At 60.1% G+C, this 55,225-nt stretch carries 58 protein-coding genes, 2 tRNA genes and 1 pseudogene (1 of these 61 cut by a window edge); 34 read left to right on the top strand and 27 right to left on the bottom strand.

From position 1 onward, the window contains the following. Positions 1–698: 698 nt before the first annotated feature. Positions 699–1,136, top strand: a complete 438-nt coding sequence (locus IB274_RS29955; RefSeq protein WP_192432135.1) for a hypothetical protein — start codon at positions 699–701, stop codon at positions 1,134–1,136. A gap of 23 nt (positions 1,137–1,159) precedes the next feature. Then, positions 1,160–1,459 (top strand): hypothetical protein, encoded by a 300-nt coding sequence (locus tag IB274_RS29950; protein WP_192432134.1) that lies wholly within the window; start codon positions 1,160–1,162, stop codon positions 1,457–1,459. A 313-nt stretch (positions 1,460–1,772) separates the two neighbouring features. On the opposite strand, the gene IB274_RS11945 is transcribed toward IB274_RS29950, so the two are convergent. Both IB274_RS11945 and IB274_RS11940 read right to left on the bottom strand, forming a co-directional pair. Continuing rightward, on the bottom strand, positions 1,773–2,609 hold the full coding sequence (locus IB274_RS11945; RefSeq protein WP_225614813.1) for an HNH endonuclease: 837 nt from the start codon (positions 2,607–2,609) through the stop codon (positions 1,773–1,775). Continuing rightward, the gene (locus IB274_RS11940) at positions 2,602–2,988 is read right to left on the bottom strand and encodes a (deoxy)nucleoside triphosphate pyrophosphohydrolase (protein ID WP_192432132.1); all 387 of its coding nucleotides are present in this window, start codon (positions 2,986–2,988) and stop codon (positions 2,602–2,604) included. The genes IB274_RS11945 and IB274_RS11940 overlap by 8 nt, the downstream gene beginning before the upstream one ends. Positions 2,989–3,433: 445 nt before the next feature. Between IB274_RS11940 and IB274_RS11935 the strand changes: the two genes are divergently transcribed. Both IB274_RS11935 and IB274_RS11930 read left to right on the top strand, forming a co-directional pair. Then, positions 3,434–4,357 carry a DUF1837 domain-containing protein gene (locus tag IB274_RS11935; protein ID WP_192432131.1) on the top strand — a complete coding sequence of 308 codons (924 nt, stop codon included), beginning with the start codon at positions 3,434–3,436 and terminating at the stop codon, positions 4,355–4,357. Continuing rightward, a complete protein-coding gene (locus IB274_RS11930) occupies positions 4,357–6,873 on the top strand; it encodes a DEAD/DEAH box helicase (protein WP_192432129.1) in 2,517 nt (838 codons plus the stop codon). The genes IB274_RS11935 and IB274_RS11930 overlap by 1 nt, the downstream gene beginning before the upstream one ends. Positions 6,874–7,115: 242 nt before the next feature. On the opposite strand, the gene IB274_RS11925 is transcribed toward IB274_RS11930, so the two are convergent. Continuing rightward, a complete protein-coding gene (locus IB274_RS11925; protein WP_192432127.1) occupies positions 7,116–7,946 on the bottom strand; it encodes a PIN-like domain-containing protein in 831 nt (276 codons plus the stop codon). Continuing rightward, complete coding sequence (locus IB274_RS11920) at positions 7,933–9,555, bottom strand: DUF262 domain-containing protein (protein WP_192432125.1); 1,623 nt, start codon at positions 9,553–9,555, stop codon at positions 7,933–7,935. Before IB274_RS11920 ends, IB274_RS11925 begins: the two co-directional genes overlap by 14 nt. Before the next feature lie 445 nt (positions 9,556–10,000). Between IB274_RS11920 and IB274_RS11915 the strand changes: the two genes are divergently transcribed. The 14 genes and pseudogenes from IB274_RS11915 (at position 10,001) to IB274_RS11850 (ending at position 18,510) form a co-directional block, all read left to right on the top strand. Further along, on the top strand, positions 10,001–10,273 hold the full coding sequence (locus IB274_RS11915; protein WP_192432123.1) for a DNA-binding protein: 273 nt from the start codon (positions 10,001–10,003) through the stop codon (positions 10,271–10,273). Next, positions 10,266–10,397 (top strand): annotated as a pseudogene (locus IB274_RS11910) (Arc family DNA-binding protein); the annotation flags it as partial. The gene IB274_RS11915 and the pseudogene IB274_RS11910, both read left to right, overlap by 8 nt. A 22-nt stretch (positions 10,398–10,419) precedes the next feature. Further along, positions 10,420–10,764, top strand: coding sequence for a lysogeny maintenance protein PflM (gene pflM / locus IB274_RS11905; RefSeq protein WP_192432121.1), 345 nt, complete (start codon positions 10,420–10,422; stop codon positions 10,762–10,764). A gap of 434 nt (positions 10,765–11,198) precedes the next feature. Continuing rightward, positions 11,199–11,633 (top strand): DNA-binding protein, encoded by a 435-nt coding sequence (locus tag IB274_RS11900; RefSeq protein ID WP_192432119.1) that lies wholly within the window; start codon positions 11,199–11,201, stop codon positions 11,631–11,633. A 16-nt stretch (positions 11,634–11,649) separates the two neighbouring features. Beyond that, entirely contained in the window at positions 11,650–11,871 is a 222-nt protein-coding gene (locus tag IB274_RS11895) for a hypothetical protein (protein ID WP_192432117.1), read from the top strand. Position 11,872: 1 nt separating this feature from the next. Further along, the gene (locus IB274_RS11890) at positions 11,873–12,124 is read left to right on the top strand and encodes a hypothetical protein (protein ID WP_192432115.1); all 252 of its coding nucleotides are present in this window, start codon (positions 11,873–11,875) and stop codon (positions 12,122–12,124) included. A 12-nt stretch (positions 12,125–12,136) separates the two neighbouring features. Next, on the top strand, positions 12,137–12,388 hold the full coding sequence (locus tag IB274_RS11885; protein ID WP_192432114.1) for a major capsid protein: 252 nt from the start codon (positions 12,137–12,139) through the stop codon (positions 12,386–12,388). Positions 12,389–12,526: 138 nt separating this feature from the next. Further along, positions 12,527–13,738, top strand: a complete 1,212-nt coding sequence (locus IB274_RS11880) for a hypothetical protein (protein ID WP_192432112.1) — start codon at positions 12,527–12,529, stop codon at positions 13,736–13,738. 4 nt (positions 13,739–13,742) lie between these two features. After that, complete coding sequence (locus IB274_RS11875) at positions 13,743–14,099, top strand: DUF2523 family protein (RefSeq protein ID WP_192223849.1); 357 nt, start codon at positions 13,743–13,745, stop codon at positions 14,097–14,099. A 3-nt stretch (positions 14,100–14,102) separates the two neighbouring features. Next, positions 14,103–15,392: a zonular occludens toxin domain-containing protein gene (locus IB274_RS11870; RefSeq protein WP_192432110.1), complete on the top strand. Its 1,290-nt coding sequence runs from the start codon at positions 14,103–14,105 to the stop codon at positions 15,390–15,392. A gap of 239 nt (positions 15,393–15,631) precedes the next feature. After that, on the top strand, positions 15,632–16,924 hold the full coding sequence (locus IB274_RS11865; protein WP_192432108.1) for a hypothetical protein: 1,293 nt from the start codon (positions 15,632–15,634) through the stop codon (positions 16,922–16,924). Beyond that, complete coding sequence (locus tag IB274_RS11860; RefSeq protein WP_412548420.1) at positions 16,890–17,186, top strand: AlpA family transcriptional regulator; 297 nt, start codon at positions 16,890–16,892, stop codon at positions 17,184–17,186. Before IB274_RS11865 ends, IB274_RS11860 begins: the two co-directional genes overlap by 35 nt. Further along, a complete protein-coding gene (locus IB274_RS11855) occupies positions 17,183–17,395 on the top strand; it encodes a hypothetical protein (RefSeq protein ID WP_088418198.1) in 213 nt (70 codons plus the stop codon). Before IB274_RS11860 ends, IB274_RS11855 begins: the two co-directional genes overlap by 4 nt. Then, complete coding sequence (locus IB274_RS11850) at positions 17,395–18,510, top strand: tyrosine-type recombinase/integrase (protein ID WP_192432105.1); 1,116 nt, start codon at positions 17,395–17,397, stop codon at positions 18,508–18,510. Before IB274_RS11855 ends, IB274_RS11850 begins: the two co-directional genes overlap by 1 nt. Here IB274_RS11850 and IB274_RS11845 read toward each other — a convergent pair. The 11 genes from IB274_RS11845 to IB274_RS11795 form a co-directional block, all read right to left on the bottom strand. Beyond that, complete coding sequence (locus tag IB274_RS11845; protein ID WP_192432103.1) at positions 18,507–18,740, bottom strand: hypothetical protein; 234 nt, start codon at positions 18,738–18,740, stop codon at positions 18,507–18,509. The genes IB274_RS11850 and IB274_RS11845 overlap by 4 nt on opposite strands. Positions 18,741–18,882: 142 nt before the next feature. Then, positions 18,883–18,959: transfer RNA gene (locus tag IB274_RS11840), tRNA-Pro, on the bottom strand. An 85-nt stretch (positions 18,960–19,044) separates the two neighbouring features. Then, positions 19,045–19,401, bottom strand: a complete 357-nt coding sequence (locus IB274_RS11835) for a MerR family transcriptional regulator (RefSeq protein ID WP_045217778.1) — start codon at positions 19,399–19,401, stop codon at positions 19,045–19,047. Beyond that, the gene (gene ihfA / locus IB274_RS11830) at positions 19,382–19,684 is read right to left on the bottom strand and encodes an integration host factor subunit alpha (protein ID WP_003090661.1); all 303 of its coding nucleotides are present in this window, start codon (positions 19,682–19,684) and stop codon (positions 19,382–19,384) included. The genes IB274_RS11835 and ihfA overlap by 20 nt, the downstream gene beginning before the upstream one ends. Before the next feature lie 3 nt (positions 19,685–19,687). Continuing rightward, positions 19,688–22,066 carry a phenylalanine--tRNA ligase subunit beta gene (gene pheT, locus IB274_RS11825; RefSeq protein WP_192432102.1) on the bottom strand — a complete coding sequence of 793 codons (2,379 nt, stop codon included), beginning with the start codon at positions 22,064–22,066 and terminating at the stop codon, positions 19,688–19,690. Between the two features lie 34 nt (positions 22,067–22,100). Further along, positions 22,101–23,117: a phenylalanine--tRNA ligase subunit alpha gene (pheS, locus tag IB274_RS11820; RefSeq protein WP_192432100.1), complete on the bottom strand. Its 1,017-nt coding sequence runs from the start codon at positions 23,115–23,117 to the stop codon at positions 22,101–22,103. A 97-nt stretch (positions 23,118–23,214) separates the two neighbouring features. Beyond that, on the bottom strand, positions 23,215–23,571 hold the full coding sequence (gene rplT, locus IB274_RS11815) for a 50S ribosomal protein L20 (RefSeq protein WP_045217787.1): 357 nt from the start codon (positions 23,569–23,571) through the stop codon (positions 23,215–23,217). 21 nt (positions 23,572–23,592) lie between these two features. Next, the gene (rpmI, locus tag IB274_RS11810; protein ID WP_017516491.1) at positions 23,593–23,787 is read right to left on the bottom strand and encodes a 50S ribosomal protein L35; all 195 of its coding nucleotides are present in this window, start codon (positions 23,785–23,787) and stop codon (positions 23,593–23,595) included. A gap of 60 nt (positions 23,788–23,847) precedes the next feature. Continuing rightward, on the bottom strand, positions 23,848–24,399 hold the full coding sequence (gene infC / locus IB274_RS11805) for a translation initiation factor IF-3 (protein WP_174824622.1): 552 nt from the start codon (positions 24,397–24,399) through the stop codon (positions 23,848–23,850). Continuing rightward, positions 24,399–26,321: a threonine--tRNA ligase gene (thrS, locus tag IB274_RS11800; protein WP_151186450.1), complete on the bottom strand. Its 1,923-nt coding sequence runs from the start codon at positions 26,319–26,321 to the stop codon at positions 24,399–24,401. The genes infC and thrS overlap by 1 nt, the downstream gene beginning before the upstream one ends. A 241-nt stretch (positions 26,322–26,562) precedes the next feature. Continuing rightward, a complete protein-coding gene (locus tag IB274_RS11795) occupies positions 26,563–27,396 on the bottom strand; it encodes an alpha/beta fold hydrolase (RefSeq protein WP_192432099.1) in 834 nt (277 codons plus the stop codon). 254 nt (positions 27,397–27,650) lie between these two features. Here IB274_RS11795 and IB274_RS11790 point away from each other — a divergent pair, with 254 nt between their 5' ends. Both IB274_RS11790 and IB274_RS11785 read left to right on the top strand, forming a co-directional pair. Beyond that, positions 27,651–28,004, top strand: a complete 354-nt coding sequence (locus IB274_RS11790) for a histone-like nucleoid-structuring protein, MvaT/MvaU family (RefSeq protein ID WP_081518110.1) — start codon at positions 27,651–27,653, stop codon at positions 28,002–28,004. A gap of 443 nt (positions 28,005–28,447) precedes the next feature. Then, positions 28,448–28,672, top strand: a complete 225-nt coding sequence (locus IB274_RS11785; RefSeq protein WP_138212887.1) for a hypothetical protein — start codon at positions 28,448–28,450, stop codon at positions 28,670–28,672. A gap of 68 nt (positions 28,673–28,740) precedes the next feature. Here the strand turns inward: IB274_RS11785 and IB274_RS11780 are convergent, their stop codons facing one another. Then, complete coding sequence (locus IB274_RS11780) at positions 28,741–29,196, bottom strand: DUF4946 domain-containing protein (RefSeq protein WP_263866335.1); 456 nt, start codon at positions 29,194–29,196, stop codon at positions 28,741–28,743. A gap of 520 nt (positions 29,197–29,716) precedes the next feature. Here IB274_RS11780 and IB274_RS11775 point away from each other — a divergent pair. Continuing rightward, positions 29,717–30,031, top strand: coding sequence for a hypothetical protein (locus IB274_RS11775; RefSeq protein ID WP_192432096.1), 315 nt, complete (start codon positions 29,717–29,719; stop codon positions 30,029–30,031). Positions 30,032–30,271: 240 nt separating this feature from the next. Here IB274_RS11775 and IB274_RS11770 read toward each other — a convergent pair. Continuing rightward, positions 30,272–30,348: transfer RNA gene (locus IB274_RS11770), tRNA-Val, on the bottom strand. A gap of 185 nt (positions 30,349–30,533) precedes the next feature. On the opposite strand from IB274_RS11770, the gene IB274_RS11765 reads away from it, so the two are divergent. Beyond that, complete coding sequence (locus IB274_RS11765) at positions 30,534–31,817, top strand: NAD(P)/FAD-dependent oxidoreductase (protein WP_192432094.1); 1,284 nt, start codon at positions 30,534–30,536, stop codon at positions 31,815–31,817. A gap of 33 nt (positions 31,818–31,850) precedes the next feature. Here IB274_RS11765 and IB274_RS11760 read toward each other — a convergent pair whose 3' ends face one another. From IB274_RS11760 to moaA, 7 genes are all read right to left on the bottom strand, one after another. Then, a complete protein-coding gene (locus tag IB274_RS11760; protein WP_192432093.1) occupies positions 31,851–32,813 on the bottom strand; it encodes a formate/nitrite transporter family protein in 963 nt (320 codons plus the stop codon). Between the two features lie 73 nt (positions 32,814–32,886). Then, entirely contained in the window at positions 32,887–33,831 is a 945-nt protein-coding gene (locus IB274_RS11755) for a PA2778 family cysteine peptidase (RefSeq protein ID WP_192432091.1), read from the bottom strand. An 11-nt stretch (positions 33,832–33,842) separates the two neighbouring features. Beyond that, positions 33,843–34,238, bottom strand: coding sequence for a PA2779 family protein (locus IB274_RS11750; protein WP_192432090.1), 396 nt, complete (start codon positions 34,236–34,238; stop codon positions 33,843–33,845). Between the two features lie 132 nt (positions 34,239–34,370). Next, on the bottom strand, positions 34,371–34,856 hold the full coding sequence (locus IB274_RS11745) for a hypothetical protein (protein ID WP_192432088.1): 486 nt from the start codon (positions 34,854–34,856) through the stop codon (positions 34,371–34,373). Beyond that, positions 34,853–35,188 (bottom strand): low molecular weight protein tyrosine phosphatase family protein, encoded by a 336-nt coding sequence (locus IB274_RS11740; RefSeq protein WP_192432086.1) that lies wholly within the window; start codon positions 35,186–35,188, stop codon positions 34,853–34,855. The genes IB274_RS11745 and IB274_RS11740 overlap by 4 nt, the downstream gene beginning before the upstream one ends. A 59-nt stretch (positions 35,189–35,247) precedes the next feature. Beyond that, on the bottom strand, positions 35,248–36,078 hold the full coding sequence (locus IB274_RS11735) for a substrate-binding periplasmic protein (protein WP_192432084.1): 831 nt from the start codon (positions 36,076–36,078) through the stop codon (positions 35,248–35,250). Positions 36,079–36,143: 65 nt separating this feature from the next. Continuing rightward, positions 36,144–37,139, bottom strand: coding sequence for a GTP 3',8-cyclase MoaA (moaA, locus tag IB274_RS11730; RefSeq protein ID WP_192432083.1), 996 nt, complete (start codon positions 37,137–37,139; stop codon positions 36,144–36,146). Positions 37,140–37,350: 211 nt separating this feature from the next. On the opposite strand from moaA, the gene IB274_RS11725 reads away from it, so the two are divergent. Beyond that, positions 37,351–38,004, top strand: a complete 654-nt coding sequence (locus tag IB274_RS11725; protein WP_192432081.1) for a TetR/AcrR family transcriptional regulator — start codon at positions 37,351–37,353, stop codon at positions 38,002–38,004. A gap of 233 nt (positions 38,005–38,237) precedes the next feature. Here the strand turns inward: IB274_RS11725 and IB274_RS11720 are convergent, their stop codons facing one another. After that, positions 38,238–38,669 carry a GlcG/HbpS family heme-binding protein gene (locus IB274_RS11720; RefSeq protein WP_024763153.1) on the bottom strand — a complete coding sequence of 144 codons (432 nt, stop codon included), beginning with the start codon at positions 38,667–38,669 and terminating at the stop codon, positions 38,238–38,240. 355 nt (positions 38,670–39,024) lie between these two features. Here IB274_RS11720 and gcl point away from each other — a divergent pair, with 355 nt between their 5' ends. From gcl to IB274_RS11670, 10 genes are all read left to right on the top strand, one after another. Then, positions 39,025–40,800 carry a glyoxylate carboligase gene (gene gcl / locus IB274_RS11715; protein ID WP_192432079.1) on the top strand — a complete coding sequence of 592 codons (1,776 nt, stop codon included), beginning with the start codon at positions 39,025–39,027 and terminating at the stop codon, positions 40,798–40,800. Between the two features lie 132 nt (positions 40,801–40,932). Continuing rightward, on the top strand, positions 40,933–41,715 hold the full coding sequence (gene hyi, locus IB274_RS11710; protein ID WP_192432078.1) for a hydroxypyruvate isomerase: 783 nt from the start codon (positions 40,933–40,935) through the stop codon (positions 41,713–41,715). A 69-nt stretch (positions 41,716–41,784) separates the two neighbouring features. Further along, positions 41,785–42,675, top strand: a complete 891-nt coding sequence (locus tag IB274_RS11705) for a 2-hydroxy-3-oxopropionate reductase (RefSeq protein WP_192432076.1) — start codon at positions 41,785–41,787, stop codon at positions 42,673–42,675. 268 nt (positions 42,676–42,943) lie between these two features. Next, on the top strand, positions 42,944–44,215 hold the full coding sequence (locus tag IB274_RS11700; protein ID WP_192432074.1) for a glycerate kinase: 1,272 nt from the start codon (positions 42,944–42,946) through the stop codon (positions 44,213–44,215). Then, positions 44,212–45,642 carry a pyruvate kinase gene (pyk, locus tag IB274_RS11695; protein ID WP_138212869.1) on the top strand — a complete coding sequence of 477 codons (1,431 nt, stop codon included), beginning with the start codon at positions 44,212–44,214 and terminating at the stop codon, positions 45,640–45,642. Before IB274_RS11700 ends, pyk begins: the two co-directional genes overlap by 4 nt. A gap of 559 nt (positions 45,643–46,201) precedes the next feature. Beyond that, entirely contained in the window at positions 46,202–47,104 is a 903-nt protein-coding gene (locus IB274_RS11690; RefSeq protein WP_192432072.1) for an urea transporter, read from the top strand. Positions 47,105–47,137: 33 nt separating this feature from the next. Beyond that, on the top strand, positions 47,138–47,974 hold the full coding sequence (dapF, locus tag IB274_RS11685; protein ID WP_192432070.1) for a diaminopimelate epimerase: 837 nt from the start codon (positions 47,138–47,140) through the stop codon (positions 47,972–47,974). 205 nt (positions 47,975–48,179) lie between these two features. Continuing rightward, positions 48,180–49,424 carry a serine/threonine transporter SstT gene (sstT, locus tag IB274_RS11680; protein ID WP_192432068.1) on the top strand — a complete coding sequence of 415 codons (1,245 nt, stop codon included), beginning with the start codon at positions 48,180–48,182 and terminating at the stop codon, positions 49,422–49,424. A gap of 183 nt (positions 49,425–49,607) precedes the next feature. Next, complete coding sequence (locus IB274_RS11675; protein WP_225614811.1) at positions 49,608–51,263, top strand: mucoidy inhibitor MuiA family protein; 1,656 nt, start codon at positions 49,608–49,610, stop codon at positions 51,261–51,263. 187 nt (positions 51,264–51,450) lie between these two features. Then, on the top strand, positions 51,451–52,449 hold the full coding sequence (locus IB274_RS11670; protein WP_192432067.1) for a sulfate ABC transporter substrate-binding protein: 999 nt from the start codon (positions 51,451–51,453) through the stop codon (positions 52,447–52,449). 70 nt (positions 52,450–52,519) lie between these two features. On the opposite strand, the gene IB274_RS11665 is transcribed toward IB274_RS11670, so the two are convergent. Both IB274_RS11665 and IB274_RS11660 read right to left on the bottom strand, forming a co-directional pair. Continuing rightward, a complete protein-coding gene (locus IB274_RS11665; protein ID WP_192432066.1) occupies positions 52,520–53,617 on the bottom strand; it encodes a P1 family peptidase in 1,098 nt (365 codons plus the stop codon). Positions 53,618–53,632: 15 nt separating this feature from the next. Next, a complete protein-coding gene (locus tag IB274_RS11660) occupies positions 53,633–54,997 on the bottom strand; it encodes an APC family permease (RefSeq protein ID WP_192432064.1) in 1,365 nt (454 codons plus the stop codon). Positions 54,998–55,204: 207 nt separating this feature from the next. On the opposite strand from IB274_RS11660, the gene IB274_RS11655 reads away from it, so the two are divergent. Next, positions 55,205–55,225, top strand: partial view of a helix-turn-helix transcriptional regulator gene (locus IB274_RS11655; RefSeq protein ID WP_192432062.1) — the beginning only. The gene runs 783 nt beyond the window's last position; 21 of the gene's 804 nt are visible here — the first part of the coding sequence; the start codon lies at positions 55,205–55,207; its stop codon lies off the right edge, out of view.

Below are 55,225 nucleotides of genomic sequence, written 5' to 3'. Positions count from 1 at the left end.
TAAAACTCTCGAATTCACGAGTGTTACTTGCGCTGCTGATAATCAGTCGATCATCAGTCTTACATCACAAGCACCCACACGAATTGCTTGATTCAACTTGTTAAAGAGCGTTTGGCTGAGGCTTTCGTCTCAACCGAGGCGCGCATTCTACGCTAACCTCTCTTTCCGTCAAGCTTTATTTTTCGAAAATTTCTTTTCTACTCAATCGCTTGTGCCTCAGCGAAGGAAACCTTCTCATCAGCGGGAGGCGCATTCTACAGCGATCAAACTCGCTGTCAACCACCTCGGCGATCTTCTTTTCAGCCCGCTACCGAAGCAGCGAATGAAGAGCGGCAAGTGAATCACCCGCCTGACCACCACTCCCACCTCAGAACACCTGTAAGCACTTGATTTTCAAGTTCTTTCAGCGCTTCGTCGCTGGGAGTGGTGCGCATTATAGGGAGTTTAAATCGGCCGTCAATGTATTTCTGCAGAAAGATGACAAAGGGCTCTCTACACCCTCAACGCGACACCAGGCGCATCGGCGGCCGGCACAAAACTGCATCTAGCCACCTTTATAAAGAAGGCGCCGCCGAACCGCGACATCAAGGAACTTTTCGCAGATTCCTACGCGCTTTGCAGGCAGCCCTCAGCCCCCGCTAGAATTCTACACGTGCGATTCAGGCAATTTTGAACCACCTGACCGTCACACGCGGTAGATGAAATCACTCTTCGAATGCGCAGGGTTGCTAGACGATCCGACGCCGAGAGCGTCCAACCAAGCCCGGGCGCTTCTTCTCAATATCTTCTTCAACCATGGTGAGGCAAAGAGCCTGCGCCTGGACAAGGCAGCAGCCGGGACTATTCCTAGGATCGAAAAGAAGCAGCTCAAGCGCCACTCAGAGAAAAGAATCAAAGCGATCAGAGAACAATCTCCGACCTGGCGGAAGAATGGGATTGATCTTGCACTGATCACTGGCCAGAGGCGATCAGACATCTTGTCGATGAAGCTCGACGATATCCGCGACGGGTTTCTGTATGCCATCCAGCAGAAAACAGTGAAAGTATCGGATGGCGCCTGGATCCGCTTCCGTCCCCCTCCCCCGAGCTGCAGGATGTATGAGATCGCTGCAACGATGGTGCTCCCCACTTCCTGATTCATCGGCGTCGGGACCGGAAGGTGGGCCTTGCTGACCGAAAGGAGCACTGGACGAAGATCGATGAGCGTTATCTGTCCAGGGCATTCAAGGAAGCACGAGACGCTGCAGACTGCTATTCAGGATGGAAAGATGAAGAGATGCCGGGCCTCCATGAGATCAGGGCCCTGTCGCTGCATTTGTATAAGAAAGCCGGGAAAGACGGCCAGAAGATCGCTGGGCATGCCAGCGCGGGAATGACGAAGAACTATCAGCGGGACCATGCCGAAGTGGTCTGGTCAGATGCGATTCCGGATCTCGATATCAGCGCATTTGCCCGCTAGTTTTGCGTGCATTTTGCGGGAGTTTTGCGAGTGGCCAAAAACGAAAACGGCCCAAGCACTGTAAGTACTTGAGCCGCTTAAGAAAATTTGGTCTGGACGGAGTGATTCGAACACTCTACCCCTTGCACCCCATGCATCGTGCGAAATCACATCAACCACATGATCTATAAGGAGAAAAAACCATATCTACGAGCACAAAAGCCACCAATATGAGTGCTTATGCAAACGCAGCCATGCGGGCTGCAGGGCGAGTTTTGCGCAACCGATATGCCCTTGAGATATCTGCAGCAGAACGTCCGCGCCCTTTCTGCAGCTAGGTTTCCGAGCGCTGGACAAGCAATCGTCTTTGGAGCTTTTTCACATCTGCCTCCGCGTTCAAGACATGCATACGTCGGTGGCAATTCGGACAGAGCGCCACTGTGTTATCTACGGTGTCCTCACCATCACGAGCGAGCCAGACAATGTGATGCGTCTCCAAGTAGGCAGTCCCATCTTTCCGCGTAAACGGAGCAGGCCCTTCACAAAGCTCGCACTGCCCTTTTGCACGCCGCTTCGCATGCTCCGCTACCCAAGGAGACCGCTGGTACTGGGTCGTACGAACGCTACGCTGACCCACCTCCTTTCGGCTAGTCCGGCGTGCCTGGTCAGCTACCTGCTCGTCACTCAGCCGTCGAATCTGCTTGTCTTTGAGCTTCTTCAACTCATCGAGAGCTGCCTCGGGTATCTCCGGGACCGTTCCCATCTTCAGCCGCACAGGGAAGATCCACACCAAACGAGAGTTACCTCGAGCGTCAAGCTGGTTCTCAGAGTAGGCGCGGCCAGCCAGCTTGACCTCACCTATGTAGGTGTACAGTTTCGGTGTGAAGACCTCGAATAGGTGCACTGCCACACCGTTGGAGGCGGACTCATGGAGCGTCTTATTCTGAGCGAAGCTCAGCGATTGGTCTCCCTCCTGCCCCATGCCGGTGTAGTGCAAGACATCGCTACTCCAGCGATCGTCATAAACAGACTTCACGTGGTTGGAGACAATGACCAGCGTATTGGTCTCCTTTGAACGTCGCATACCACCTTGGGGGCTGCACCTGAACCAGTCAGTAAGCTGTTCGTTGTCAAGCGTGGCACCAGGCTCTGGGGGAACGAAGCTATCCATACTTCCGAATGATCTCCATAGCTATCGGAATGTCTGCAGGAGCCAGCTCGTAGCTCAGCAGCTCGCGAGGCAGACACCACTCAACGCGGTCATGCACTTGCAGAACGAAATTTGTTGAATTCAGGGTGAGCTCCACAGCGATTAACTGGATTGTGCCGCCGGGATACGTAAACACTGATTCAGTGAGCGTATCTCCAGCAATGGATCCAACTCCTAGCTCTTCGTGGATCTCGCGAACAATGCAGCGTTGCGGTGTTTCATCGGCCTCAAGCTTGCCGCCCGGGAATTCCCACATCCCAGCAAGCTTTTCACCTGGAGCGCGGCGAGCGACAAGCACCTTCCCATCCAGGTACACAACTGCAGCTGCAACGTTCTTCATTCCAGCCCCTCAACTCAGTAGGCCAGAAGCATACCAAAGCAGTAGGGCTGACGTACCAGCACCTGTTGCTTAGCCAGCGGGATGGTTCGAAGGTGTTATGCGCTCAATAACGCTATGCGTTTTTCCACCACCTCGAGCTCAGGTAAACGTCAACTGCTCCCTATTTTGCCTTACCAGACTTAACCTCAAATTCTGACAAGGCTGAAAAGCTCCCTTGAATGTAATTCCGTGAAAATGGCGCTAAATGCTCATGGCAAGCTGAATAGTCACAAGCGGTCAGCATGCGCCGAACTCATGAGCTGCCATAGCTTATGCGGCCACCTCCTGCTGAAGCGGCCACAGACCTATTTACGTATCGATGGTCTCGCGCTAGTGTCTGGGCTGGCGTTGTGCCATCGCCCGGAGCTCCTTCGGAGCCACGGCAGCTAAGGGATAGGAGTAATGTATGGACGCTGGGACAATCCACGGATTGATTTCCGTCAGCCCAAAAGATCTGGAAGCATGTCTTGATGTAGTCGAGCACCAGCAGAAAGTTGATGGCATCGTTGCAGAAATACGCATTCATCACTTGAAGTTTGATGGCAATGGCCGCCCCATGGTTAAAGCACTAGCTGAGTGCTTATATCAATATATCATTGACTACTGCATCTCATGCAAAAGCCGGCCGGCTGATCTAAATGCTCGACAGGCAACCAAGCTAACCAAAGAAGCCCGAGACCTTTTTCGGCACCCTGAGATTTCCGAGAAAAGTCCAGACGTGACCGGCGAGGCCGGAGAGGCCTTACTATTCTTCTTAAACGAAGCAATATTAAAAGCACCTCAACTTGTCGCAAAAATGGAACTCAAGACAAATCATAAGGATGAAGTTAAGGGTTCCGATGGTATCCATATGAGTTGGAACGAAACCGACCAAGTAGTTGAATTTTACTTTGGCGAATCAAAGATGTACAAAAGCGTTTCCAACGCTATTGGGTCGGCAATTGACAGTATTGATGAATTCCATGCTGTGGAAATGTATAAGCATGAGTTCAACATGGTCACGAAGCACTTCAAATATGCGGATGAAAATATCCGGGAGGCGGTCTCTGATCTCATTAGACTAGGTGAGCCCGGAGAGGGGGCCCGCCTTAACCATTCATGTCTTATTGGGTACGACTGGGATTTCTTCACATCAGATCCAGTCCAAGACTTGAAGAAACATGTCGAGGAATTCAGAAATCAGTTGACTATCGATAGTGAGAGGCTAGCGGGCCTCCTAAACAAGAGATTCTCGAGCTTCTCGAGAAAACACTTACGATTTGAAGTCTTCTTTATCCCATTCCCTTCTGTTCAAGATTTTCGGAATGCATTTAACGCGGCGCTAGACTAATGGATATCAATCAAAAGGAATTTTTCTTGCCCTTAGAGAAGCTGTACAGGGCAAGTATTCGTGGACTGATTTGCGGTGAGAGCGCAGGCGAAAGCGAGACGCTTAGCCGCATGGAAATTAGTCGCCTCATCGGTATCTCCTCAACTCTATCCCTATCGGGATCTGATGAAGATGTAAACCTCTCATACGAGATAATATCAAGGCTTTTAGAGCTCTATTCCTCTCAGTATCCACAAGTCGCTTCAGCTGCAGATGTTATATTTTCACGAATCGGTAATTTCCCAGGGCGAAATCTATTACGCACCCGCTACACAGGGGGTATTGATCCATCCGTATCCATGTCTTTGTCACTTGAGCGTTTAGCCAGAGAGGCAGAAAACTCGATTGACAATTCAACACTTTTAACAAACTTCCAGTATAGGCTTTACACCTCTTTGGAAGGAGAAAAATCCCTGAGCGTTTCAGCACCAACCTCTGCGGGAAAATCCTTCGTACTAAACATGGATTTAATGCGCAGGCTGAGCTCAAGGACTGACAAGTGCATTGTTTATGTTGTCCCTACTCGCGCACTTATAACTGAAGTTGCTGCTAGGATTCGATCGGCGATTCGAGAGCAGAACATTCCTGAAGCCATCGTTAGGACAGCGCCATTTCCCTTAGAATCCCGATACAGCAGCTATAGCATTGTTTATGTTCTTACTCAGGAGCGACTGCTTAGCTTATTAAAGCCAGAGAACAGCAAACAGCCAATAACCTCTATATTTGTTGATGAAGCACACGAGATATACAAAGGCAAACGTGGGGTAGTACTGCAGAACGCCATCGATCTAGTCTTACAAAAGTACCCTTCCGTCTCAATACTCTTTGCCAGCCCATTAATAAAAAACCCAGGCTATTTCCTAGGGCTTTTCAACAGACTAGAGAATGGATATTTCTTTACAGAGAAAGTATCACCTGTCTCACAAAATATAATTTTGGTTTCATCCGTTCATATGAAGCCAAAATCAGTCAACTTGAAGTTGCTGACAAACAATTTCGAGATCGATATTGGCGATTATGACTTGGGACTTAAGTTTCGCCCCCCTATTATGCGTAGGCGGGCTGCCTTCGCTCGTATTGTCACCAGGAGTGATGAGTCAACCATCATATTCGCGAATGGCCCGGGAGATGCGGAGGAGCTTGCCTCTGAGCTTAAGGATGCGATCTCTGACTTCACTCCTTCTGAAGACATTAAAGACTTTATTAGCTTCATAAAAACGGAAATCCATGAAGAGCATCCACTAATAGCTTGTTTGGAAAAAGGAGTCGCATTCCATTACGGCGACTTGCCCTCGATAGTCCGATCTGGAATTGAGAGCTTCTTCAAGGCTGGCGATGTAAGATATCTATGCAGCACAAGCACACTATTGCAAGGCGTAAACCTACCTGCAAAGCATATTATTATTGAAAACCCTAAAAGTGGGCTTGGCAACCCTATGCGCCGACCAGACTTTCTCAATCTGGCAGGCCGAGCAGGAAGACTCCTTAAAGAATTCCAGGGAAATGTATGGTGTTTGACACCCGATTTATGGGAGGAAAAGTCTTTCGAGGGAGAGCGACTGCAGGAGATCCAGTCATCCATGTCTAAAGTCATGGCAGATGGCGGAACCTTAATCCAGAAACTGATGGACTCATCGATAAGCTCTGAAAATGAAAAGGAACTAGCAGAAGCTGGATTAGGACGCCTTTATCATGAAAGTGTAGAGTTAGGCGTTGATGATCTTAGGAAAAAATACGAATCAGCGGGAAATGCTGATGAGCTAGCTGAGACGATTGATTTAGTTTCAGCACTAGTTATTACTTTACCAAGAGATCTTCTAGACACTCACAGAGCATTGCGGCCTGACCATTTACAGGCTCTTTATAATAAATTCATGTCTGCCAGCTCCGTAGAAAGCTTTAATCTCTTACTTCCTTTCGAGATAGGAGGTAAGGATCGTATGAAATTTGCCGTGAATACTATCTGTGAGGCCTTTGACTGGAGCCTGAGCGAACTTCAATTTCTTTGGTATTGTGGCGTGGCACACAAATGGGTTACAGGAGAGCCTGTTGGAAAAATAATCCGCGACCGTGTAAATAAACTGAGGGAGAGCGATCCTGGTGCGGCAGCACCGCCAATTATTCGAAGTATTCTTGGTGTCATAGAGAAAAAAATACGTTTCAGCCTAGTCAAGTACTTTAGTGCTTATGAGGATATTCTTCGACAGGCGATATTGGACAGAGAGCAAAGCTTGGGCTCAATCAAGATAGCGCCCTATCATACGTTCCTGGAGTTTGGATCCTGCAACAAAGTAGAGCTTAGCTTGATGGCTCTGGGGTTTTCACGTTTCACTGCTATTAGGTTGCGGGAGCGAATCAACTGGGCGGACGCTATCGAACCTGAAGACTATTTGAATATTCTATCCAAAAAAGAGATCTCCTCCCTGGGTCTTCCTAGGGCATGTCAATATGAGATAAAAGATGTGCTAGGCCTGTAAAATTATAGATCTACGGATCTTACTCATTAGCTTGACATCAGGCACGATTAGATAGGGCGCTTTGCAGTTAAGCTGCGCCGCCCCATCTTCTACATATCAAAATCGAACTCTTATCTAGCCAATAAGAAATACACTGCATATTCCAAAGCCCGGCAACCCACTAGCGGCGTGCAAGAGTGTTTTCACGGAAAGGATTTTCGCTGCCAGGTCTTTTTTTGTAGAAGAACCATGCTTTGAGGAGATCAGGAAGTAATCTTTTCGACAATAAGCTTCCCAAACTGATCAATCTTTACAACATCCAAAGTACAGTCAATTGCCGCCTCCATTTCCGCAGCTAAAATTGGGTGCGGCATACCGTTTCTACTCCAATCCAATTTAACGTCGTTAGTAACGAAAAGGACATGACTAAAACTAGCGCCTTCTTGCTTTGACTGCATAAGACCAAACAATAGGTCCAGCCAGATGTAGAAATCTCCATCACCGTCATCTTTGAACCCAGGCGGTGTTTTTGTGCGCTTTCTTGCAATTGCCATGTCATGGAATCGCTGCCTCGGCACGTAAGGCACCTTGGCTTTGGACTCTAGTGTTTTCAGGGCCTGTATGGTTATATGCCTAATTGACTCATCATATATATATCCATGATTCGATTCGAATTCAGCTATGAGCTCCTCCATTTTTGAGTGGAACTCCTCGAAGCTATTATCGATTTTTTGCGTTACTTGCTTTAGCTCTTCGTGTCTTTTCTTCAGCGTTGCTGCTTGCGTATCAACTGCATTTAATTGATTGTTCCAGAACTCCTGGATTACTTGCCCAGGCAATATGATTGGCGCTTCGTGCTGCGAAGCCAAGTAGTCTATTACATCAGCACTTTTGGGTATTCTACTAATCCGGAGAAAAGCACTTGAATCTATCGCAATCGCGGTACTTCTAAGATCTTGTGGATCTTTTTGCCTGGCCAGCACTGAAGTAGTTAAGGAGCCAAGAGAGTTTATAACCACCCCCCTATTCAATATTGACTCTAACCTATCTAATAAAGCAGCAGTCATACAGCCCTCCGAGTCAGTACCAGACATTTGCTGCCGCCTCAGAAAGTTCATTACCGACCGAAATAACAGCCTGAGCGTTCCATTCATCAAAACTCTCCAGCCGAGAAGTCCACTCTCCTTGAATTGCTGTGTGGAGGATATTCTCTTTGAACCCCTCCCAGGTGCTAGCTCCTTTAGGGCGCCTTTCAAGGGTGGACAGAATGGTATTTCCTATTGTATTACCCCAGAAGTTATCGTCTTCCTCACTAAACCCCTCCCAATCTTCGGCCTGTCTTGGCCGGATAAAGTGTAAAGTCCCTAAACTCTCTGGAGTTTCACTGCTTTCAATTATCGATCGACGAAGGAATGTCAGCACCGCTTTATTGAAGGAGCGCTTACGCAGCTGATCAGAAAATTCATCTTTAGTGGGGATTAAGTCAGCAAGATCCTCCTGAATCCCAGTCCAAACACCCTCGTCATGTACTTTTTTGGCTGCTTCGCCGAAACGACGTTCGACATTACCCGTACCTAAGTTACCGACAACTATTCGACGTACTACGAGTCTCAATATGTAGAGCATCCCCTCTAGAGATGAGGGTGTCGAGGCAATAGCTAGAAGAATTGGACGAACAGATATGACACCTAGACTATTAAGTGCTGCGAATATTTTTAAAGCATCCGGCTCCGCTGGCCCATCTAACGATGGATCTACCATTTGGAGATAGAGCGGTAGGTTTACGTCCAAAAGCTCCATAAGCTGATTTGGGTTGGGAGGCTGCTTATTTGAGAATGTTGTTCTTTGGGCGAGAAAATCAAATAAATCTTTAGGAAGAATGTGCCCACCCTGCACCGTAACTACGTGCCTAATGTACTGTACAAATGAATTTGAGCCCGAGCCATTGAACGGACTGGCAATCTCTTTCCAGTGTTGATATCTCTTTTCCCTTTGACCTTTCGGCGTTTGACTTAAAACATAATTCTTTAGAAGATCTGCGGTAGTTAGCTCCCTCCCTCGAGTATTAATCACCTCAAAAACTCGGTACGCGGATGCAGGGTCTGGGTGGACGAAAACCGCGAAATAAAGTCGATTTGTTATAAAGTCAGTCCATATTCCAAGACGCTTGAACGGATCATCTGATAAATCTGACTTTAAGCTTTCCCTTAAGAAGCTATATGCATCTAGCATACGCTGAGATAAGGAATCTTCTGCTATTTTGGATTTATTTTTTTTGCTGACGACTCCGCTTTCAAGTATTTCTTGCAGAGTCTCATTATCTGCTTCATCGGAGAGAGTCACTCTGGGGTTGGTATCGTCTGTCTCGTAATCTATCGAGCGCAAGAAGTCTGCCTGTACTCTCTCCGCAAGCGCATTTCGCCCTCTTTCTTTTGCCTCGTGATATAGAGCTGCCGCAAGCAACGTAAGAGTAAGAATTCGTTGCTGCCCGTCAACTACCTGTTTTATGCCTTGCTCATCTGTAAGTATGACCAATCCTAAAAAATAGGAGTCATCTCCCAATGCGTGACTCAGGTCTGTCCAGAACTCTACAACTTCGTCCTCAAGCCAGGAGTACTCTCGCTGATAAGGAGGGACCTCGAATGTTGAACTAGACAGTAGAGTTCCAGCGGTTGTTGCTGAAGCGTTTAACGGTGTATGCACTTTTTCACCTCTGCTCCTTGATGCCAAAATTTCGGGAGAACCAGCGCCTAGTTATTTCCTTAGTTATCGCTATCCCACGTCTTGATTTGGCAATTTTCGATTAGCTTCTTCATATGCTGGACTGGTTTGGCCGATCTCAGGGGCGACCTCCCCAGTGACAAGCCACAGAGCATATTGGGGGAAGATCGTTATAACAGCTTCAATTTCGGCATCCGTTATACGGGCTTTACCATTGCGCACATTTCCCCACCGGTAGCGATCAATGCCGGTCTCCTTCTCGAACCAGACGCTTGTTCGTTCCTTATTAAACAAGGTTATAAGCCGGTCTCTTATCATGCTCAAATATTCTACTTAGTAGATTGTACTTAGTAACAATCTGCATGTATGGTTGTGCTACTTAGTAAATTCTACTCAGTAGACGTGATTTTCATTATAGGGCAAAACCATGGAAGAGTCTGGAATAGTGGGGTTCACCGTCACGGGGGCGATGGAAAAGGTCACGGACTTCCGTACCGCTCCATTCTGCTCTCAGGCGGTATTCGCTCAGATGCTGGGATTGGAGGACATTACGGATGACGTGGTGCGTGGCTGGGTCGAAACCAAGACCGTGCCGACCGCGAAGATTGGCCGCCGTCGCGTCATCAACCTCCACAAAATCCGCCGCGACCTCGACCGGGGGAAGTCGATCTTCTGCCAAGGGGATTACGACGATGAATGACGCTCGGTCCTTCTCCCAGTTCAAGCTGCGCATGCCCCCTACTCTGCGCTCCCAGGTCGAGCAAGCCGCCGAAGCTTCCCTCCGCTCCCTGAACGCCGAACTGGTTTTCCGCCTTCAACAGAGCTTCGAAGGGGAGGTGCCCGCCGATGCTTCCGAGCAAGTACCTGCATCAACCTCATCCCGCGTTCTGTACCTGCTCTGTATGCGAAGCGGATCGCGTGCTTCGGGCTCAACCGGATCCGGAAGACTCCAGCCGATTCACTCGTTGCAGCCAGTGCCGCCCTACGCGGGTATTCACGGTCGTTGGAACCATGAATCTGGTATCCGGTGTCTGGAGGCTGGTCTCCAGTACCTATCGTGTGGAGCCGGGGTTTACCTGCGTGAGGCACCAACCCGCGCGCCGTCCCCCGAAGTACTGGCACGTTATCTACGACAGCGGCAGGCCGACCCCCTTCGTTCCCGTGCGCGAGCCGTTCGAGCTGGAGGGCTGAGCCATGGTCTCTAACCCGATCCCGCACCTGATCTTCTGGCTCGTCCTGCTGACGGTTAGCGCAGTGGTTGGCCGCTACCACGCTCGCCACACCATCCCCACCTGGGCCAATCAGGTCCAGGGCCGCCGCACCGGCTTGTCCGAACACGCTTTCTCGTTCGGACAAACGGAGCGCCGGGCGAAGCGCACCCTTGACCGTCCCCCTCCCTGAATAGCCTCCGCTCGGGAGTGAGGGGCAGCACCACCGCCCCGCGCTCCTGAGCCCTCGGCGGCGAGAGCGGGATGACAAGGGCAGAGCCCTTTGTGTTGACCCAACTCACCGCCTGCACCACCGCAAAACCCAGGCACCACCGCACCCGCTGAAAGACGGCCACCAACGCGCCCAATTTGCAGCAGCGGGCCAACTCATGCCCGAAAAAGGCAAAGGAGCTTCAGATGAACATGTTTGCAACCACTGGCGGCGTAGTCGAACTCTGGGTCACCAAGACCGATACCTACACCTCCACCAAGTCCGGCGAGATCTTCGCCAGCGTCCAGGCCATTTCCCCGATCCCGGAAACCGCTCGGGGCAACGCCAAGGGCTTCGAGATCAGCGAATACAACGTTGAGCCGACCCTGCTGGACTCCATCGTCTTCGAAGGCGCCCCGGTGCTCTGCAAGTTCGCCAGCGTCGTCCGCCCGACTCAGGACCGTTTCGGCCGCACCACCAATACCCAGGTGCTGACTGAGCTGCTGGCCGTGGGCAAAGAAGTTGCTACCCCGGCTCCCGCCCGCCAGCCGCAACCCCAGGCACAAGCCCAGCGCCCCACTCAGCAGCCGGCCAGCGACAAGCCCGCCGCTGATAAGCCTTCCGACAGCAGCAAGTCCTGACGGCGAGGGTAGGTAGATGAAAGCGCCGCTCCGTTTCGCCTTCGGCTGGGTTCTGTACGTGGCGATTCTCTGCGCCGTATCGCCTGCTGTGCGTGCGGTTCGCGAATTCCTCGAACCCTACCCGCTGGATTCCGTGATCGCTGTGGTCGCGGCTGCGTTCGCCTTCTTCGCCCTGTGGTGGTTCGTCCTGCGCTCGTTTTGGTGCTGGTGCGACCGCCCGCGCAAGGAGGCCCGCTGACATGTCAGGCGTGGTTGCCGTCCAGGTCTGCACCAGCTGGGCGTCCACGGCGGACGGCCTGATGCGCTGTCAGCAGATCGAGTGGCAACAGGCCTATCTGATTCCGCCCGAGGCCGCTGGAGCGATTGAAATCCTGGTCAACGGCGGGTTCTCCCTGGAGGCTTTCAGCATCGGTGCTGCGGGCGTTCTCGGAGCCTTCGTGACGGGGCTTTTAACTGGCTGGGTCGCGTCACTTCTTCGTAAAGCCAAGTAGAGAGGAAACACCATGAACGCCATGAAACAACAGATCGCCAAGTTCAACCCGATCCGCTCCTTCCGCAACGTCTGCATCGCCGGCACCGTCACTGCCGTGACTTCGGTCCCTGCCTTCGCCGCCAGCGTCATCGACACCAGCGCGGTCGAGCAGGCCATCACCGACGGCAAGGGCGACATGTCCAACATCGGCGGCTACATCGTCGGTGCCCTGGTCATCCTCGCGGTCGCTGGCCTGATCTACAGCATGTTGCGCAAGGCGTAAGTGCTCTGGTCGGTGTGGTTGGGGGCGTTCTTCGCCGGCGCCTTCATCACCGGGTACCGATGCGGCGAATTCTTCTGACTGCACTGATGTGCCGAACCTGGACCCCGCTTCGGCGGGGTTCTTTTTGGAAAGCCCGCCATGAATTTACGGCTGATCCTCTCCGCGCTGATGCTGCTCCTGGCTGGTCTTTCTCCCATGGCATTCGCGGCCACCTACCAATGGAAGATCACCAGCACTGGCAGCATCTACAACAGCCCCCTGGAAGCCTGTGATTCTCGCCTTGGAGTCATGCAGGCGATGGGCAACTACACCGGGGAACGCAGCGGCTTCGACCGACGATCACCCACGCAGTACTACTGCTCCTACTGGAACAGCAGCGCAAAGGTGAACGTCAGCTCCTGGCTGATTGATCGTATCGGGGACGGCTGCCCCACGGGCCAGGTCTACGACGACACCGAGGGCGTCGATAAATGTGTTGGCGAAAAGCCCACTGACGCCGAGTGCATAACTCGCGGTAACTACACCAAGACCATCCAGTTCTCATACAACGAGGGCGGCGCTGTTTTTGAGGTAGACCCCGAAATCAAAGACGGCTGCATCTACGAGCCGGGCATGCCCGATAGCTGCGATGAGAGCGCCTGCACGGTGGATATGATTCCGGTCGGCAACGACGACATGTCGGATAACCCGGACAACCCCGATCAGCAGCTGCAGGACTACCTCGACGAACTCGCCAAGAAGTTCGAGTGCAAGAAGACCGCAAACGGCACGGTCGGCTGCACGGGCGCGCAAACCACACCTCCCGATATCGACCCCGACGACAAATGCCCGGACGGCTTTTCTTGGTCCGGTAGTGCCTGCTTCCCCACCACGGGAGGCGGCAACGAAAACCCCGACAACCCTGGCGGCAATACCGGTGGCGGTAACTCCGGTGGCGGCGATGGCGGTACTAATCCCGGCACGGGCGGCGGGGATGGTGACGGCGATGGCAACAACTCCGGCGGTGGCGGCGGCAATGACGGCACCAGCGGCGGCAAGGGTCCGAAAGAGTCCCTGGAGCAACCCAAGCAAGGTAGCTGGGAAGAGTCTCTTACGACGTGGACCGCCAAGGTCGAGGAAGCGAAAAAGGAGTTCTCCGAAAAGATCAAAGAGAACGCCGACCAGCTCAAGGGCGTGTTCGACCTGAACCTCGGCGAGGGCGGCGGCAAGCTCCCCTGCGACACCTTCGTGGTCTGGAAAAAGACCGTCAGCCTCTGCTTCACCGAGTACGAAGAAAAACTCTCCTACCTGCGCTACGCGCTGATGTTCATGGCATCGGTGTTGGCCGCCTTCGTCATTCTGAAGGAGTGATCACATGGAATGGCTATCCAGCTTCTTTGACCAGATCGTCCTGTTCCTGCAATGGATCTGGAATTTCCTCACCCAGGGTATCTACGACTTCATCAAGGACGGCTTCGTGGTCGCCACCCAGTGGGCGATGTATAGCGCCCTCCAGTCGTTCCTGTTCCTGCTCGATGTCAGCTACACCGTCGCCCGCGAGCTGATCGACAGCCTCGGCGTGTCCAACATGGTCCGCTCCATGTACGCCACGCTCCCTGGACCGCTCGCGGCGGCGCTGCAATTTCTCGGAGTCCCGCAGGCACTCAACATCATGTTCTCCGCCCTGGCCACGCGCTTCTGTATGCGCTTCGTGCCGTTCATAGGGAGGTGAGTCATGTCCATCAAGATTCACCACGGCCCGAACGGCTCGTACAAAACAAGTGGAGCGATTCAAGACGATGCCGTGCCCGCCCTCAAGGATGGCCGCGTCATCATCACCAACGTCCGGGGCTTCACCCTGGAGCGGGCCTACACCGTGTTTCCTGATCTGCCCAACACGGCGCAGATCATCAACCTCGATCTCGAATCGCTCGCCGACCTCGAAAAGATGCGCACGTGGTTTCAGTGGGCACCGCGGGGCGCCTTCCTGATCGTCGATGAAACCCAGCTGCTGTTCCCCAAGTCGTGGCGCGAACGCGATCTGGAGAAGTTCGATTTCCCCGGCGGGCCCGAAGCGGCGCACGAGGCGGATAGGCCCATGGGCTGGCTGGATGCCTGGACCCGACACCGCCACTTCAACTGGGACATCGTCCTGACCACGCCGAACATCAGCTACATCCGCGACGACATCCGCATGACCTGCGAGATGGCCTACAAGCATTCCAACCTCGCGGTCATCGGCATCCCCGGCCGGTACAAGGAGGCCCAGCATGACGCCCAGCTCAACCGACCACCCGCTGACGGCACCATCGTCGAATACAAGCGAATCAAGAAGCAGACCTTCCGGCTCTACCAGTCCACCGCCACCGGCAAAACCCAGGACACCAAAGCCGGCAAGAGTCTCTTCCGGTCGCCTAAGTTGGTTCTTCTACTGGCACTGCTGGCCGGCACTATTGGCTTTGTCAGCTATATGGGACCTCTCAAGGTCGTCGGTGGCGGGGCTCAGCAAAAGCCTGATTCTGCCCATCCTGAGCAAAGCATTTCACCTCGTTCTCAAGGGAGTGCTGTACCTGCTCAAACGCCTGCTGCTGCGAATCGCGCTCTTCCTGCTGGTGCTGTTTTTGGCCAATCAGGTGTTCCGGCTCTTCCACTAGCCGAGCATCCCTTCGCGGGCCGGCAGATCGCCGTGGCGGCCCGCGTGAAAGGGCTGGTGAAGGGCATGCAGCGCGAGATGTACATGTTCGTCATCACCGATGCCGAAGGCCGTCGCCTCATGCTCAATTCGTGGCAGATGGGCGAGTCCGGCTACGGCGTAAAGGCCCGCTCCGAGTGTGTGGCCGAGCTGTTCTATGGCGAGTACCACGAAACTATCGTGTGCGCCGGGTCCTTCCCCAAGCCGGCGCAGATGCCCGCCGCACAACCAGCAATCGCCACGCCCCCAGCAGCGCCCACAGCGTCCGCTCAGACGACGCTCACCATCGTCCCCGACTCCGAATACCCCGCACGCCCCTGGAGAACCCAATGACCCTGCACGGCCTGATCAACGCCCTTGGGCTGCTTGCGCTCGCGTATGCGCTCGGTTTCCTCACCGCCCTGCAGGTGATGCAGCCGGTGGCGGCGTTTCCGTTTTGAGTCGGCGAGCCGCGCCGCCGGCCGGGAGCGCCAGGCACGAGCGGTAGGCCGAAGGCGCGGCCGACGACCCTGTAACACGTCGGATAGCTAACGAGTAAGCACCTCAATAAACCTCATTGAAGGTACGAAAGAATGAAAAAGGCAGTTCACCCCCTCCGCCTGATCCTCAAGGAGAACGGGGATTTTTATGAGTCGTCCGAAGGACGGATTTTCATGGACCCGAGCAACGGCAGATTCGCCGACCTGTCGGGTGTGCGCCTGCTGCGCTGTGGCGTCGATACCGTGCGGCAGCTGTACAACGGCATGATCCGCCCGGAAGTAATGGCGCTGTTCGATGAGCCGGAGGACATCGTGAACTTCGCCGGCTACAAGTGGGCCAAGGGCCGCATCGGTCGGGACTCGGGCTACCAGTACCGCCTACAGAACGCCGACATGGGCCTGATCCTGCTGATCAAGAACCACAACGTGAAGCTCGAAAACATCGGCCCGCACCTCAAGATTGAAGTGTCGCCACACGCCCTGGATGGCGCCGATCCGAAGATCCTGCAGGGCGTAATGGATGACCTGGCCGCAGGCGTGCTCTCCGCCTGCGAGGTGAACCAGTGCGCCGTCCACATCGCACTCGACGTGCAGGGTTGGACCCCGCCAGCAGACTTCGTGGACCGTATGCATTGCCGCTCCCGACGTGTCCGCCAGATCAGCGGCATCGACCGCATCGAATACGACGGCAACGCCTCGGTCTATGGGCGTGGTGAGACCTTCATGTTCGGCTCGGCTAACGGCCTGCAGATGTGCCTCTACAACAAGACGCTGCAGGCGAGAGCGACCGACAAACTCGACTATTGGGAATCGGTGTGGGCCTCCCTGAACGGCGATCCCTTCGGCGATGGTGAACCTGCCTTCAACCCGCTGGAAACCGTGTGGCGCATCGAGTTCCGCTATCACCACTCCATCATCCAGCAGTTCTCCGAAGGCTCCACGATGACCTCTGGCGAGGTGATCGGCTGCCGCACCTACGAGGGCCTTTGCCCGCACCTGCAAGGCCTCTGGCAGTACGCCTGCGACAACTACAAGCTCATTTCCCGGGAAGGGATCTTCGATGCTTTCTGGTCGCTGATCAGCCTCGACACCAAGGTCCAGGTGGAAGCCGATCCGCTCATCGAACGCACCGAGTACCGCCGCTACTACAAGACCGCTCAGGGCTTCTCCGGCAAGAACTGCGAGATGTTCCTGGGCCAGTTCGCCAGCCTGATCGCACGGGAGCGCATCCCGCCAAAAAAAGCGCTTGAGGTCGGGAGAACGCTCCCCTTCTGGCATGTGATCGAAGACCACTACACCGCCAAGGGCTACAGCACTCGCGACCTCGAAAAGCACGTCATTGGACTCATAAATGACCGTTACATCAGGCGCGGCTACGCCATTTGATGACACCAGCGGATCAAGTGGTAGCGATGGAGTAAGAAAAATGGAATCGAAGGCACGCACTCGCAGAATACTGCGCTTACCCGAGGTGATTCATCTTTGCGGAATCAAGCGCTCGACCATCTATCTCTGGATGAGCACGGGAGCGTTTCCCAAGACCAAACAGATCGGCCCATCGATAGTGGGGTGGGACTCCCTAGAAATCGATCAGTGGATCTCCGCTCGACTCAATGGAGAGGACTGGAAGCCTGAGGGGGAAGCATGAGCAGAGAACTGATCAAGATTGCCGAGTTCCAGCGTCGGTATTGGGGAGCAAATGGCACGCCGCTCTGCAGTCAGACAATACGTAACCAGATCCGGAATGGTGATATTCCGGGCGTCAGGATCGGCAAGCTTTGGTATGTGGATTGGCGAGCTTTCAATAAGGGGACAAGCAACGAACTGGTCGCCATGGTGCTCAAGGACCACTGCTGATGTCACCGCGTCCTCGCAATAAGGCAAATAGATCCCTTCCGCAGAATCTCTACCTCGATAGTCGGCGTGGGACTTTCAGGTACAGGCGCCCTACTGATGGCGTCTGGTTTCAATTCGGAAAGGATCGCCTCAAGGCAATTGATGCTGCCAAACAACTGAATCTCACCTTCATGGAAGGTGCCGACTTGGTTGCCAAGGTTAAAGGCCTGACTACAACCTTGTTTGTCGACTTTCTGGATTACTACCAACGCGAAGTACTGCCGCCGCGCGAGTTGGCGAAAGCCACCCTGGAACTCTACGCCGTGAGATTCAGGCAGTTCAGAACAGCCTGGCCGTCTCAGGCCGTGGATGAAATCACTCTTCGAATGGCCGCCGAACTATTCGATGGTTTGACCCCGCGAGCTGCCAACCAAGCCAGAGCCCTACTTATCGATATCTTCAACCATGCTGCCGCCAAAGGACTATCCCCGGATAATCCTGCAGCTGGGACTATCCCCAGGATCGAAAAGAAGCAGCGCAAGCGCCACACCGGGGAAGGACTCAAGGCGATCAGAGAGAAGTCCCCGAGCTGGCTGCAGAATGCGATTGATCTTGCGCTGATCACTGGCCAGAGGCGATCAGACATCTTGTCGATGAAATTCGACGATATCCGGGACGGGTTTCTCTACGTCATCCAGCAGAAGACAGCCAAAGTATCGGATGCAGCCTGGATCCGTTTCCAAGTTACCCCTGAGCTGCAGGATGTATTGGATCGGTGTAACGATGGCATCCCCTCCCCCTTCCTGATCCATCGGCGGCCGGACCGGAAGCTGGGGCTTGCTGACCGAAAGGAGCATTGGACGAAGATCGATGAGCGTTATCTGTCCAGGGCATTCAAGGAAGCGAGGGACGCTGCAGCCTGCTATTCAGGATGGAAAGACGAAGAGATGCCGGGCTTCCATGAGATCAGGGCCCTGTCGCTGCATTTGTATAAGAAGGCCGGGAAAGACGGCCAGAAGATCGCTGGGCATGCCAGCGCAGAGATGACGAAGAACTATCAGCGGGACCATGCCGAAGTGATTTGGTCGGATGCAATTCCGGACCTCGACTTAAGCCTTATTCTCCCTAGCTCTTAGTCCGGAAGAGTCAGAAAAAACGCTATACCGGCGGAGAAACCTACTACCGCCGCTCCCGCAGCTGCCCAAATATTGAACTGTAAGGACATTGCAGTTAGCTGAGAAATTGCATTGGCAACACGCTCTGTCTGCGCAGGATCAACACACAGTGGCCTGACGGTCAGGTTGTATGCTGTTTGTTGCTGTTCAGCCGACAGGTACCAGAACCAGCCGGACAGAATGCTCGCCATTGCCGCGACCAGATTGCAGCCCCAGCGAAGGGGTTTTATCAAGAATGCCAACATAGTTTTGCGCGCATTTTGCGCTAGTTTTGCGCAGTCCAGAAATGAAAACGGCCCAAGCACTGTAAGTACTTGAGCCGCTTATCAAATTTGGTCGGGACGGAGTGATTCGAACACTCGACCCCTTGCACCCCATGCAAGTGCGCTACCAGGCTGCGCTACGCCCCGACGTTGCTTCCAAGTTCCCCCAGAAGCGGATCGCACTATACCCCAAGCATTTGCTTTGGAGAAGCGCTTTTTTCATTTTTTTCAGTTACTTGCGCAGCACATGAAGTACGTCTTCCAATTCGGCAATCATCTGCCTAATCAGTTGCTTGTACTGAGTGGCATCGTCGCGTGCTTCGTCGCCGGTAAGGCGCTGACGGGCTCCGCCGATGGTGAAGCCCTGGTCGTAAAGCAGCGCACGGATCTGGCGAATCATGAGCACATCCTGGCGCTGATAGTAGCGCCGGTTGCCCCTTCGTTTGACCGGGTTGAGTTGCGGGAACTCCTGTTCCCAATACCGCAGCACGTGCGGCTTCACCGCGCAAAGGTCGCTCACTTCACCAATGGTGAAATAGCGCTTGCCCGGGATGGGGGGCAACTCGTCGTTATGACTTGGTTCCAGCATAAGCTTCAACCCTGGCCTTCAGTTTCTGCCCTGGACGAAAGGTGACGACGCGCCGGGCTGTAATCGGGATTTCCTCTCCCGTCTTCGGGTTGCGCCCGGGACGCTGGCGCTTGTCGCGCAGATCGAAGTTGCCGAAACCCGACAACTTCACCTGTTCGTTATGCTCCAGCGCCTGGCGAATCTCTTCGAAGAAGAGCTCCACCAGTTCCTTGGCTTCCCGCTTATTCAGGCCCAGCTCTTCGTACAGACGTTCAGCAATTTCAGCTTTCGTCAGAGCCCCCATACGTTACTTCCTTAACGTGGCGTTGAACCTTTGTTCCAGCGAGGCGACGATATTCTGCGTAGTCGCGTTCACCTCGTCATCATTAAGAGTGCGTGATGGATGCTGCCAGGTCAAGCCAACGGCCAAGCTTTTTCTATGCGGATCAATGCCTTTACCGTGGTAGACGTCAAAGAGCCTGAGGTCCGTCAGCCATTCGCCCGCCGTTTCACGGATATTTGCCAGGACGAATTCGGCCGGGGTATCCAGATCAACGATCAGCGCGAGGTCACGGCGAACTTCGGGGAAGCGCGACAGTTCGCTGAATTTCGGCAAGCGGCCCTTGGCGACTTCGGCCAAAACCAGCTCGAAGACGTATACCGGACGATCCAGGTCCAGCGCCTTGGCCAGCTCTGGGTGCAGGGCGCCCAGGTAGCCGACCAGCACGCCGTCGCGCTCGATCTTGGCTGTCTGGCCCGGATGCAGCGCCGGGTGCTCTGCCGGGGAAAAGGTGAAGGCTTCGATAGCGCCGGCGTTACCCAGCAGCGCTTCGACGTCGGCTTTCACATCGAAGAAGTCGACGTTCTCGCGGCCGTTGGCCCAGCCTTCCGGCTGGCGGGCGCCGCAGACGACGCCGGCAAGCATATTTTCCTGCACCAGCCCTTCCAGCTGACCGACGAAGCGCAGACCGCTTTCGAACAGGCGCACGCGGGTCTGCTGGCGGTTGAGATTGTGCAGCAGGGATTTCACCAGACCCGGCCAGAGCGAGGCGCGCATGGCGGCCATGTCGGCGGAGATCGGGTTGGCCAGCATCAGCGGCTCGACGCCAGGATGGAACAGCTGGAACAGCTTGGGATCGATGAAGCTGTAAGTAATGGCTTCCTGGTAGTCGCGCGCGACCAGCAGGCGGCGCAACGCCGGCAGTTCGGCCTGGGACTCGGACTTGGTGTTCGGCGCCAGGCGGGCCTGCGGATAACGAACCGGCAGACGGTTGTAGCCGTACAGGCGGCCCAACTCTTCGATCAGGTCGACTTCGATGGAAACGTCGAAGCGATGGCTCGGCACCCCCACGGTCCAAGCATCGGCACCGGCTTTCTGGATGTCGAATTCCAGAGCGCTGAGCAGACGCTCGATCTCGGCGTTTTCCAGGGTCATGCCCAGCATCTGGGCGATACGCTCAGCACGCAGGGTGACCGGCGCGACCTTCGGCAGATCGGCTTCGCTGGCTTGCTCGACGATAGGACCGGCTTCGCCGCCGACGATCTGCAGCAGCAGCTCGGTGGCGCGCTCCATGGCGCGACGGGCCAGCTGCGAGTCCACGCCGCGCTCGAAGCGGTGCGAGGCATCGGTGTGCAGACCATAGGAACGAGCCTTCCCGGCCACGGCGATGTTGTCGAAGAAGGCGCTTTCGAGGAACAGGTCGCGGGTCTTGGCGCTGACGCCGCTGTGCTCACCGCCCATCACGCCGGCAATGGCCAGGGCGCGTTCGTGGTCGGCGATGACCAGGGTGTCGGCACGCAGGGTGACTTCCTGGCCGTCGAGTAGGACGAGCTTCTCGCCCTCCTCCGCCATGCGCACGCGAATGCCACCCTTGATCTCGTCGAGGTCGAAGGCGTGCATCGGCTGGCCCAGCTCAATCATCACGTAGTTGGTGATGTCGACGGCGGCGTCGATGCTGCGGATATCGGAACGGCGCAAGCGCTCGACCATCCACAAGGGGGACGGCTTGCTCAGGTCGACGTTGCGAATCACGCGACCGAGGTAGCGCGGGCAAGCCTTGGGCGCCAGCAGCTCGATGCTGCGTACATCATCGATATGCGGAGCAACAGCGTTGACCACCACCGGCTTAACCTCGGCACTATACAGCGCGCCGACTTCACGGGCGAGGCCGGTCAGTGACAGGCAGTCGCCGCGGTTCGGGGTCAGGCCGATCTCGATGGAGGCGTCGTTCAGTTCGAGGTAGTCGCGGATGTTGGCGCCCACGGGCGCATCCGCGGCGAGCTCCATCAGGCCGGCGTTCTCTTCGCTGATTTCCAGCTCTTTGGCCGAGCAAAGCATGCCGTTGGATTCAACGCCGCGCAGCTTGGCCTTCTTGATCTTGAAGTCGCCCGGCAGCTCGGCGCCGATCATGGCGAAGGGGATCTTCAGGCCCGGGCGCACATTCGGCGCGCCGCAGACGACCTGGAAGGTCTCCGAACCGTTGCTGACCTGGCAGACGCGTAGTTTGTCGGCGTCCGGGTGCTGTTCGGTCGACAATACTTCACCCACGATCACGCCGCTAAACTGGCCGGCAACCGGGATCACGGCGTCGACCTCGAGGCCGGCCATGGACAGACGAGCCACCAGCTCGTCACGGGATACCTGCGGATTTACCCAGCTCCGCAGCCACTGTTCACTGAATTTCATCCTGCTCTCCTAAATGCGTTGACGGTCGTGCGGGCTAGCGGAACTGGCCGAGGAACCGCAGATCGTTGTCGAAGAACAGGCGCAAGTCGTTCACGCCATAGCGCAACATGGCCAGGCGCTCGATACCCATGCCGAACGCGAAGCCTTGGTATTTCTCGGGATCGATGCCGGACATGCGCAGCACGTCGGGGTGGACCATGCCGCAACCCATGACTTCCAGCCAGCCGGTCTGCTTGCAGACACGGCAACCCTTGCCGCTGCAAAGCACACACTGGATGTCGACTTCCGCCGAAGGCTCGGTGAAGGGGAAGAAGGACGGGCGGAAGCGGACGGAGAATTCCTTCTCGAAGAAGGCGCGGAGGAATTCCTCGATGGTGCCCTTGAGGTCGGCGAAGCTGACGTCTTCATCGACCAGCAGACCTTCGACCTGGTGGAACATGGGCGAGTGGGTCAGGTCGGAGTCGCAGCGGTAGACGCGGCCCGGGCAGACAATGCGAATCGGCGGCTTCTGGTTTTCCATGGTGCGGACCTGTACCGGCGAGGTATGGGTGCGCAGCAGCATGTTCGCATTGAAGTAGAAGGTGTCGTGCATGGCACGAGCCGGGTGGTGGCCCGGAATATTGAGTGCTTCGAAGTTGTGGTAGTCGTCTTCGACTTCCGGCCCCTCGGCCACTTCATAGCCGATGCGGGTGAAGCACTGCTCGATGCGTTCCTTGGTGCGGGTGACGGGATGCAGGCCGCCGGAGGACTGGCCACGGCCCGGCAGGGTCACATCGATGCGTTCAGCAGCCAGCCTGGCGGCGAGGGCGGCGCCCTCCAGCTCGGCCTTGCGGGCGTTCAGCACATCCTGAACCTTTTCCTTGGCGACGTTGATCAGCGCACCGACCTTGGGGCGCTCTTCGGCCGGCAGGTCGCCCAGGGTCTTCATGACCTGGGTCAGCTCGCCTTTCTTGCCGAGGTAGTGAACCCGGATCTGCTCCAGGGCGTTGACGTCTTCGGTGTTCCGCACGGCGTCCAGGGCCTGCGAGACCAGCGCGTCCAGGTTTTCCATGTACCAACTCCAGATACAAAATAGGGGAAGAGCGGTAAGGCTCTTCCCCTATCGGTGACGTTACGTCCGGACCAAGATCCGGTAACTGTCGCGGGGCTTAAGCCAGGCTGGCTTTCGCTTTCTCGACAATTGCGGTAAACGCCGCTTTTTCGTTCACAGCCAGATCGGCCAGGACCTTACGGTCGATCTCGATGGCCGCTTTTTTCAGGCCAGCGATCAGACGGCTGTAGGACAGACCGTTCAGACGAGCACCAGCGTTGATACGAGCGATCCACAGAGCGCGGAACTGACGCTTGCGCTGACGACGGTCACGGTAGGCGTATTGGCCTGCTTTGATTACCGCCTGCTTGGCAACACGGAACACGCGCGAACGCGCGCCATAGTAGCCTTTTGCGAGCTTCAGAATCTTTTTGTGACGACGACGGGCAATCACGCCACGCTTAACACGAGCCATTTATTTATCCTCTACCAGAAATCAACGCAGACGCAGGGAGCGCGCTACACGGCGAACGTCGGAAGCAGCGAGCATCGAAGTGCCGCGCAGCTGACGCTTACGCTTGGTGGTCATTTTGGTCAGGATGTGGCTCTTGAAAGCGTGCTTGTGCTTGATGCCACCAGCAGTCACTTTGAAGCGCTTTTTGGCGCCACTCTTGGTTTTCATCTTTGGCATGTTTGGTACTCCGCATTCGTTAACAACTGATAACCATCAGGCCTGCCAGTGCCCGGGAGGTTATTTACGCTTCTTGGGAGCGATGACCATCATCAGCTGGCGTCCTTCCAGCTTAGGATGCTGTTCCACGGTGCCGACTTCGGCGAGGTCGGTTTCGACTCGCTTCAGTAGCTCCATGCCCAGCTCCTGGTGGGCCATCTCACGACCACGGAATCGAAGCGATACCTTGGCCTTGTCCCCTTCATTAAGGAAACGTACCAGGTTGCGTAGTTTTACCTGGTAATCCCCTTCTTCCGTCCCTGGACGAAACTTGATTTCTTTGATCTGTTGCTGGTGCTGGTTCTTCTTCGCAGCAGCGGCTTGCTTCTTCTTCTCGAAGAGGTGCTTGCCGTAGTCCATGATGCGGCAGACAGGGGGCACCGCATCAGCAGAAATTTCCACCAGGTCCAGCTTGGCTTCGTCAGCCAGACGGAGAGCCTCATCGAGGGAGACCACACCAATCTGCTGACCGTCAGCACCAATCAGGCGAACCTCACGGGCGGTGATGTTCTCGTTGATCGGCGGTTTCGGGACAGCCCGCTTATCCTGTCTCATTTCACGCTTAATAATGATTACTCCGAGTCTTGGCGACCACGCCGGGAAACCGCCTGAGCGAGCAGCTCAGCGAACTGGGCGACCGGCATCGAGCCGAGGTCTGCCCCTTCGCGCGTACGTACGGCGACGGCCTGCGATTCAACTTCTCTATCGCCGATAACCAGCAGATAGGGAACCTTGAGCAAAGTATGCTCGCGGATTTTAAAGCCAATTTTCTCGTTTCTCAAGTCAGACTTGGCACGGAATCCGCTTTGCTCGAGCTGACGCACCACTTCTTCAGCCCATTCGCCCTGCTTGTCAGTGATATTCATCACCACTGCCTGGGTCGGTGCGAGCCACGCCGGGAACAGGCCGGCATAGTGCTCGATGAGCATGCCGATGAAGCGCTCGAAGGAGCCGAGGATCGCGCGGTGCAGCATGACCGGGCGGGTACGGCTGTTATCTTCGGCGATATAGCTGGCATCCAGACGCTCCGGCAGGTTCGGGTCGTACTGCAGGGTGCCGCACTGCCAGTTACGGCCGAGGCAGTCCTTCAGGGTGAACTCGATCTTCGGACCGTAGAAAGCCCCCTCCCCCGGCTGGTATTCCCACTCCAGGCCGGATTCGTTCAGAGCGTCGGCCAGCGCACTTTCGGCGCGATCCCACAACTCTTCGGAACCGACTCGCTTGGCCGGACGAGTGGACAACTTCATGGAAACATCGGTGAAGCCGAAGTCCGAGTAGACCTGCAGGGTCAGCTTGATGAAGTCAGCCGCTTCCTTCTTCACCTGTTCTTCGGTGCAGAAGATGTGGGCGTCGTCCTGGGTGAAGCCACGCACGCGCATGATGCCGTGCAGCGCGCCGGACGGCTCGTTGCGGTGGCAGGCACCGAACTCGGCAAGACGCAGCGGTAGGTCGCGGTAGGATTTCAGGCCCTGATTGAATATCTGCACGTGACATGGGCAGTTCATCGGCTTGACCGCGAAGTCACGGCTTTCCGACGAAGTGGTGAACATGTTCTCGGCGTAGTTGGTCCAGTGGCCGGAGCGCTCCCAGAGGATGCGGTCGACGACCTGCGGGGTGCGGACTTCCACGTAGCCGTGGTCGCGCTGCACCTTGCGCATGTACTGCTCGAGCACTTGGTAAACGGTCCAGCCGTTCGGGTGCCAGAAGACCATGCCAGGAGCTTCTTCCTGGAGGTGGAAGAGGTCGAGCTGCTTGCCGATGCGACGGTGATCGCGCTTCTCGGCTTCCTCGATGCGCTGGATGTAGGCAGCCAGTTGCTTCTTGTCCGCCCAGGCGGTGCCGTAGACGCGCTGCAGTTGCTCGTTCTTCGAGTCGCCACGCCAGTAGGCACCAGAAATCTTGGTCAGCTTGAAGGCCTTCAGGAATCGGGTGTTCGGCACGTGCGGGCCGCGGCACATGTCCACGTACTCCTCGTGGAAGTACAGGCCCATGGCCTTCTCGTCCGGCATGTCGTCGATGAGGCGCAGCTTGTATTCCTCACCACGAGCCTTGAAGGTCTCGATGACTTCGGCACGCGGCGTCATCTTCTTGATGACGTCGTAGTCCTTCTCGATCAGCTCGGCCATGCGCTTTTCGATCGCAGCCATGTCTTCCGGCGTGAAGGGGCGCTCGAAGGCGATGTCGTAATAGAAGCCTTCGTCGATCACCGGGCCGATAACCATCTTGGCGGTCGGGTACAGCTGCTTGACCGCATGGCCCACCAGGTGAGCGCAGGAGTGGCGGATGATTTCCAGCCCGTCCTCGTCCTTCGGGGTAATGATCTGCAGGGTCGCGTCGCTGTCGATGATGTCGCAGGCATCGACCAGTCGGCCGTTGACCTTGCCGGCCAGGGTGGCTTTCGCCAGTCCCGCGCCAATGGATTGCGCCACCTCGGTCACGCTGACCGGATGATCGAAGGAACGCTGACTACCGTCGGGAAGAGTAATGATGGGCATGGCGCCTCCTCTCCTAGTGGTGACCCCTACGAAAGGCCACATGGGTTGGGATGTGCCAGTAAGCGTCGCCCGCCGGGCAAGCCTGCCTCACAGTGGCAGGCGCCTTGTCGGCACCCTGCGCATTCGCGCGCGGACGTAGATCACTGGAAGAAATCGAAAACCTGCCCGCAAACGATAGCGGGCAAGGCGTGGGATGTTACTGCAAGTTAAGGAAGCTGACGAGCGGCAAGCCTGACTTCGCTCAGTACTGCTCGACAAATTCCAACACGCTGCGATTGAACGACGCAGGGCGGATCACATTCATGCCGTGGGACGCACCAGGAATCGTCACCGAGCGCGCATCCACCAGTGTCGATTGCAATGCCTGGATGATTCGCGGAAACGGCTCCGGACTTTTTGCCCCGCCGATCAGCAATACCGGCAACTGCAATTGCAGGATCTGCTCATGTTTTATAGGCACAGGATGATCGGCGACCTGCCCAACCAATGTCATCGCATTAGCTGTCGCCATTTCGCGGAATTGCCGGGAAGACCGCGACCAGACTCCCGCACCACTGACAGTATCGACGAAGAGTTGCAGCCCCTCTTCCACCGCCCCCGCTCGAATCATCTCCAGCGCCTGCTGACGAAACTGATTACGTTCCACGGGAGATACTGGCGCCTCGATATTTACCCCCGCAAAAACATCATCGGCAAAGTCCCCGCCGGGATCGGCGAGCGTCAACGAGAGCAATTTCTGCGGAGCCGCCAGCGCCACACGCAGACAGATATTACCGCCCCGCGAATGCCCCAGCAGGTGAACCGGACAGGGCAACTGATCGAGCAACGCCAACAGATCATCGACATGCTGCTGCGTGGTAAAACCCGACCCCGCGCCATCCCACTGCTCGGGAAAATAGTGGCGCAGGCTGGGCACCACCACACGATAACGGGCAGACAACGCCTGAACCTGCCCCTGCCAGTAGCGGTAGTCACAGAGTGACCCATGCACAAGCAGCAGCGGCACGCCCTGCCCGGCAACCTGGCACGTCAGTTCATAATCATTGACCCGGTATTGCACTATCTCGTTATTCATCCAGCACTCGCACGCAACGCACCACAATAAAGCACACAGATTTCACAGGGGTTATTGAGCGACGAAAAATACCGCCACACCCTTTAGCCTGGGCATTATCCCTCATTGATCAATTAATCGACCAACCCTTCATGCGCCCTTAACATTTAAAGCGTGCCTCCCAATCGCAACAATTCATATATTCAGTTGACGCGAACAATCACAAGAACACAGAATCGCGCCGTACTAATCACCCTGCATACGGGAGCACCCAGATGTCCAAACTTGCGGAATTCCGCGAAGCCGAGCGCAAACTCCAGGAACAACTCGCCCTGCTCGAGAAACTCAAGAGCGATGGCGGCCTGAAGAAAGAACTGGAGTTCAAGGATCAACTGCAAGCCTTGATGGACCAGTACGGCATGAACCTGCGCAACGTCATCAACATTCTCGACCCGCAGAACTCCACCGAGCCGGCTGCCGCACAACAGCCGCGCCGCACCCGCCAACTGAAGGTCTACAAGAACCCGCACAACGGCGAGACCATCGAGACCAAGGGCGGCAACCACAAGACCCTGAAAGCCTGGAAACAACAATACGGTGGCGACACCGTGGAATCCTGGCTGCAGTAATGCTGATCTTCCGCGGAGCGCTCCCGCTCCGCGGAATCTCTCCCTCGCTCGGCGATTTCTGACAGACGGCTGTATAAAAACTAGCCATCGTTAGAAGAAATCCTTATACTGGCCGACAGCGAGCACCAAACCCAAGGTCGCCCCTCCCAGCACTCCCTACCTGATCCAGGGCAGAAGCTGGGCTCTACAGGGCCACGGCCAGCGCATCCTCCGCATCGATTCCAGAGCACGCCAACCGCGCCAGGAACATTTGCCCGAGCGATCAGCGCCCCACGTCAGATCCTCTGCTTTCACCCAACATCGCAGCCTGACGCGAACAGACCCTCAAGTTTCCAATCGCTGCCATATTCCGGTCATACGTTTTCTGCATTCTCAGATCGCACCCGGAGCTTTTGACGATTTCGACGGTCATAGGACCGTTACCTATTTGGAAAGACAAGACAATGAAAACCTCCCTGCAAATCCAGGAGGCGATTCGCACCCTCTCGGCGGCTTTCGCCCCTCTGAACTGCGTTATCCAGGCCAAGCGCAAGCATGGCTTCAGCTTCACCCTGGTGAACGAGCATGGCATCGCCAAGCACACCGAACGCCTCTACCCTCAGCAATATCAGGGCGAGGTACCGCTGAGCGCGGTGATTCAGCGAGTGCAAGCCACCATCGCTGCCTGAGCCTGAAAACGAAAAAAGCCCCGCATGAGCGGGGCTTTTGCTGTTCGGCCACCTATAAAAGCGGCGCCTCAATTCAGACTGATGCCCGCCTTCACCGCTTCGATCTCCGCCATCAGCGCCGCATAGCGCCCCGATGGTGCCGCATAGGTCAGCGAGTAAGCCGCCCCATCACCCAACGCGACCTGCACGGTCTGCTTGAGCACCTCGGCGCCGTTCTGACTGATGCCGCAATGCACCTCCAGCCCGGCCAACCCACCCAGCTTTGCATCCATTGGCTTACTGCACGCTGCCTGGAACCCCTGGCGCATGAAGTCCTTCTGCAACGCCTTGCGCATCTCGACGATGACATTCTCGACACTGACCTTGGCGGCAGAGCCGAGCCGACTGCGTGTGACCTCCATGACCAGATCCTGGGATCCATCCTCCGCCAAGCGCACGCCACGCTGACGAACCACCGGCGCATCAGCAGTCGCTTCCGCTGGCGAGCGCGAAACCTCCCAACCCTGCGGCCAGATCACCTGCATTTCCGCTAAGGCCGGCAGCGGAACCAGCAACGCACCGGTGAGTAAGCAAGATCGCAGAGCCCTCATCATCACCTCCAAGCACAGACAACGACCAACATAGCAGGCGCGCTTAGATCACCCCACGGAATCGACAAGCCGGAATGCATCACGGCCGACACACTCTTTACCGAGTCGGCACGCTATTACTCGCGACGCCAGCGTCGACGCAGGTTTAGTGTTGCCGGTCTTTCACGCCACACGGTGCTTCGATGCTATCTACGCTGTCCAAAGTCACTCTACCGGCCACTCTTCGGTGGGCACGACGGTGGTCATAGTGGCGGCCCTCGTTTTGATAACCACCGACAAGACAACGTCCGACGCACTGCATCGTGCTTTTTACTTACAACCACCTCAAGCTCTTCGAGAAGCCCGGAGCCAGAGAGAAAGCCTCGCAGCGCACGCCAGACGTGCAGGCAGAAGACCAGAGCAAGCGCCATACTGATCAGGACGGAGAACCAGATCGCAGGCTCAGTGAGGTCACATGAAGAAGCTCACAGCGTTGCTCCTGCTAATGACGCTTGCCAGCGGCGCCCAGGCCTCTGACTTCTGCACCGGCATCGGCCTGTTCGCGCGCGCGGGCGCGCTGTATAGAAACGAGGGAAAAACCGAACAGCAGGCGATTGCGGCAGTCCACGAAGGGGGCGCTAAGCTCGATGCGGACACCCAGGTCGTCGTCAGGTACTTCGTGCGCTTCGGCTACCACGGCGACCAGACGCCCGATCAGGCGTTTGCCAATGCCGAACAGAAGTGCCGACAGTACGAAGCCTACAGCGAGCGCAGAAACGCGATGAATTAGCGCCCATCTGGCCCACTTCCACTCCACCCAGCAACACTCGACCCCGCCATCCACGAAAGCCTGCGCAAGCAATGCAGAGACTGAACCACCACCGGAACGGGGAATCACCAGGAACAAAGGAAGCGGAGACGAAAGCGGCGCAATGCGTGAACCGCCGAGGCCGCCCGCTTGGAATACCCCAAAACAAAAAGGGCGATCCTTTCGGATCGCCCTCTAAGTACCGCCGGAAGCGGATTTGTTTGGTAGGCACAATTGGACTCGAACCAACGACCCCCACCATGTCAAGGTGGTGCTCTAACCAACTGAGCTATGTGCCTGTCGTGTGGGGCGCATTCTACGCGATCGTTTTAGAGCGTCAAGCACTTTTTCAGCTAACCCACTGAAAAAGTGAATTTTTTTATGTTCGACCGTCCGTAAATTATTTTGCACGGGCACTAGCCGGTCTGATTCGACTCAGGTAGCATCCGCACATCTCGTAAAAAATAACAAACACAGGTGCATTATGCCGCACACCTCCTACCCCTCTTCCTATTACGCAGCTTCGGCCAATCCGGTCCCGGCCCGTCCTGAACTGCAGGGCGAGGTGGAAACCGATGTCTGCGTGATCGGCGCAGGCTATACCGGCCTGTCGACCGCCCTGTTCCTGCTGGAAAACGGTTTCAAGGTCACCGTGCTGGAAGCCGCCAAGGCTGGCTTCGGTGCGTCGGGCCGTAACGGCGGTCAGATCGTCAACAGCTATAGCCGCGACATCGACGTCATCGAGCGCAGCGTTGGCGCCAAGCAGGCAAAACTGCTGGGCGACATGGCCTTCGAAGGCGGTCGCATCATTCGCGAGCGCATCGCCAAGTACAACATCCAGTGCGACCTGAAGGACGGCGGCGTGTTCGCGGCCCTCAGCGCCAAGCAGATGGGCCACCTGGAGTCGCAGAAGAAGCTGTGGGAGCGCTTCGGCCACACCCAGCTGGAACTGATGGACGCCAAGCGCATCCGTGAAGTCGTTGGCACCGACAGCTATGTCGGCGGCATGCTCGATATGAGCGGCGGCCACATCCACCCGCTGAACCTCGCCCTGGGCGAAGCCGCAGCCGTGGAGTCGCTCGGCGGCGTGATCCACGAGCAATCCCCTGCCGTGAAGATCGACCGTGGCGCCAACCCGGTCGTGCACACCCCGAAGGGCCGTGTGAAGGCCAAGTTCATCGTGGTAGCCGGTAATGCCTACCTCGGCGGCCTGGTGCCGGAACTGGCTTCCAAGTCCATGCCGTGCGGTACCCAGGTGATCACCACCGAGCCCCTGAGCGCCGACCTGGCCAAGTCTCTGCTGCCGACCGACTACTGCGTCGAGGACTGCAACTACCTGCTCGACTACTACCGCCTAACCGGCGACAACCGCCTGATCTTCGGCGGTGGCGTGGTCTACGGTGCGCGCGATCCGTCGAACATCGAAGCGATCATTCGTCCGAAGATGCTCAAGGTCTTCCCGCAGCTGAAGGACGTGAAGATCGACTTCGCCTGGACCGGCAACTTCCTGCTGACCCTCTCGCGCCTGCCGCAGGTTGGCCGCATCGGCGACAACATCTACTACTCCCAGGGCTGCTCTGGCCACGGTGTGACCTACACCCACCTCGCGGGCAAGCTGCTGGCCGAAGTGCTGCGTGGCCAGGCCGAGCGTTTCGACGCCTTCGCCACCCTGCCGCACTACCCCTTCCCGGGTGGCCGCATGTTCCAGGTTCCGTTCTCTGCGATCGGTGCCTGGTACTACACCATGCGCGACAAGTTGGGCATCTGACGCCTCGCTTCAGTCCGCACGAAAAACGGCGCCTCAGGGCGCCGTTTTCTTTTCTGGGAGCTTTTCCGGCGGCGAGGCGGTATCGCTGCGCACCTGGGCGTGGCTCATCAACGCGAATATCAGGCTGCCGCCGACGATATTGCCCGCCAACGTCGGCAAGGCGAAGTCGATGACGAACGCCGCCGGCCCCACTTCGCCGGCGAACATCAGGTAACCCACCTCGCAGGTACCGACCACGATATGGCTGAAACTGCCCAGCGCCATCAGGTAGGTGACCAGGAAAATGATCCAGACCTTGGCGTTTTCCGCCGCCGGCACCAGCCAGACCATGGTGGCGATCATCCAGCCCGAAACGATGCCTTTGGAGAACATCTGCCAGTGGTCGTTCTTCATCACCTCGCGACCGATGTCGAGGAAGGCCTGATCGGCCTTGGTGTCGAAGATCGGCAGGTGCAGCATGCCGTAGGCGAACAGGAGCGCGCCGACGACATTGCCCGCCAGCACCACTGACCACAGCCGCAACAACTGGCCGAACTTCTCCAGCGTCGGCTCGCTCATCACTGGCAGCACCGCGGTCAGGGTGTTCTCGGTGAACAGTTGCTGGCGCGCGAGAATGATCGCCAGGAAGCCCACCGGATAACCCAGGCTGGTGGTGATCACGGCCATGTCGTGGTCCGGCAGCCGCGCGCGGAACAAACCCATGGCCATCAGCGACAGGCCAATGGTCAGCCCGGCCGCCAGCGCCGACCACCAGAGTGCGGCCAGGGTGCGATCCAGTTCGTGATTGCCCTGCAGGCGGATGACTTCGTGTAGCACCAGCGCGCGGGGCGGCTGGCTTTTCTCGACCTTGCGGCGCTCCTCGGCGGAAAGTTCGTCGGCCGTGTCGCTACCGACCTTCGAGCTGCGGGAGGAATTGCGAGGCGACGCCCTTTTCGCACCAGAGTCGCTCGTCTTGGCACGCGCGCTGCCGCGTGCCGGTGGTTTTTCCGTGGCCATGCCAAGCACCTCGCTGGGACATTGCAGATTTAGTCTGTGCCCTTGCCGCTTCGGTTCAGGAAACCTGCGCGCCTCAGTTCGCCGGGCAGGCTGGCAGCGCCTGGCAACTGTCGCCTACTGTGGCCGAACTGCCGATCGTCTGCGAAAAACGCGCATCGTCTGGCGCCAGGTGCCGCGCACAACTCGCCGCAGCGCCTGCTTGTTGCGGACAGCCACGCTCACCCAATACATTGGCCAGGTTGAACCAGCCCGCCGCAAAAGCCGGCTTCGCGCCGACACTGCGGCGCAAGGCATCCTCGGCATCGTCGAGATTTCCGTCGGTGTAGCGCGCATTGGCCAGGGCGAACCAGCCGAGCGACTCCTGCGGCCAAGCCTTGGTCGCGGTGCGATAGGCCTGCTCCGCCAATGCCGGCTGGCCGGTTTCCTCCAGGTCATGGGCCGCCCTCAACCAGGCCGTCGGCTCCGCCGTCTCCGGCAGGCGATCAGCAGGAACGGTCAGTACCGCCCAGCGTTTGCTGCGCTTCCAGGTCACATCGAAGGCGGTGAAGTCGATCACCAGACGCTCGGTGATTCCCGAGCGGAGGATCAATTCGTGGCGATTACGATCGAAACCGACCACCACCGCAAAGTGCCAGACCGGCAACCAGTCCAGTCCTTGGTTCTGCAGGATCAGCACTGGATTACCCGCCGCCACTTCGCTGAGGATATTTTCCAGACGCGGCTTGAGCGGATAGACCAGCATGCCCTTCTCCCGCGCCGCCGCCACCAACTCCACCTGCAGGCTGCCCTCACGTCCGGGGATGAACACTCGATCTTTCAGTTCCCGAGGCGTCACCCGCACACCGCGCTGGTTGAGCATGGTCGCCAGGGCGGCGGGGCCGCACTGGAATTCCTGCTGGGGGAAGAATTGCACATCACTCAGCTCCACCCGCTCCGGCAAAGTATCGACGCTGGCTGGCAACGTCGGCGACTGCGCGCAGCCGCCGAGTGCCACGGCCGCCGCGAACGCGACGGCCATGGCCCAGCGTCTCAACGCTGGCACCTGACGAAGGTGAAGATGTGGGTAATACAGAGCACGTCGGTGATCACAAAGATCAACAAGAACAGCAGGATGATGCCGATGATGCCGCCGGCGGGCGCCTCGTCCAGCTGCTGATTGAACTGCGCCAGCTCTTCGTTGGACAGGCTCTTGATGCGCTGCTCGACCTTGCTGCGCTCAACGCCCATGGACTGCAGCTTTTTCTGCACGCCCTGGTCATCGAGCATCTTCAACAGCTGCTCGCGGTCGACCTGTTGCTGCTGTGCCTGCAGCACTTCGCCCGTACCCACCATGGCGGCCTGAGCCAACGGGACTTCCGCAACGACACCCAACTGCGCAAACACCAAGACAGCTGCAAGGCTTTTTACCCGTTTTGTTAGGGTCATTCTGGGTTACCTCATCATGGACTGCATGCACTAAGCAGGAGGTGCAGGCCGCTCGCACGCGAGGCAACCAACCGCCACGCTCCCGCCACGTTGGCGGCAACCGCAGGGGCCGCTCTCTAGTGAGATTGCAGTTCAGGAAAAGAGTTCGAAGCGCAATCGACGCCAGTCGGCGTCCAGGTGCCCCAGATAAAGGCAGGTGTAACCATGGGGAAACAGGATGTGCTCCGGACTGATCCCCGCCCCCTCCAGGCGCAGCAGACGCCCCCAGGGGTGGTGACTGATTCGCCCGCGTACGTCCTCGACCGCGCCGCCGCGCCACCAGTGGATGGCGGCCTCTGCATCCTCGACGCCCTCGGGCTGCTCGATGCGTACCGGGTCGTCGCGCCAGCCGATCACCCGATTCGGGTCGAAACCGGTCTGCTGCGCCAGCGGCAACGGCTTGATCCACCGTGCGCCGTCCCGTTCCTCGAGCGACACGGCCAACGGACACCATTGCGGCTGCTCCAGCGCCCAGAGCAGGTCGCCGTCGATAGCCAGCGACGGCTCGGGCTGGGCCTGGATGCGGAAACCCGGGCAAACCAGCATGCCTTCGCGCAGGGGAATACGGAGCTCGCTCATGCACTCTCCTGCCGCAGGAGAGGCCCGACCTTGCGCTCCAGCAGGAACACCAGCTCGGGCTGCAGATAGACGTAATCGTCCGGGATATCCAGGCATACCAGACGCTTGCCCCGCATCGCCACGGGGAAGCGGCGCAGCAGTGCCTGCCGATGGCGGCGCTCCATGACGAACACCAGGTCGGCCCACTCCAGTTGCTCGGCGCTCAGCGGGACTTCCGCGTCCGGCGCCAGCCCGGCGGAGTCGGTCTCGACCTCCGGCCAGTAGGCGAAGACGGCTTCGGCGGTGGGGCTGCGCAGGCGGTTCCGGCTGCAGATGAACAAAGCGCGGCGCACTTCATCCTCCCTACGGCTGGCGCGCAAACGGCAGCCGCGATTTTAGGGAAGAAGGCGGTTCACGGCGACTTCTGTTTCGCTTTCTGGCGCTCGAGGAAATCCACTTTCCACTGCTCGACGCCCAGGTGCTCGGAATCGAGGCTCGCCTCGACGCCGTACTTGGCCTTGATCGCGACCAACTCCCTGGTGTGGTCGACGAGGAAGCGGTCGAAGCGCTCGATCAGCTCGGCGTGCTTGAGCGTGGACAGGTGAAAGGCGCTGCGCGTGTGCGGTAGCGAAGGATCGAATACCAGCGCCCCCGGCTTCGCTCGGATGTTGTCCAGATAGAAGGTGGCAACTACGACGTTGAAGTAGACGCCGTCGGCCTGCTTCTTCAGCGCGGTATGGATCATCTGCTTGAGGTCGGCGCTGGGCGCGAGGGCGATCTGCCCGGCCTGCACCAGCCGCTCGTAACCACGCGGCGTCCAGCCATCCACCAGCGCCAGCCGCTTCAAGGCTCCGACGCCCTGACCCAGCCGCTCCGGCGCCACCAGCACGCCATCGACGTATTCGGTCACCGGCTGGCTGTAGCGCAGGGTTTTCCCGGCCTTCTGCTCGGGCGCCCAGTTGGGGTTGTCCGGGAACTTGAGATCGACCTGGTCGGACAGCAATGCCGGCAGCAGCGCGTCCACCGGCAGCGGACGATACTCCAGGGTGATGCCGCTGGTGCTGGCGAACAGGTCCAGCACCTCGCGGGCGAAGCCCTGGTAATTGCCCTGCGCATCGGTGCTGTAGTGCGGGGCGAACGCGAGGTTCTCAACGCCGACGACGTAGGTCTGCGCCATGGCGACACCTGAAATACCGCTGGAAAGGATGCTGGCGAGCGCGCAGCAGAATGCCTTGAGCTTCAAACGACTCTCCTTGTTGCCTGTTGTTTTTGTTCTGTCCGGCGGGCCGGGTGCCCGCCGTGGCGGACTCAGCCGCCGGTCATGCTCATGAAGCGCAGCACCTGCACCTGCTGGTCGGCCTCGAAATGATGGCGTTCGGGCTTGAGCTGCAGCGCCTGCATCAGTGCTTCGCGCAGGCGCGCGCCATCACCGGGGTGCTCGCGGAGCAATTGTCGCAAGTCCAGCGCACCTTCGTGCCCCAGGCAGAGCACCAGCTTGCCTTCGGCGGTGACCCGCACCCGGTTGCAGTCGCCGCAGAAATTGTGGCTGTGCGGGGAGATGAAGCCGATACGACTGGCATAGCCGTCGATGCGGTAGTAGCGCGACGGACCACCACTGCGCTCCGGCGTCGGTAGCAGTTGCCAGCGCTCGGCGAGCTGCGCGCGGACTTCGTCGCTGCTGCACAAGGTCTGCTTGCGCTCGTGGCTGCTGACGCTGCCCAGCGGCATCTCCTCGATGAAGCTGATGTCGATGCCCTTCTCCAAGGCGAAGGTCACCAAGTCGCAGACTTCGTCGTCGTTGCGGCCCTTCTGCACAACGGCATTGAGCTTGATGCGCTCGAAACCGGCCTCGCGGGCGGCGTCGATGCCGTCGAGAACCTGCTCCAGCTTGTCGGAACGGGTGAAGGCGGCGAAACGTTCGCGGCGCAGCGAGTCAAGGCTGATATTCAGGCGGCGCACGCCGGCCGCGCGCAGTTCGACAGCACGCTCGCGCAGTTGCGAGCCATTGGTGGTAATGGAAAGATCGTCCAGTTCGGGGCGTGCGCCCAGTCTCGCCAGCAGGCCGGTCAGGCCCTTGCGCACCAGCGGCTCGCCGCCGGTGATGCGGATGCGCTTCACACCCAGCCCGATGAAAGCGTCGGCGACGGCTTCCAGCTCCTCCAGGCTCAATACCTGGTCACGCGGCAGGAACTGCATGTCTTCGCTCATGCAGTAGGTGCAGCGGAAATCGCAACGGTCGGTGACCGACAGGCGCAGGTAGGTGATGCGTCGACCGAAGGGGTCGACCAACTGGAAGTCGGACATGGGCAGTGGGTGGTTCCGGATGGCGGGGGCCGAACGAAAGTCCGCTAGAAATACCTCAGAACGCCTCCGCTGTACACACAAAACCGACTCGCGAGTCAGGAAACTGCATGCAAGTGCCGCGAGAGGGCCGAGTTGAGGGGCTCAAGAGCCCGGTGCTACCATGCCCGGCTCTGTTCTGTGACAACAGCAATAAAAGAAAGAAGACCAGCCAATGACCAGCATTCGCGAGCGTAACCGTCGCCTCATCCTGCGCGCAGCCAGCGAGGAATTCGCCGAGAAGGGTTTCGCGGCGACCAAGACCAGCGACATCGCCGCTCGCGCCGGGCTGCCCAAGCCCAACGTCTACTACTACTTCCAGTCCAAGGAAAACCTCTACCGCTGCGTACTGGAAAGCGTGGTGGAGCCGCTGCTGCAAGCCTCCGCGCCGTTCCGCGAGGATGACGAGCCGAGCGAGGCGTTGCGCGCCTATATCCGTTCCAAGGTGAAGATTTCCCAGGAGCTGCCGCACGCGTCGAAGGTGTTCGCCAGCGAGCTGATGCACGGAGCGCCGCACCTGCCCAAGGAATACCTGGATGAGCTGAACGCCCAGGCACAGCGCAACATCGCCTGCCTGCAAAGCTGGATCGACCGTGGCCTGTTGGCGCCGGTGGATCCGCACCACCTGCTGTTCACCATATGGGCGGCGACCCAGACCTACGCCGATTTCGACTGGCAGATCTCCATGGTCACCGGGAAGACCAGCTTGAGCGATGCGGACTTCGAAGCCGCCACCGAGACCATCACCCGCCTGGTGCTGCGCGGCACCGCGCCGGATGGCGGCACCGAGCCGAAGCCGCAGGGGCGTTTGCGGCCGTTGTCGATCTGAGCTGAAACTCAGCGCCGAGAGCAACTGACTTCTCTGGGAAGTCGATCGCTGGGCCTCCCCTCTCCCAAAGGGAGAGGGAGCTGAACGTACCGGCTGATACGGCAGTTTCTCCCTGCACCGAACGGTCCCCTCTCCCCTTGGGAGAGGGCTAGGGTGAGGGCCGGCCCGAGTGCAAAAATATCGAGCAGGAGCGGGACAGACGCGCGACTGGCGCGCGCCCTCCCCTTCTTCGATCAGCCCGCGTCAGCCACCAAGCCCAGCGCCTGCACGCCACGGATCGCGCATTGCTCATCGATGTCCGAGACGTCGCCGCTGATGCCGATGGCACCAATCACTTCATTAGCCGAATTGCGGATCAGCACGCCGCCGGGTGCGGGCACCACGTTGCCTTGCGCCAGGGTGTTCACCGCGGCGATGAACGATGGGCGCTGCTGAGCGTCCGCCGCCAGCACGCGCGACGACTTGCCCAGCGCCACGGCGCCCCACGCCTTGCCAATGGCGATCTGCGGGCGAAGCATGCTCGCGCCGTCCTCGCGCTGCAGGCTCAGCAGGTGCCCGCCGGCATCCAGCACAGCGATGGTCAGCGGCGCGGTGGACAGCTCGCGGCTGGCGACCAGGGCGTGACGGGTGATGTCCAGTGCGGTTTCCAGGCTCAGAGTGGTCATGAGGTTTTCCTCTTCAAGTTGATAAGGCGGTTCAAGGTCGGTAAGCCGGGGCCACGCCATGCACAGGTCAAAGCTGCGCACACGCGTATCAGAAATCTGTACGCAATCTAGTAGCCGAAGGTCTCAATCAAAGCAACTGAAAAGGACAATTCACATCTATTTTTGTATACATTTTTTCAAACGATAGCTTGACCCTGCGTTCAGGTTTTCTGCGAAAGCCCCAGAATAGAAGGCTTTCATGGAAAAATTACCACTCAGTCCCTCGTATACAACCAGTCTTGACCTTCGTCGAATTGCCTGCCTAGAATCGCCTCAACTTTTGTACACAATCAGTATAAGAACCGAGGAACAAAATATGGCCAGAATGAGAGCAATCGAGGCTGCCGTACTCGTCATGCGTCGCGAAGGTGTCGATACCGCCTTCGGCGTGCCGGGCGCCGCCATCAACCCCATGTATGCGGCCATGAAGAAACTCGGTGGCATCGATCACGTCCTGGCCCGCCACGTGGAAGGCGCCTCGCACATGGCCGAGGGCTACACCCGCACCAACGCCGGCAACATCGGCGTGTGCATCGGCACCTCCGGCCCCGCCGGCACCGACATGGTCACCGGCCTGTACTCGGCTTCCGCCGACTCCATCCCGATTCTCTGCATCACCGGCCAGGCTCCCCGTGCGCGCATGCACAAGGAAGACTTCCAGGCCGTGGATATCACCAGCATCGTCAAGCCGGTCACCAAGTGGGCGACCACCGTGCTGGAGCCGGGCCAGGTGCCCTACGCCTTCCAGAAGGCCTTCTTCGAAATGCGCAGCGGCCGTCCCGGCCCGGTGCTGATCGACCTGCCGTTCGACGTGCAGATGGCCGAGATCGAATTCGACATCGACGCCTACGAGCCGCTGGCGGTGAACAAGCCCAAGGCCACCCGCGCCCAGGCCGAGAAAGCCCTGGCCCTGCTCAATGACGCCGAGCGTCCGCTGATCTGCGCCGGCGGCGGCATCATCAACGCCGACGCTTCCGACAAGCTGGTGGAATTCGCCGAGCTGACTGGCGTGCCGGTGGTGCCGACCCTGATGGGCTGGGGCACCATCCCTGACGATCACCCGCTGATGGCCGGCATGTGCGGTCTGCAGACTTCGCACCGCTACGGCAACGCCACCGTGCTGGAGTCGGACATGGTGTTCGGCATCGGCAACCGCTGGGCCAACCGCCACACCGGCTCGGTCGACGTCTACACCGCAGGCCGCAAGTTCGTCCACGTGGACATCGAACCAACCCAGATCGGCCGCGTGTTCACCCCGGACTTAGGGATAGTTTCCGACGCCGGTTCCGCCCTGGACGTGTTCCTGGAAGTGGCCCGCGAGTGGAAAGCCGCCGGCAAGCTGAAGGACCGCAGCGCCTGGGTCGAGTCCTGCCGCGAGCGCAAGCGCACCCTGCAGCGCAAGACCCACTTCGACAACGTGCCGGTCAAGCCGCAGCGCGTCTACGAAGAGATGAACGAGTTCTTCGGCAAGGACACCTGCTACGTCAGCACCATCGGTCTGTCGCAGATCGCCGGCGCGCAGTTCCTCCACGTGTACAAGCCGCGCCACTGGATCAACTGCGGCCAGGCCGGCCCGCTGGGCTGGACCATTCCGGCAGCGCTGGGCGTGGTCAAGGCCGACCCGAGCCGCCAGGTCGTCGCGCTGTCGGGCGACTATGACTTCCAGTTCATGATCGAAGAGCTAGCCGCCGGTGCGCAGTTCAACCTGCCGTACATCCACGTGCTGGTGAACAACTCCTACCTGGGTCTGATCCGCCAGGCGCAGCGCGGCTTCGACATCGACTACTGCGTGCAGCTGGCGTTCGAAAACGTCAACGCGCCGGAACTCAACGGCTATGGCGTCGACCACGTGGCCGTGGTCGAGGGCCTGGGCTGCAAGGCGATCCGCGTGACCGATCCGAACCAGATCGGCGCGGCCTTCGCCCAGGCTCGCGAGCTGATGCAGCAGCACCGTGTACCGGTAGTGGTCGAGGTCATCCTGGAGCGCGTCACCAACATCTCCATGGGTACCGAAATCAACGCGGTCAATGAGTTCGAAGAGCTGGCGCTCAAGGGTATCGACGCCCCCACTGCCATCTCGCTGCTGGACTGACAGATCCGCACGACTCCTCCCTGCGGGGAGGAGCTGGGGGTGGACATTTCCTGGCGGGGAGTCCCCCACCCCCTGCTCTCTTTCATCAGGAAGCCGAGCGTCACGCACCACCCGTTCAACAGGAGTGACCCCATGCCCCGTTTCTGCGCCAACCTGTCCATGCTGTTCACCGAAGTGGACTTCCTCGACCGTTTCGAAGCCGCCGCGCGTGCCGGTTTCAGCGGTGTCGAGTACCTCTTTCCGTATGACGTCGAGGCCGAGGTGATCAAGGCCCGCCTGGACGCCAACAAGCTCGAACAAGTGCTGTTCAACCTGCCTGCAGGCGACTGGGCCAAGGGCGAGCGCGGCATCGCCTGCCACCCGGACCGCGTCGAGGAATTCCGCGCCGGCGTCGACAAGGCCATCGCCTACGCCAAGGTCCTGGGCAACACCCAGGTCAACTGCCTGGCCGGCATCCGCCCTCAGGGCTACGACTGCGCGACCATCGAGAACACCTTCCTGAACAACCTGGAGTACGCGGCAGGCAAGCTCGAAGCCGCGGGCATCAAGCTGGTCATGGAAATGATCAACACCCTCGACATTCCCGGCTTCTACCTGCAGACCACGAAGCAGGCCCAGGACATCCGCGAGAAGGTCGGCAGCGCCAACCTGTTCCTGCAGTACGACATCTACCACATGCAGATCATGGAAGGTGACCTGGCGCGGACCATCGAGAAGAACCTCGCCTCGATCAACCACGTGCAGCTGGCCGACAACCCCGGCCGCCACGAACCGGGCACCGGCGAGATCAACTACCGCTTCCTGTTCGACCACCTGGACCGCATCGGCTACCGCGGCTGGATCGGCTGCGAATACAAGCCCAAGACCACCACCGAAGCCGGCCTCGGCTGGCTGAAGAGCCACAACGTCATCTGATTCGCCGGCCGGCGCGCTGGGTACGCAGCGCGCCAGCCAGCCTAACAAGAACAACCAGGAGAATTCCTCATGGCCAAAATCGGATTCATCGGCACCGGCATCATGGGCCTGCCCATGGCGCAGAACCTGCAGAAAGCCGGCCACCAGATCTTCGTTTCCACCCACCACGACGCCGCCCCGGCAGCCCTGGTCGAAGCCGGCGCCATCGGCCTGGCCACCCCCAAGGAAGTCGCCCAGGAAGCCGAGTTCATCATCGTGATGGTCCCGGACACCCCGCAGGTCGAAGACGTGCTGTTCCGCAAGGACGGCATCGCCGAAGGCGTGGGCCCGAACAAGGTGGTGATCGACATGAGCTCGATCTCCCCTACCGCCACCAAGACCTTCGCCGAGAAGATCAAGGCCACCGGCGCGCAGTACCTGGACGCCCCGGTTTCCGGCGGTGAAGTCGGCGCCAAGGCCGCGTCCCTGAGCATCATGGTCGGCGGCTGCCCGAACACCTTCGAACGCGCCCTGCCGCTGTTCCAGGCCATGGGCAAGAACATCACCCGCGTCGGCGGCAATGGCGATGGCCAGACTGCCAAGGTGGCCAACCAGATCATCGTCGCCCTGAACATCCAGGCCGTCGCCGAAGCCCTGCTGTTCGCCGCCAAGAACGGCGCCGACCCGGCCAAGGTGCGTGAAGCGCTGATGGGAGGCTTCGCCTCCTCGCGCATCCTCGAAGTGCACGGCGACCGCATGGTCAAGGGCACCTTCGATCCGGGCTTCCGCATCAGCCTGCACCAGAAGGACCTCAACCTGGCCCTGGCCGGCGCTCGCGAACTGGGCCTGAACCTGCCCAACACCGCCAATGCCCAACAGGTGTTCAGCACCTGCGCGGCCATCGGCGGCAGCAACTGGGACCACTCCGGCCTGATCAAAGGCCTGGAGCACATGGCCAACTTCTCCATCCGCAAGGACTGAGAATCGGCGCATGAAGCGTTCCGCTTCATGCGCCCTGCGAGGTACGACAACGCAGGGCGCATAGCGCCAGCGGCGTTATCCGCCAAAGAGCAAAGTGACGGGCGAAGTTATGGGAGTGGCCTCGTCCGCCACGCTGCAAAGCGACTCGAACACCCGGTCGTAGGGAATACGGCCTCGCCGGCCGGGATGTTCGATTCCATCGCTGAGCCTTTTGCCCTGCAGAAGCCTGAGCCATGGAACACCACAACAAGAATCATCGGAGCCTGTCATGAGCCTCGACCCACGCGCCCTCCTGCGCGAGCTGTTCGACACCGCCATTGCCGCCGCGCATCCGGCCCAGGTACTGGCGCAGCACCTGCCCACCGACAAGGGCGGCCGCACCATCGTCATCGGCGCCGGCAAGGCCGCCGGTGCCATGGCCGAAGTCGCCGAGAAGCACTGGAATGGTGAGGTCCAGGGACTGGTGGTCGCGCCTTACGGCTACGGCGCGCAGTGCCGCAGCATCGAAGTGGTGGAAGCCTCGCACCCGGTACCGGACGACGCCGGTGAACGCGTCGCCCGTCGCGTGCTGGAACTGATCAGCGGCCTGTCCGAGGACGACCGCGTCATCTTCCTGCTCTCCGGTGGCGGCTCGGCCCTGCTCGCCCTGCCGGCCGAAGGCATCAGCCTCGACGACAAGCGCAACGTGAACAAGGCGCTGCTGAAATCCGGCGCTGCCATCGGCGAAATGAACTGCGTGCGCAAGCACCTCTCGGCCATCAAGGGCGGCCGCCTGGCCCGCGCCTGCTGGCCGGCCAGCGTCTACACCTACGCGATTTCCGACGTGCCCGGCGACGAGGCTACAGTGATCGCGTCCGGCCCCACCGTGGGCGACCCGACCACCTCCGCCGACGCCCTCGCGATCCTCAAGCGCTATGCCATCGACCTCCCGGCGAACGTGCGCGCCTGGCTGGAAGACCCGCGCTCGGAGACCGTCAAACCCGGCGACGAATGCCTGTCGCGCAGCCACTTCAAGCTGATCGCCACGCCCCAGCACGCCATCGACGCAGTGGCGGCCAAGGCCGCAGCCGCGGGTATTCCGACGCTGATCCTGGGCGACCTGGAAGGCGAGTCCCGCGAGGTGGCCAAGGTCCACGCCGGCATCGCCCGGCAGATTCGCAAACATGGCCAGCCGCTGAAGGCGCCGTGCCTGATCCTTTCCGGTGGCGAGACCACCGTCACCGTGCGCGGCAACGGCCGTGGCGGACGCAATGCAGAGTTTCTCCTCAGCCTCACCGCCGACCTGAAAGGTGAACCGAACATCTGGGCCCTGGCGGGGGACACCGACGGCATCGACGGCATGGAAAGCAACGCCGGTGCCCTGATGAGCCCGTGCAGCTACAGCCGCGCCCTCAAGGCCGGCCTGAACCCGCTGCACGAGCTCGACAACAACAACGGCTACGGCTTCTTCGCTGAACTGGGCGACCTGGTAATCACCCGGCCGACCCGCACCAACGTCAACGACTTCCGCGCCATCCTGGTCCTCGAGAACGACAAATGACCCCTGACAAAAAAGTAAAAATTCTCGCCACCCTGGGCCCGGCGATCAAAAGCCGCGACGATATCCGCGCCCTGGTGGAAGCCGGCGCCAACCTGTTCCGCCTGAACTTCAGCCACGGCGAATACGACGACCACGCCCAGCGTTTCGCCTGGGTGCGCGAAGTGGAAGCCGAACTGAACTACCCCATCGGCATCCTCATGGACCTGCAAGGGCCGAAGCTGCGCGTGGGTCGTTTCGCCGACGGCGCGGTGCAACTGCAGAAAGGCCAGACCTTCACCCTCGACCTGAACGACGCACCGGGCGACGACAAGCGCGTCACCCTGCCCCACCCGGAAATCATCCAGGCGTTGGAGCCGGGCATGAGCCTGCTGCTGGACGACGGCAAGATTCGCCTGCAGGTACTCAACGCCCACAGCGATGCCATCGAGACCCGCGTGATGAACAGCGGCGAGCTGTCCGACCGCAAGGGCGTGAACGTTCCGGAAGCCGTGCTCAAGCTCAGCCCGCTGACCGCCAAGGACCGCCGTGACCTGACCTTCGGCCTGGAGCTGGGCGTGGACTGGGTGGCCCTGTCCTTCGTACAGCGCCCCGAAGATATCGAGGAAGCCCGCGAGCTGATCGGCGACAAGGCCTTCCTCATGGCCAAGATCGAGAAGCCTTCAGCGGTGCAGTCCATCGAAGCCATCGCCAAACTGTCCGACGCGATCATGGTTGCCCGTGGCGACCTGGGCGTGGAGATGCCGGCCGAGAGCGTGCCGGGCATCCAGAAGCGCATTATCCAGGTCTGCCGTCAGCTCGGCCGCCCGGTAGTGGTGGCAACCCAGATGCTCGAATCCATGCGCTTCTCCCCGGCGCCTACCCGCGCCGAGGTGACCGACGTCGCCAACGCCGTCAGCGAAGGCGCCGACTGCGTGATGCTCAGCGCCGAGAGCGCCTCGGGCCAGTACCCGCGTGAAGCGGTGGAGATGATGGCGAAGATCATTCGCCAGGTCGAAGCCGAACCGGACTACCAGGCCACGCTGGAAATCAACCGCCCGGAACCGGACGCCACCGTCTCCGACGCCATCAGCTGCGCGATCCGCCGGATCAGCCGCATCCTGCCGGTAGCGGTGCTGGTGAACTACACCGAGTCCGGCGCCTCGACCCTGCGCGCCTCCCGCGAACGGCCCAAGGCGCCGATCCTCAGCCTGACCCCGCAACTCAAATCCGCCCGCCGCCTTACCGTGGCCTGGGGCGTCCATTCGGTGGTCAACGCGCAGCTCGCCCATGTCGACGAGATCTGCTCCACCGCCCTGGACATCGCCCTGGCCCAGCGTATGGCGCGCCGTGGCGACACCGTGGTGATCACCGCCGGAGTGCCGTTTGGCCAGCCGGGCAGCACCAACATGCTGCGCATCGAGACCGTAGCGCCGGCTTTGCAGGCTTAAGCGAAGCAAGAGCGCCCTCACCCCAACCCTCTCCCGCAAGCGGGAGAGGGAGCTGACCGGAGTTTCCGGCAAGTGAGTCGCTCATTGAAGTAACGGTGCTGTGAGGAGTTACCGGACAGCACCAGACTGACCGCCACGCCGACCCGCCCCCTCTCCCTCTGGGAGAGGGCTGGGGTGAGGGAAAGCGAGCGATCAGGAGAATCACCGAGTTCAGGAGCCACGCCCAGGCGCGTGCCTCCGCACCGAGTCACTCCCGGACGGACGGGGCCGGGAATACGGGGCCGCGTCCCCGTCCGTCCGGGATTGACCTTATTCATGAATGCATGAGTACCGAATGCTTGTCGGTCCATGGCCCCCACGTAGCGACTCCCAAGCTGGCCATGGAACTTTGAGGTTGTTGGCGGTGATCCCGCCGACAACCTCTTTTCTTTTTCCAGACCCGTGGCGCGGCCCCGTATGGCGGCGTCACAAGGTTCTCACGCAGCGCCCGCCGATGGGGCCTCGATGCCCCACACCCAACGAGGCGCTGCGGAGTCACTTTCAACTGCCCAGAAAACCCATGCCCCTGAACCAGTTCATCCCCAACCGGCTGATCGGCTTCGGCCAGATCTACCTGCAGGCCGACGCGCGCTTCGGCCTGATCCTGCTGCTGACCATCGCCTGGTCCGCACCGCACCTGCTGCCCGGCGCCCTGCTCGGCGCGCTGCTCGGCCCGCTCACTGCACGCTTCGTGCGCGAGCCACAGGCGGACATCGACGCCGGCCTGCACGACTACAACCCGATCCTCATCGGCCTGCTGCTACCCTTCCAGTTCCAGTGGTCGCTGGGCCTGGTGATGCTGACCGTCGCCGCCATCCTCACCAGTGTCGCCGTACAGGCCGTGCTGCTGCGTCAGTCGCGGCGGCGCTTCGGCCTGCCGGCCTATACCTCGGCCTTCGTGCTGCTGGGTTGGGTCTCGGTAGCGCTGGGCAAGGCGCTCGGCTTTGCGCCGGCCAGCGGTGCCGGCTGCCTGTCCTGCGGCGCGGCCAACCCGCTGCTGGACTCCACTGCACAGGGCTTCGGCGAAGTGATCTTCCTCGCCGAGCCTCTGGCCGGCCTGACCATCGCCCTCGGCCTGCTTCTGGTTGAGCGCCGCGCCGCCTTCTGGGCGCTGGCCGGCGCTGCGGGTGCACTGGCCCTGGCGCCGCTGTTCGACCTGCCGACCGCCTCGGCCCAGGCCGGCCTGCTCGGCCTGAACGGCGCCCTGGCCGGTATCGCCCTGTCGCTGCGTTTCCGCAGTCCGCTGGCGCCGCTGTGCGGCATCGTCCTGGCGGTGCTGCTGCAGCCGTGCTTCGCCCTGGTTGGTCTGCCGTCGTTCACCGCACCCTTCATCCTCGCCTGCTGGCTGGTAATCCTTGGCCAGCGCGCGCTGGAAGCGCTGCTGCATGATCCGCGAAGGGAAAACAGCGGCCCGCGTGTATAGTCGAGGGCCCTCTTCCGGCGACGGATCGCAGCGATGAACTTCGTGAAATACCAGGCCCTGGGCAACGACTACCTGGTCTATGCCGGCGACGCCCCCTTTGCCCTGAGCGCCGCACAGATCGAGCGCATCTGCGACCGCCACCACGGCATCGGCTCCGACGGCATCCTGGTGGCCAACCACAGCGATGCCGCCTTCGGCCTGCGCATCCTCAACCCCGACGGCTCCGAGGCGGAGAAGAGCGGCAACGGCCTGCGCATCTTCTCCCGCTACCTGTGGGACTGCGGGCTGGTCGCCGGGCAGCCGTTCGACATCGTCACCGCCGGCGGCACCGTCACCAGCCAGGTGTCCGACGAAGGCCGCAGCGTGGAAGTGTCCATGGGCCGCGCCGAGTTCACCTGCGCGAAGATTCCGGTGCTGATCGACGCCCCCGAGGCGCTGGACTATCCGTTGGAAGTCGACGGTGTGGCGCTGAAGATCAACGCCGTCTCCATGGGCAATCCGCACTGCGTGGTGTTCGTCGAGCACACCAGCCGCGAGCTGGCCTGCCGCCTCGGGCCGCTGCTGGAAAACCATCCGCTGTTCCCCCGCCGGACCAACGTGCAGTTCGTCCAGTGGCTGTCCCGCGACGCGCTGCGCGTGGAAATCTGGGAGCGCGGCGCCGGCTACACGTTGTCCTCGGGCACCAGCAGTTGCGCCGCGGCTTCAGTGGCGCGCCGGCTCGGCCTGTGCGACGAGCACATGGGGCTGCAACTGGCCGGCGGCCGCCTGGAAATCCGCGTCGAGGACGACTTCCAGGTGACCATGCGCGGCGCCGTGCAACGGGTCGCCGGCATCGATCTGGACCCGGAAGCCTTCGCCAACCTCGGCTGATTCCTCGGCTATTCCAGACGCGACCGGCATGGATCAATGCCGGTCCGCGCGCCGCCGTCCAGACTGCGAGCTGACACCTGCCGAAGCAAAGACTGACCGATCAATCGACGGGTAACCGCGCATTTCCCGGCATCAGACGGCATAATCCGCGCCCTTTCGCGCCCGGCCCGCCGGGGCGATCCCACTTCCTGCAGCGAAAGATGTCATGACGCTTCCAACTCCCACGCTTCTGCAGCGGCTCCAGCGCACCAGCCTGGTCCTGCGGATATTCATCGGCATGCTCTGCGGTATCGCCCTCGCCGTGCTCTGGCCGCAAGGCGCAGTGGCGGTCGGCCTGCTCGGCAAGCTGTTCATCTCCGCCCTGAAAGCCGTGGCGCCGGTACTCGTGCTGGTGCTGGTGATGGCCTCCATCGCCAACCACAAGCAGGGCCAGCGCACCCACATCCGGCCAATCCTGCTGCTGTACCTGCTCGGCACTTTCTCGGCCGCACTGGTCGCAGTGATCGCCAGCTTCACCTTCCCTTCCACCCTGGTATTGAGCGCACCGACCAGCGAACTGGCACCGCCCGGCGGTATCGGCGAGGTCATGCGCTCGTTGCTGTTCAGCGTCACCACCAACCCGGTGAAAGCGCTGCTGGAAGCGGACTTCATCGCCATCCTGGCCTGGGCCATCGGCTTGGGGATCGCCCTGCGCCATGCGCGCCAGACCACCCGCGACCTGCTCGACGACATGGCGAATGGCGTGACCCTGATCGTCCGCGTGGTCATCGCCTTTGCCCCGCTGGGCATCTTCGGCCTGGTGGCCGGCACTATCGCCGAATCCGGCTTCGACGCCCTGATCGGCTACCTGCACCTGCTGGCCGTGCTGCTGGGCTGCATGCTGTTCGTGGCGCTGGTGGTCAACCCGCTGATCGTCTTCGCCAAGATCCGTCGCAACCCGTACCCGCTGGTCCTGCTGTGCCTGCGCGAGAGCGGCATCACTGCCTTCTTCACCCGCAGCTCGGCAGCCAACATCCCGGTCAACCTGCAACTGTGCGAACGCCTGGGCCTGCACGAGGACACCTACTCGGTGTCGATCCCGCTGGGCGCGACCATCAACATGGCCGGTGCGGCGATCACCATCAGCGTGCTGACCCTGGCGGCGGTGCACACCCTCGGCATCGCAGTCGACCTGCCCACCGCCCTCCTGCTCAGCGTGGTCGCCTCGGTCTGCGCCTGCGGTGCATCCGGCGTGGCCGGCGGCTCGCTGCTGCTGATCCCGCTGGCCTGCGGCCTGTTCGGCATTTCCAGCGAAGTGGCGATGCAGGTGGTGGCGGTCGGCTTCATCATCGGCATCCTCCAGGATTCGGCCGAGACCGCGCTGAACTCCTCCACCGACGTGCTGTTCACCGCTGCGGCGTGCATCGCCGAAGGCGACGTGGACGAGCCGCAGGAAGGCGAGCGCGCCTGACCCTTCTGCCGGGGCGAACGACGCCCCGGCACTCTCCTCCGCCCCGCCACTCATCGGCAGCCGCACGCCAGCGTCACCCGCACTCAACCCGTTTCGCCCACCTCCTTCGTCACAAGCAGCATGGACGGACGCCATGGTGGCGTTCCGGAGTGCCGGCCGCCTTCCAGGCCGCGAGGTGAGCACATGCCCTTTCGATTCCACCCACTGATCCTCGCCATGGCCGGCGCGCTGGCCAGCCCTTCGCTGCTGGCCGCACCGCAGGTGGCCGACAGCCGAATCAGCGCGGTCACCGTCTACACCGACCGCGCCATCGTCACCCGCACCGCCACCCTGCAGTTGCCCGCCGGCCAGCATGAGATCGCCCTGGAGCAGTTGCCTCTGCGCATCGACGACAGCAGCCTGCAGGCCTCGCTCAGCGCCAGCGCCGCCGCGACCCTGCTCGATGTCAGCAGCGCGCCGCAGGTGTCGCCGCCCTCCGAGGACAACCGCCTGCAACAACTGGACGCGCAGCTGCGCGACATCGAGCGGCAGGAGCGTGAGATCAGCGACCGAGGCAGCGTGCTGGAGAACCAGAAGCAGTTTCTCGCCGACATCCAGGCCAGCAGCACCAAGCCGGGCAAGAACCAGGCGCTGCCGAGCATCGACGAACTGAAGAACCTGCTGCAGATGAGCGAGGGCAACCTCGGCCGCATCCTCGACGAACAGCGCAAGCTCGACCAACAGGGCGAAGAGTTGCAGCAGCGCCGGCAGGAGCTGGAGAACCAGCGTAGCCACCTGGCCGGCGACGGCACCCACTACAAGCGCGCGATCCTCCGGGTGGCGCTGGAGAAGCCCGCACAGGTGCAACTGCAGCTCAGCTACACGCTTTACGACGCCTCCTGGCGCCCGTCCTACGACGCCCGCCTGCGCGATGGCGAAGAACAGATCGAGATGACCTACCAGGGCATCGTCCGGCAGAGCAGCGGCGAAGACTGGACCGATATCGACCTCACGCTGTCCACCGCCCGCCCCAACCTCGGCAGCAGCGTACCGGCACTCTCGCCATGGTTCGTCGACACCTTCGACCCGCGCACGGTGATGGCCGCCCGCCCCGCCCCGGCGCCAGCCGCGCCGATGATGGCCCTGGAGGCGAAGAAGGCCCAGCGCTTCGCCGCCGACGAGATGGCCGCGGCCGGCGCCCTGGCGGAAATGCCGGTGGCCGTCGCCGAAGTCAGCGGCGCCACAACCAGCGCCTCCTTCCACATCCCCGCCCGCGCCACACTGAACAGCGACGGCAGCTCGCAGAAGGTCTCCATCGCCCAGTTCAAGCTGCCCGCGACCTTCCGTTACCTGGCCACGCCGTCGCTGCGGGAAGCCGCCTACCTGCAGGCCGACACCCGCAACGCCAGCGACTATCCGCTGCTGCCGGGCACACTCAACACCTACCTTGGCAATACCTTCGTCGCCAGCGGCCAGCTGCGTGCAGTGATGCCGGGCGAGACCTTCGAGCTGGCTCTGGGCGGCGACGAGGCGATGCCGATCAAACGCAAGTTGGTCAACCGTTACACCGACTACACCGGCCTGACTGGCGGGCGCAAGCGCATCACCTACGAGTTCCGTATCGATGCGCAGAACAACCACAAGACCGAGCAGCGCCTACAGTTCAAGGACCAGTTGCCGGTCTCGCGCAACGAGCAGATCAAGGTGGCCCTGCTGGCGCCCGAAGACCAGGCCGCCAACCGCGAGGACGACGGCAAGCTGCTGTGGGACTGGCGACTGAAACCGGGCGAGAAACGCAGCACCACCTTCAAGTTCAGCGTCGAGTACCCGAAGGAGTTGGAAATCAGCGGGCTGGAGTGACGCCGCAAGGGCAGTCAATGCCCGGCAGGCCTGCTAGGCTGCCGGGCGACTTGCCCCTTCGTTGGGAGCGAAGCATGGGAAACTGCGAGCCCTGCTCCCGCATAAGCAAATAGCCTTTAAGTATTTAAGTGCCATATAACCTGTCGGCATAATCGACACTCAACAACACTGCCAAAAGGAACTGCTTGTGAAACGTCTGTTCAGCGCCTCGCTGCTGGCCGCCGGCCTCGCCCTGGCCTCCGCCGCCCAGGCCGCCCAGCCCCTGCTCAACGTCTCCTACGACGTGATGCGCGACTTCTACAAGGACTACAACGCCGCCTTCCAGAAGCACTGGCAGGCAGAGAAAGGCGAGAAGATCACCATCCAGATGTCCCACGGCGGCTCCAGCAAGCAGGCCCGCGCAGTGATCGACGGCCTGCCGGCCGACGTCATCACCATGAACCAGGCCACCGATATCGATGCCCTGGCCGACAACGGCGGCCTGGTGCCCAAGGACTGGGCGACCCGCCTGCCGAACAACAGCGCGCCCTTCACCTCCGCCACCGTGTTCATCGTGCGCAAGGGCAACCCCAAGGGCCTGAAGGACTGGAACGACCTGGTGAAGCCGGGCGTGCAGGTGGTAGTGCCGAACCCGAAGACCTCGGGCAATGGCCGCTACACCTACCTCTCCGCCTGGGGATACGCGCAGAAGCATGGCGCGGATGAAGCCAAGGCCAAGGAATTCGTCGCCCAGCTGTTCAAGAACGTCCCGGTGCTGGATACCGGCGGCCGCGCAGCGACCACTACGTTCATGCAGAACCAGATCGGCGACGTGCTGGTGACCTTCGAGAACGAAGCCGAGATGATCGCCCGTGAGTTCGGCCGTGGTGGCTTCGAAGTGGTCTACCCTAGCGTCTCCGCCGAAGCCGAGCCGCCAGTGGCCGTGGTCGACAAGGTGGTCGACAAGAAAGGCACCCGCGCCGAAGCCGAGGCCTACCTGAAGTACCTGTGGTCCGACGAAGGCCAGACCATCGCCGCGAACAACTACCTGCGCCCGCACAACCCGGAAGTGCTGGCCAAGTTCTCCGACCGCTTCCCGAAAGTGGACTTCTTCTCTGTAGTGAAGACCTTCGGCGACTGGCGCACCGTGCAGAAAACCCACTTCGCCGACGGCGGCGTGTTCGACCAGATCTATACCCCGAACTGATTTGCCGGTAGGGGAAAGACAAAAGCCGGAGCTGCCCAGCAGCTCCGGCTTTTTCATGGCGTGGCAATCCTCAGCCGGGCCAGCCTGTATCGCGCAACGCCGCCAGCAGACGCTCCCCGCTCAGCGCCGGCACCAGCACACCGTCATCGGTACGCATGTCCTTGCCGGCCAGCAACACATTGACGATGGCTTCCTCCACCGCCTCGGCGGCGGCGGAGAACAACGGCGAAATGTGGTCGTTGTTGACCATCTCCAGCGCCGTGGCGAAAGGCAGATCCTTGCGCCCGTAGTCCGCCGGCGGCAGGTCGCGGTTGCCAGTGGCGAAGGCGAGGAAGATGTCGCCGCTGGAGTCGTCGGTGCCGCCACCCGTGCGGGCGATCCCCAGCGAAGCGCGCTGCGCCAGGCGCTGGCACTGGTGCGGCAACAGTGGCGCGTCGGTAGCGAGGACCACCACGATGGAGCCCATGCCCGGCGTGCCTTGCTCGGCGAAGGGTGACGGCAGGTCGCCCAGCTGGCGGCCGACCGGGTAACCATCCACCCGCAGTTCACGGCGCTGGCCGTGGTTGGCCTGCACCAGCGCTCCCACGGTCCAGCCGCCCTGCTCCGCCGGCAACTTGCGCGAGGAGGTACCGATGCCGCCCTTGAACTCGTGGCAGATCATCCCCGTGCCGCCACCTACCGGGCCTTCACGTACCGGGCCGGATTCGGCCGCGGCCAGCGCCTCGCGCACCTGTTCGGCGCCGATGTGCTGGCCCCAGATGTCGTTGAGCAGCCCGTCGTAGGTTTCCATCACCACCGGCATGCACCAGTAGATGGACGGGTCCGCCAGCTCGGCATGCTCGGCGGCGATCAGCGCATCGCGCACCGTGCCGACGCTGTGGGTGTTGGTGATGGCGATGGGCGTGGTTAGCAGACCCGCCTCGCGAATCCACTCGAGGCCGGTGGCGTCGCCGTTGCCGTTGAGCACGTGGCAGCCGGCGAAGCAGGGTTGTTGCCGCGCCGCCCCTTCACGTGGTTGCACTACCGTGACGCCGGTGCGCACGGCCTTGCCGTCGCGCTTGCCGATCAGGGTGCTGTGGCCGACGCGGATGCCGGGAACATCGGTGATGGCGTTGAACTCGCCGGGAGTGCCCAGGCCGAGGGTGATGCCGAGTTGACGAGCGCGCATGCTGTCTCCTTCGTTTTATAACTTCTGGAAGGCCGGGCTGAGCTTGCCGTAGGTGCTGTAGAGAATCACCGACACGGCCAGTATCCCGACAATGATCATGACGTCCCGCGAGGAGGCGTCCAGTAGCAGGTTGAGCAACAGGTAGCCGGCGCCGACCACCGCAAGCATCGCCGGCAGCGGCCACAGCGGCATGCGGTACGGATGCTCGCGGTCGCGGCGCAGCACGCGGCTGAACAGCGCGCAGAGCGCCACCACCAGGTAGACCATCACCAACAGCAGCACGGTGAAGGAGGTCAGCTCCTCCAGGTTCGAGCTGAAGCTCAGCGCCGCCGAGGGCACGCCGAGGAACAGCGTGGCGATCCACGGCGATTCCCAGCGCGGGTGGATGCGGGTGAAGGCGCGGTTCATCAACGGTGTCCACAGTTCATCGCGGCCGCTGCTGAAGATCACCCGGCCGACCTGGATGACGATGGCAACGATGGCGTTGAACACCGAGAGGAAGATGCCGGCGCTGACCAGTCGCGACAACGTCGCGTTGCCGTGGGCGGTGAGCAGGTAGCCGACCGGATCGGGACTGGCAATCATGTCCCTGAGCGACGGTGCGCCCAGCAGCAGTGCGGTCAGCGGGACGATCTCGATGACCACCACCAGCACCAGCGACCAGATCACCGCGCGGTGCACGTTGCGCCCGCCGCACTTCATGTCCTCGGCCAGCAACACCGCGCCGCCGAAACCGTTGTAGGAGAACAGCGCGGTACCCACGGCGCCGATCACCAGCGCCCAGGGCGCGGCGGCCAGTATCCCGCCGTCAATGTGCTGCGGCTGCACCAGCACGCTCACCGGTTGGCTGACGTGGCCGAAGCCGAGCACCACGATCACCAGTAGCGCCGCCACTTCGCAAAGCAGGAACACCCCGGTGATCCAGGCATTCACGCGGATGTTGAGGATGCCCAGTACGTAGCTGGCGGCGACTATCACCAGGGCGACGGTCTGGGTGTCGAAGTTCGTCCCCAGGGCGTTGTTCAGGTAGGTCGCCGCGCCCGTCGCCAGCACCGGCGGAATGAACAGCAGCGAAACCAGCACCGTGAGGAAAGTGGCGTAGCCGGCGAGACCACCGAACACGCGCTTGGCGTAGACATACTCGCCGCCAGCGGAGCTGTGGGCGCGGCCGAGCTCGGCGTAGCACCAGGCGAACATCAGCGCCAGGAAGCCGGCGAAGACGAAAGCCAGGAAGGCGCCGCTGCCGGCCTGCTGGATGGCGAAGGGCGCGATGACGAAAACGGAGCTGGCGGGGGTGACCGCCGAGACGGTGATGGCGACTACGTCGAGCACGCCCAGGCTGGGCTTGAGCGCGCTCGCTGGCGCAGGGGAAGCGCTCATATCGTTGTTTCCTCGTGTTGTTATTGGTGGCTGAGGCAGGAACGAAAACCTTGTTGCGCCCTCTTGCTCGGGGCGTCAGGTGGCGCTGAGTCTGTGCGTGGCAGGCAAAGCGGCCAATCACCATTTGGGGTTACGCCCCCTTGACGGCGAACCGGTAAAAGGAGGAAACCGTGGGCCGAACCCACGCTTGCCGGAGATCGTCCGCCGATGCACACCCTGTTCCGCGAG

Origin of the sequence: Pseudomonas sp. PDM18 (genome assembly GCF_014852585.1) — a bacterium.
In the GTDB taxonomy this organism is placed as follows: Bacteria; Pseudomonadota; Gammaproteobacteria; order Pseudomonadales; family Pseudomonadaceae; genus Pseudomonas.
Note: the sequence above shows the minus strand (reverse complement) of the source record. Positions and strands in the feature narration are given on the sequence as shown.

Coding starts and splice junctions, on each gene's coding strand:
- IB274_RS11850 (WP_192432105.1), top strand. CDS start 17,395: ATGTCACCGCGTCCTCGCAATAAGGCAAATAGATCCCTTCCGCAGAAT.
- thrS (WP_151186450.1), bottom strand. CDS start 26,321: ATGCCCATCATTACTCTTCCCGACGGTAGTCAGCGTTCCTTCGATCAT.
- IB274_RS11855 (WP_088418198.1), top strand. CDS start 17,183: ATGAGCAGAGAACTGATCAAGATTGCCGAGTTCCAGCGTCGGTATTGG.
- IB274_RS11925 (WP_192432127.1), bottom strand. CDS start 7,946: ATGTCTGGTACTGACTCGGAGGGCTGTATGACTGCTGCTTTATTAGAT.
- IB274_RS11865 (WP_192432108.1), top strand. CDS start 15,632: ATGAAAAAGGCAGTTCACCCCCTCCGCCTGATCCTCAAGGAGAACGGG.
- IB274_RS11720 (WP_024763153.1), bottom strand. CDS start 38,669: ATGACCACTCTGAGCCTGGAAACCGCACTGGACATCACCCGTCACGCC.
- IB274_RS29955 (WP_192432135.1), top strand. CDS start 699: ATGAAATCACTCTTCGAATGCGCAGGGTTGCTAGACGATCCGACGCCG.
- pheT (WP_192432102.1), bottom strand. CDS start 22,066: ATGAAATTCAGTGAACAGTGGCTGCGGAGCTGGGTAAATCCGCAGGTA.
- IB274_RS11945 (WP_225614813.1), bottom strand. CDS start 2,609: ATGGATAGCTTCGTTCCCCCAGAGCCTGGTGCCACGCTTGACAACGAA.
- rplT (WP_045217787.1), bottom strand. CDS start 23,571: ATGGCTCGTGTTAAGCGTGGCGTGATTGCCCGTCGTCGTCACAAAAAG.
- IB274_RS11755 (WP_192432091.1), bottom strand. CDS start 33,831: ATGGCCGTCGCGTTCGCGGCGGCCGTGGCACTCGGCGGCTGCGCGCAG.
- IB274_RS11935 (WP_192432131.1), top strand. CDS start 3,434: ATGGACGCTGGGACAATCCACGGATTGATTTCCGTCAGCCCAAAAGAT.
- IB274_RS11765 (WP_192432094.1), top strand. CDS start 30,534: ATGCCGCACACCTCCTACCCCTCTTCCTATTACGCAGCTTCGGCCAAT.
- IB274_RS11780 (WP_263866335.1), bottom strand. CDS start 29,196: ATGCAGGTGATCTGGCCGCAGGGTTGGGAGGTTTCGCGCTCGCCAGCG.
- IB274_RS11700 (WP_192432074.1), top strand. CDS start 42,944: ATGAGCCTCGACCCACGCGCCCTCCTGCGCGAGCTGTTCGACACCGCC.
- IB274_RS11660 (WP_192432064.1), bottom strand. CDS start 54,997: ATGAGCGCTTCCCCTGCGCCAGCGAGCGCGCTCAAGCCCAGCCTGGGC.
- IB274_RS11870 (WP_192432110.1), top strand. CDS start 14,103: ATGTCCATCAAGATTCACCACGGCCCGAACGGCTCGTACAAAACAAGT.
- IB274_RS11725 (WP_192432081.1), top strand. CDS start 37,351: ATGACCAGCATTCGCGAGCGTAACCGTCGCCTCATCCTGCGCGCAGCC.
- IB274_RS11775 (WP_192432096.1), top strand. CDS start 29,717: ATGAAGAAGCTCACAGCGTTGCTCCTGCTAATGACGCTTGCCAGCGGC.
- pheS (WP_192432100.1), bottom strand. CDS start 23,117: ATGGAAAACCTGGACGCGCTGGTCTCGCAGGCCCTGGACGCCGTGCGG.
- IB274_RS11785 (WP_138212887.1), top strand. CDS start 28,448: ATGAAAACCTCCCTGCAAATCCAGGAGGCGATTCGCACCCTCTCGGCG.
- IB274_RS11875 (WP_192223849.1), top strand. CDS start 13,743: ATGGAATGGCTATCCAGCTTCTTTGACCAGATCGTCCTGTTCCTGCAA.
- moaA (WP_192432083.1), bottom strand. CDS start 37,139: ATGTCCGACTTCCAGTTGGTCGACCCCTTCGGTCGACGCATCACCTAC.
- IB274_RS11890 (WP_192432115.1), top strand. CDS start 11,873: ATGTCAGGCGTGGTTGCCGTCCAGGTCTGCACCAGCTGGGCGTCCACG.
- IB274_RS11760 (WP_192432093.1), bottom strand. CDS start 32,813: ATGGCCACGGAAAAACCACCGGCACGCGGCAGCGCGCGTGCCAAGACG.
- IB274_RS11690 (WP_192432072.1), top strand. CDS start 46,202: ATGCCCCTGAACCAGTTCATCCCCAACCGGCTGATCGGCTTCGGCCAG.
- IB274_RS11745 (WP_192432088.1), bottom strand. CDS start 34,856: ATGAGCGAGCTCCGTATTCCCCTGCGCGAAGGCATGCTGGTTTGCCCG.
- sstT (WP_192432068.1), top strand. CDS start 48,180: ATGACGCTTCCAACTCCCACGCTTCTGCAGCGGCTCCAGCGCACCAGC.
- IB274_RS11900 (WP_192432119.1), top strand. CDS start 11,199: ATGAACATGTTTGCAACCACTGGCGGCGTAGTCGAACTCTGGGTCACC.
- IB274_RS11885 (WP_192432114.1), top strand. CDS start 12,137: ATGAACGCCATGAAACAACAGATCGCCAAGTTCAACCCGATCCGCTCC.
- IB274_RS11915 (WP_192432123.1), top strand. CDS start 10,001: ATGGAAGAGTCTGGAATAGTGGGGTTCACCGTCACGGGGGCGATGGAA.
- IB274_RS11795 (WP_192432099.1), bottom strand. CDS start 27,396: ATGAATAACGAGATAGTGCAATACCGGGTCAATGATTATGAACTGACG.
- IB274_RS11845 (WP_192432103.1), bottom strand. CDS start 18,740: ATGGCGAGCATTCTGTCCGGCTGGTTCTGGTACCTGTCGGCTGAACAG.
- IB274_RS11665 (WP_192432066.1), bottom strand. CDS start 53,617: ATGCGCGCTCGTCAACTCGGCATCACCCTCGGCCTGGGCACTCCCGGC.
- IB274_RS11705 (WP_192432076.1), top strand. CDS start 41,785: ATGGCCAAAATCGGATTCATCGGCACCGGCATCATGGGCCTGCCCATG.
- rpmI (WP_017516491.1), bottom strand. CDS start 23,787: ATGCCAAAGATGAAAACCAAGAGTGGCGCCAAAAAGCGCTTCAAAGTG.
- pflM (WP_192432121.1), top strand. CDS start 10,420: ATGCTTCCGAGCAAGTACCTGCATCAACCTCATCCCGCGTTCTGTACC.
- ihfA (WP_003090661.1), bottom strand. CDS start 19,684: ATGGGGGCTCTGACGAAAGCTGAAATTGCTGAACGTCTGTACGAAGAG.
- IB274_RS11860 (WP_412548420.1), top strand. CDS start 16,890: ATGACCGTTACATCAGGCGCGGCTACGCCATTTGATGACACCAGCGGA.
- IB274_RS11940 (WP_192432132.1), bottom strand. CDS start 2,988: ATGAAGAACGTTGCAGCTGCAGTTGTGTACCTGGATGGGAAGGTGCTT.
- gcl (WP_192432079.1), top strand. CDS start 39,025: ATGGCCAGAATGAGAGCAATCGAGGCTGCCGTACTCGTCATGCGTCGC.
- dapF (WP_192432070.1), top strand. CDS start 47,138: ATGAACTTCGTGAAATACCAGGCCCTGGGCAACGACTACCTGGTCTAT.
- IB274_RS11750 (WP_192432090.1), bottom strand. CDS start 34,238: ATGACCCTAACAAAACGGGTAAAAAGCCTTGCAGCTGTCTTGGTGTTT.
- IB274_RS11790 (WP_081518110.1), top strand. CDS start 27,651: ATGTCCAAACTTGCGGAATTCCGCGAAGCCGAGCGCAAACTCCAGGAA.
- IB274_RS11930 (WP_192432129.1), top strand. CDS start 4,357: ATGGATATCAATCAAAAGGAATTTTTCTTGCCCTTAGAGAAGCTGTAC.
- hyi (WP_192432078.1), top strand. CDS start 40,933: ATGCCCCGTTTCTGCGCCAACCTGTCCATGCTGTTCACCGAAGTGGAC.
- IB274_RS11895 (WP_192432117.1), top strand. CDS start 11,650: ATGAAAGCGCCGCTCCGTTTCGCCTTCGGCTGGGTTCTGTACGTGGCG.
- IB274_RS11880 (WP_192432112.1), top strand. CDS start 12,527: ATGAATTTACGGCTGATCCTCTCCGCGCTGATGCTGCTCCTGGCTGGT.
- pyk (WP_138212869.1), top strand. CDS start 44,212: ATGACCCCTGACAAAAAAGTAAAAATTCTCGCCACCCTGGGCCCGGCG.
- IB274_RS11675 (WP_225614811.1), top strand. CDS start 49,608: ATGCCCTTTCGATTCCACCCACTGATCCTCGCCATGGCCGGCGCGCTG.
- IB274_RS11835 (WP_045217778.1), bottom strand. CDS start 19,401: ATGCTGGAACCAAGTCATAACGACGAGTTGCCCCCCATCCCGGGCAAG.